This window comes from Dyadobacter sp. LHD-138, from assembly GCF_030929615.1.
Classification (GTDB): Bacteria; Bacteroidota; Bacteroidia; order Cytophagales; family Spirosomataceae; genus Dyadobacter.
Genome location: NZ_JAVFVU010000041.1, coordinates 1 through 57,671, shown reverse-complemented (window position 1 = coordinate 57,671; position 57,671 = coordinate 1). Strand labels below are relative to the sequence as shown.

Annotated in this window: 40 protein-coding genes and 1 pseudogene (1 of these 41 running past the window's edge); 36 read left to right on the top strand and 5 right to left on the bottom strand. The window is 43.4% G+C overall.

Features of this window, described 5'->3' with window-relative positions; genetic code table 11:
- On the bottom strand, positions 1-146 hold the 5' portion of the coding sequence (gene istA, locus RB622_RS25120) for an IS21 family transposase (RefSeq protein ID WP_308049510.1). The gene continues 1,381 nt to the left of window position 1, outside the view; the window shows 146 of its 1,527 coding nt (coding positions 1-146); it begins with the start codon at positions 144-146; its stop codon lies off the left edge, out of view.
- A 281-nt stretch (positions 147-427) separates the two neighbouring features.
- On the opposite strand from istA, the gene RB622_RS25115 reads away from it, so the two are divergent.
- The 3 genes from RB622_RS25115 (at position 428) to RB622_RS25105 (ending at position 5,126) form a co-directional block, all read left to right on the top strand.
- Complete coding sequence (locus RB622_RS25115; RefSeq protein WP_308049509.1) at positions 428-2,095, top strand: hypothetical protein; 1,668 nt, start codon at positions 428-430, stop codon at positions 2,093-2,095.
- Positions 2,096-3,779: 1,684 nt separating this feature from the next.
- Positions 3,780-3,977, top strand: a complete 198-nt coding sequence (locus RB622_RS25110) for a hypothetical protein (RefSeq protein ID WP_308049508.1) — start codon at positions 3,780-3,782, stop codon at positions 3,975-3,977.
- 573 nt (positions 3,978-4,550) lie between these two features.
- Positions 4,551-5,126, top strand: a complete 576-nt coding sequence (locus tag RB622_RS25105; RefSeq protein ID WP_308049507.1) for a cupin domain-containing protein — start codon at positions 4,551-4,553, stop codon at positions 5,124-5,126.
- Here RB622_RS25105 and RB622_RS25100 read toward each other — a convergent pair.
- The gene (locus RB622_RS25100; RefSeq protein WP_308049506.1) at positions 5,106-5,666 is read right to left on the bottom strand and encodes a hypothetical protein; all 561 of its coding nucleotides are present in this window, start codon (positions 5,664-5,666) and stop codon (positions 5,106-5,108) included. The genes RB622_RS25105 and RB622_RS25100 overlap by 21 nt on opposite strands.
- A gap of 659 nt (positions 5,667-6,325) precedes the next feature.
- Between RB622_RS25100 and RB622_RS25095 the strand changes: the two are divergent.
- The 23 genes and pseudogenes from RB622_RS25095 to RB622_RS24990 all read left to right on the top strand — a co-directional run.
- Positions 6,326-6,535: pseudogene (locus RB622_RS25095) on the top strand (transposase); the annotation flags it as partial.
- 135 nt (positions 6,536-6,670) lie between these two features.
- Complete coding sequence (locus RB622_RS25090; RefSeq protein ID WP_308049504.1) at positions 6,671-7,798, top strand: FecR family protein; 1,128 nt, start codon at positions 6,671-6,673, stop codon at positions 7,796-7,798.
- A 370-nt stretch (positions 7,799-8,168) separates the two neighbouring features.
- Positions 8,169-11,507 carry a TonB-dependent receptor gene (locus RB622_RS25085; protein ID WP_308049503.1) on the top strand — a complete coding sequence of 1,113 codons (3,339 nt, stop codon included), beginning with the start codon at positions 8,169-8,171 and terminating at the stop codon, positions 11,505-11,507.
- 19 nt (positions 11,508-11,526) lie between these two features.
- The gene (locus tag RB622_RS25080; protein WP_308049502.1) at positions 11,527-13,200 is read left to right on the top strand and encodes a RagB/SusD family nutrient uptake outer membrane protein; all 1,674 of its coding nucleotides are present in this window, start codon (positions 11,527-11,529) and stop codon (positions 13,198-13,200) included.
- Positions 13,201-13,262: 62 nt separating this feature from the next.
- Positions 13,263-15,305: an FAD-dependent oxidoreductase gene (locus RB622_RS25075; protein ID WP_308049500.1), complete on the top strand. Its 2,043-nt coding sequence runs from the start codon at positions 13,263-13,265 to the stop codon at positions 15,303-15,305.
- Positions 15,306-15,336: 31 nt separating this feature from the next.
- Positions 15,337-17,379 (top strand): FAD-dependent oxidoreductase, encoded by a 2,043-nt coding sequence (locus RB622_RS25070; protein WP_409021917.1) that lies wholly within the window; start codon positions 15,337-15,339, stop codon positions 17,377-17,379.
- Between the two features lie 24 nt (positions 17,380-17,403).
- Positions 17,404-19,062 carry an FAD-dependent oxidoreductase gene (locus RB622_RS25065; protein WP_308049498.1) on the top strand — a complete coding sequence of 553 codons (1,659 nt, stop codon included), beginning with the start codon at positions 17,404-17,406 and terminating at the stop codon, positions 19,060-19,062.
- Between the two features lie 91 nt (positions 19,063-19,153).
- Complete coding sequence (locus RB622_RS25060; RefSeq protein ID WP_308049497.1) at positions 19,154-19,519, top strand: Tn3 family transposase; 366 nt, start codon at positions 19,154-19,156, stop codon at positions 19,517-19,519.
- Positions 19,459-19,893 (top strand): helix-turn-helix domain-containing protein, encoded by a 435-nt coding sequence (locus RB622_RS30405; RefSeq protein WP_409021921.1) that lies wholly within the window; start codon positions 19,459-19,461, stop codon positions 19,891-19,893. Before RB622_RS25060 ends, RB622_RS30405 begins: the two co-directional genes overlap by 61 nt.
- An 811-nt stretch (positions 19,894-20,704) precedes the next feature.
- Positions 20,705-21,388 carry a GntR family transcriptional regulator gene (locus RB622_RS25055; RefSeq protein ID WP_308049496.1) on the top strand — a complete coding sequence of 228 codons (684 nt, stop codon included), beginning with the start codon at positions 20,705-20,707 and terminating at the stop codon, positions 21,386-21,388.
- A gap of 338 nt (positions 21,389-21,726) precedes the next feature.
- A complete protein-coding gene (locus tag RB622_RS25050; protein WP_308049495.1) occupies positions 21,727-24,780 on the top strand; it encodes a TonB-dependent receptor in 3,054 nt (1,017 codons plus the stop codon).
- Positions 24,781-24,797: 17 nt separating this feature from the next.
- The gene (locus tag RB622_RS25045) at positions 24,798-26,558 is read left to right on the top strand and encodes a RagB/SusD family nutrient uptake outer membrane protein (RefSeq protein WP_308049494.1); all 1,761 of its coding nucleotides are present in this window, start codon (positions 24,798-24,800) and stop codon (positions 26,556-26,558) included.
- Positions 26,559-26,589: 31 nt separating this feature from the next.
- Positions 26,590-28,722, top strand: a complete 2,133-nt coding sequence (locus tag RB622_RS25040; protein WP_308049493.1) for a DUF6259 domain-containing protein — start codon at positions 26,590-26,592, stop codon at positions 28,720-28,722.
- A gap of 40 nt (positions 28,723-28,762) precedes the next feature.
- On the top strand, positions 28,763-29,518 hold the full coding sequence (locus RB622_RS25035) for a 3-oxoacyl-ACP reductase family protein (RefSeq protein WP_308049492.1): 756 nt from the start codon (positions 28,763-28,765) through the stop codon (positions 29,516-29,518).
- A 2-nt stretch (positions 29,519-29,520) separates the two neighbouring features.
- Positions 29,521-30,756: an MFS transporter gene (locus RB622_RS25030; RefSeq protein ID WP_308049491.1), complete on the top strand. Its 1,236-nt coding sequence runs from the start codon at positions 29,521-29,523 to the stop codon at positions 30,754-30,756.
- 105 nt (positions 30,757-30,861) lie between these two features.
- On the top strand, positions 30,862-32,031 hold the full coding sequence (dgoD, locus tag RB622_RS25025) for a galactonate dehydratase (RefSeq protein ID WP_308049490.1): 1,170 nt from the start codon (positions 30,862-30,864) through the stop codon (positions 32,029-32,031).
- A 55-nt stretch (positions 32,032-32,086) separates the two neighbouring features.
- On the top strand, positions 32,087-32,383 hold the full coding sequence (locus tag RB622_RS25020) for a dihydrofolate reductase family protein (RefSeq protein ID WP_308049489.1): 297 nt from the start codon (positions 32,087-32,089) through the stop codon (positions 32,381-32,383).
- A 236-nt stretch (positions 32,384-32,619) separates the two neighbouring features.
- Complete coding sequence (locus RB622_RS25015) at positions 32,620-33,201, top strand: RNA polymerase sigma-70 factor (RefSeq protein WP_308049488.1); 582 nt, start codon at positions 32,620-32,622, stop codon at positions 33,199-33,201.
- 82 nt (positions 33,202-33,283) lie between these two features.
- Positions 33,284-34,465 carry a FecR domain-containing protein gene (locus tag RB622_RS25010; protein WP_308049486.1) on the top strand — a complete coding sequence of 394 codons (1,182 nt, stop codon included), beginning with the start codon at positions 33,284-33,286 and terminating at the stop codon, positions 34,463-34,465.
- 283 nt (positions 34,466-34,748) lie between these two features.
- Positions 34,749-38,102 (top strand): TonB-dependent receptor, encoded by a 3,354-nt coding sequence (locus tag RB622_RS25005; RefSeq protein ID WP_308049485.1) that lies wholly within the window; start codon positions 34,749-34,751, stop codon positions 38,100-38,102.
- Positions 38,103-38,153: 51 nt separating this feature from the next.
- Positions 38,154-39,632: a RagB/SusD family nutrient uptake outer membrane protein gene (locus tag RB622_RS25000; protein WP_308049484.1), complete on the top strand. Its 1,479-nt coding sequence runs from the start codon at positions 38,154-38,156 to the stop codon at positions 39,630-39,632.
- 82 nt (positions 39,633-39,714) lie between these two features.
- A complete protein-coding gene (locus RB622_RS24995; RefSeq protein ID WP_308049483.1) occupies positions 39,715-41,097 on the top strand; it encodes an FAD-dependent oxidoreductase in 1,383 nt (460 codons plus the stop codon).
- A gap of 30 nt (positions 41,098-41,127) precedes the next feature.
- A complete protein-coding gene (locus RB622_RS24990; protein WP_308049482.1) occupies positions 41,128-42,279 on the top strand; it encodes a hypothetical protein in 1,152 nt (383 codons plus the stop codon).
- A 226-nt stretch (positions 42,280-42,505) separates the two neighbouring features.
- On the opposite strand, the gene RB622_RS24985 is transcribed toward RB622_RS24990, so the two are convergent.
- Complete coding sequence (locus tag RB622_RS24985; protein WP_308049481.1) at positions 42,506-43,603, bottom strand: LacI family DNA-binding transcriptional regulator; 1,098 nt, start codon at positions 43,601-43,603, stop codon at positions 42,506-42,508.
- A gap of 182 nt (positions 43,604-43,785) precedes the next feature.
- Here RB622_RS24985 and RB622_RS24980 point away from each other — a divergent pair, with 182 nt between their 5' ends.
- From RB622_RS24980 to RB622_RS24955, 6 genes are all read left to right on the top strand, one after another.
- Positions 43,786-46,848 (top strand): TonB-dependent receptor, encoded by a 3,063-nt coding sequence (locus tag RB622_RS24980; RefSeq protein ID WP_308049479.1) that lies wholly within the window; start codon positions 43,786-43,788, stop codon positions 46,846-46,848.
- A 69-nt stretch (positions 46,849-46,917) separates the two neighbouring features.
- Complete coding sequence (tnpA, locus tag RB622_RS24975) at positions 46,918-47,364, top strand: IS200/IS605 family transposase (protein WP_308049478.1); 447 nt, start codon at positions 46,918-46,920, stop codon at positions 47,362-47,364.
- Between the two features lie 92 nt (positions 47,365-47,456).
- A complete protein-coding gene (locus RB622_RS24970) occupies positions 47,457-48,944 on the top strand; it encodes a RagB/SusD family nutrient uptake outer membrane protein (protein WP_308049477.1) in 1,488 nt (495 codons plus the stop codon).
- 48 nt (positions 48,945-48,992) lie between these two features.
- Positions 48,993-51,149 carry a DUF6259 domain-containing protein gene (locus tag RB622_RS24965; protein WP_308049476.1) on the top strand — a complete coding sequence of 719 codons (2,157 nt, stop codon included), beginning with the start codon at positions 48,993-48,995 and terminating at the stop codon, positions 51,147-51,149.
- Positions 51,150-51,161: 12 nt separating this feature from the next.
- Positions 51,162-51,914: a 3-oxoacyl-ACP reductase family protein gene (locus RB622_RS24960; protein ID WP_308049475.1), complete on the top strand. Its 753-nt coding sequence runs from the start codon at positions 51,162-51,164 to the stop codon at positions 51,912-51,914.
- 10 nt (positions 51,915-51,924) lie between these two features.
- Complete coding sequence (locus RB622_RS24955) at positions 51,925-53,166, top strand: MFS transporter (protein WP_308049474.1); 1,242 nt, start codon at positions 51,925-51,927, stop codon at positions 53,164-53,166.
- Positions 53,167-53,314: 148 nt separating this feature from the next.
- Here RB622_RS24955 and RB622_RS24950 read toward each other — a convergent pair whose 3' ends face one another.
- The gene (locus tag RB622_RS24950; protein ID WP_308049473.1) at positions 53,315-53,497 is read right to left on the bottom strand and encodes a hypothetical protein; all 183 of its coding nucleotides are present in this window, start codon (positions 53,495-53,497) and stop codon (positions 53,315-53,317) included.
- Between the two features lie 674 nt (positions 53,498-54,171).
- On the opposite strand from RB622_RS24950, the gene RB622_RS24945 reads away from it, so the two are divergent.
- From RB622_RS24945 to RB622_RS24930, 4 genes are all read left to right on the top strand, one after another.
- The gene (locus tag RB622_RS24945) at positions 54,172-54,387 is read left to right on the top strand and encodes a hypothetical protein (protein WP_308049472.1); all 216 of its coding nucleotides are present in this window, start codon (positions 54,172-54,174) and stop codon (positions 54,385-54,387) included.
- A gap of 243 nt (positions 54,388-54,630) precedes the next feature.
- Complete coding sequence (locus tag RB622_RS24940) at positions 54,631-55,122, top strand: DUF6922 domain-containing protein (RefSeq protein ID WP_308049471.1); 492 nt, start codon at positions 54,631-54,633, stop codon at positions 55,120-55,122.
- Positions 55,123-55,185: 63 nt separating this feature from the next.
- Positions 55,186-55,776: a nucleotidyl transferase AbiEii/AbiGii toxin family protein gene (locus RB622_RS24935; protein ID WP_308049469.1), complete on the top strand. Its 591-nt coding sequence runs from the start codon at positions 55,186-55,188 to the stop codon at positions 55,774-55,776.
- A gap of 756 nt (positions 55,777-56,532) precedes the next feature.
- Complete coding sequence (locus RB622_RS24930) at positions 56,533-57,150, top strand: phage integrase SAM-like domain-containing protein (RefSeq protein ID WP_308049468.1); 618 nt, start codon at positions 56,533-56,535, stop codon at positions 57,148-57,150.
- 247 nt (positions 57,151-57,397) lie between these two features.
- On the opposite strand, the gene RB622_RS24925 is transcribed toward RB622_RS24930, so the two are convergent.
- Positions 57,398-57,671, bottom strand: a 274-nt coding sequence (locus RB622_RS24925) for a transposase (RefSeq protein ID WP_308049466.1), incomplete at its 5' end; no start/stop codon positions are given.

Below are 57,671 nucleotides of genomic sequence, written 5' to 3'. Positions count from 1 at the left end.
TTTTCGACAGAACTATCAATGCCCGCACCATAGTCCGAAATATACTTTTGAACTGTTTTTCTGCTAATCCCCAGCGCTTTACATATACTACGCTGGCTTTTTCCCTCACGGTAAAACTGTAAGATAATTTCTTGCTTTGTATACATACTTATCATGTTTCCGGGCAGATTGTTCAATGCCCAAGTTTCAAATAAGTGGTATACTTTTCAATTGAAATTTGGCCTACTTTTGGATTAATATAAGCAACTCCCAGACGACTTAGTAGAAGGGGCTTTTGAACGATTGGCTACAATGGTTTCCACGATCGAAGAACCTTCAGATCTCCACTCAATAAATATCATGGCCGAACAATAATTGAAAATCACTTATACGGCTGATCTTCAATATATTTAATGATATTTGAGTCACCACCTTAAACCTGGCAGTTATGAAAAGCGACTTCTATCGAAACGTGTGGTTCTTTAATCTTTTCCTGTTTTTATCCTGGAATGCTTCATTAGGGCAGTTGCAGCCTGTCCCAATAAACTATAATGTTTCCCTGGTCAAGGATATTAACCCGGGTAGCGGGGGATCGTTTTCAGGCAGAGATGGTGTTGCTATCGGAAACACACTCTACTTCCCGGCTTCGGACGACGTGTGGAAGACTACGGGAACAGAGGCTTCTACACTAAGGGTAAAGGATATTAATCCAGACGGTGTGGCAGATCCGAACGCTCTTACCGATGTGAATGGGACTCTGTTCTTCGTCGCAACAGGTTCATCAGGTCGTGAGATTTACAAATCGGATGGCACGGCCGCGGGTACGGTGTTGATCAAGGACATCAATCCGGGGGGCAATGCAAACCCTGTTTCTCTCTCTGTTTGCAACGGACTTCTCTTCTTCTTCGCCGACAATGGTGTTGACGGAGAAGAACTCTGGAGAACGGATGGGACTTCTGCCGGCACGTTGATGGTCAAAAATATAAATAAAAATCAAGGTTCCCGGGTACCATATTTTAATGGGCGGATGGCCATTTTAAATAACGTAGCCTACTTTGTGGCAAATGATGGTCTGACCGGCGATGAACTCTGGCGAACTGACGGGACGACAAACGGTACCTATCTGGTTAAGGATATTAATTTGACAGGGTCTATTGAAACCCTTGATCTGGTGGCGATGAACAACATGCTTTATTTTCTCGCCGATGACGGTATTCATGGAACAGAGCTGTGGCGATCTGACGGAACCACTATAGGCACCAGTCTGGTAAAAGATTTACAACAAAATGGAGGGGTAACCCAAGAATCCTGGTTAGTGGTTGTGGGTAATACATTATTTATGTCTCTGCTGGTCAATGGAGACATTGAACTTTACAAATCCGATGGTACGGCTGCGGGCACCATGCGCGTCAAAAATATCAATGCATCGGGCGGATCGGGACCGCAGGGGTTAACAAGAGTAGGTAGCCACCTATTTTTTACGGCTTACGAGCCGGTTCATGGAAGAGAGCTGTGGAAATCAGACGGAACCGCTTCTGGGACCGTTTTGGTGAAAGACCTGACCATCAACGGTAATTCGAACATTGAGGAAATGAAAGAAGCGCATGGAAGACTTTTCTTTACTCTGGAGTCTGACGAGCCGCATGTCTCAAACGGTACAGCCGGTGGAACCAAACGAATCGCTAATATCTATCCTTCCGGCAGTGCAGTAGCCCGCACTTACATGGCCATGGGAACCCAGGTTTTTTTCTTTGCGGGAACGCCAGGTCTTGGCAGGGAGTTATACAAAGCGGTTCCATGTAACTTTTGCGCCGTTCCAGCTAACGCATCGGCGAATATTATTGCTCAGGAGCTCTTCCCGAACACGGAAATTAGAGTCTTAGGTAATCCGGTAAAAGAATCAATTACGGTTGACATTTTATCAAAAGACGCTGGCCCGGCTGTCCTAGAACTGCTGACAAATACAGGTATTATTCTTGAAAAGCGGCAAATCCATCCGGACGATATGCCTTCTCGCCAGGTTTTTGATGTTATCGGACAACCGGCAGGTATATTTATGCTTAGAATGAAGACTAGCCAAGGAGACAAACTGGTAAAAATTGCGAAGATTGACTAAATTAAGTATGTCCCTAAGTGTTGGGTAAGTTGGGCAATGACTTCTCCAGTCTAAGTTCTTTGGTCTGCTCCAGATCCAGATTTTTGTTACGCGCAAGACGTTCAAAGGCACATAGTTCCTGAATAAGCAGGTACGGCAGTTTCGGCCAAAGACTTATCATCAGTCAATGATTTCTCAAATTTACGACGGATATATAAAGCTTTGCATATCCGCCGTAAATTTGTAGACACTCTCAAATATGATATAGAAAGATCGACTTATGTGCTTGAACGCATTCAGGTATTCTACGTTCTCGAGTAGCAGATGCATGGAGAAGAACTGGACTGGTAGCAGAGAACAAAGTTAAGACAGGAAAAATCGGCTCCGATTCTCTTGGAGCCAAAAGAATAGATGAGTCAACAGCTTCCACTGGTTATTCCAAAAATCCCACTGGGTAGACTATGTTTATAGCTTGCCCCAGTGGGAAGGCTTGCGTGCGTATGCATTATACATGGCCATTTATCTCGGTGAACCGTAATAATTTCGTTGAGAACGTAATTAGACCCCTTGTGATTGCTTATGGATAGCTGAGCGTTATGTAAAGTGATAGTCTAAAATCAATGTTGCCAGGTAGTTGCCTCTATATCTCCGATAGATCGCTTTGCATAATATTATTCATTTTCGCCTTAAAAAAGTTCGATGGAGACCACTTCCTAACAAAATCAGATAGAGTCGGGGGGGCGTGAGTCAAGGTTATTCGGTAGTATGCATTGCCAATAACCCTGGATTTGTTAAAGTGTTTACTGGCTTAAAACCGCTGTGTAATTAATTAAATGTCAATTACTCAAGATTTGGGTTCCCGAACAATTTGACAAAGTGATAATTTAACCCTGCGAATATTGTTAGTTATTTGCCACTTGAATATTTATTCCAGTAGCTACACCACGATAATTTCAAAATATTATGTAAAGTAAAATGTAATCAACAAGCCTTCATTTGATCCGAAAGGCCATTTTTAGTAGAACTTTACATAGTCAGTAGCTATCCATAACCGATCTGATGTAAAGCTTTACATAATCCATCAACTTTGGTAAATTTCGTATCTACTCCCGCTTTCTCTGAAAACTTTCCCGCCTACTTTGGCAAAAAACAGGTAGATTTTAGCTGCATATTTTCATTTACATTAGAAATCAACAGGCAGGTGGAGTAAACCTTCTTTCCTTTTAGTTTCTAGGCTTGTTGAATATGCATCATGTCGGAGCGTTGTTTTAGACACGCTCGATTAGAGACTTTTAGCATATGCAGTTCGATAATTGCCGCTTGCTAAATATCTTTGGTGATAAGCAGTTTGTTTTATATATTAGTCTCTCTGTTAGTGTATTAATCGGGATATTCTCTTTGCCTGATAGCACGATTAACGAAAGATGAAAAAGATTTAAAAAATAAGTTTGCGAGAAATTGCCGTTGGCCAGCTGGTGGCTAATTTGTGTAAGGATCAACAAGCCATCAGCAACGACGCGATTGAAAACGGATCAGACAGCCGGAATAAGGGCAGATCGAGTAGTGAGTGGGTTGCGAATTACCAAACTCCTGTAATCATGAAAAATCTATGGGCGTGTGTAATACTGTTGCTTGCGGCAAGCCTGATGAGTTGTGATAAGGATGAAGCTGAGAAACCAGTCGAGAACCCGCGATAACTACCTTCTTGAGCGAGCAGTCGCAGGCGTTGAAAGTAGTGGTCATTCAGAGTAATAGTTTCCGCGAGTCGGGTGTAGTATTTAGCAGTACTGTCGCGGGTAAACTCACCCAGGTGGGTAGCAAATTGCCGGACGCCGGTATTTATGTAGTCACTGTCTGGGACTTTGACAACGGACAGATATTGTTACAAAAAACGGTAGAGTAAGAGATACCCGACAAACTAACGCTCACCGACACAGAAGCGGTGCCGCTAACGATCAACAAGAAATACATAATTAGCGTAAACAACAGATCAGGGCAGCGCGTCCAAGGGCGTTCACCCAAGCTTTTAAAGCCAGTGGGGGCGATGTTTTGCCAGCCACGAAAGGCAGCATCACGATACATGCCAGCCGTTCTGGCGATGGCAGCCCGGTTACTTTTCCAACTTCCTCTCTGAGCGAGTTCAGCTTAATTACCGGCTTCCCTGAATTTAGGTTTATCGCCGAATGAGCCGCCGCCCGTTGGAAAGTTTTGTTTTACGTAGAAGTTTTAGTCGCCAATACAATTATTGGCGAGTACTATATAAGGATTTTGTAATTCGGTGCGTTGACTGGAGAATTTGGAGCCACTGATCACCCCAATTGTAAGAAATGATTTGCGTGCCTATACCCAAGTATATGGAACCACTATTTTGAGATAGGGAATATCAGCATAGCTGCAAACCGTCGACGTTACTGGTCATTTTCTGGCAATTCATGATTTTTAAATTTTTGACTTTTCTATCTCAAAAACAGAATTTATGAAACGTAACTATTTTTTAAAACTTGGCGTTGCCCTTGGCTCCCTTTTTGCCAATTCTTTCAATGTGAATGCAGGACCTAAATCCAAAATCAGAGAAGCCAAAGGCTTCAAGGTTGATGCTGGCAAGGATCGGTTTGATAAAAATATTTCTCTTTTTGAAGGGGACACTTTTTATTGTAAAGTATCAACCAGAGATACTGATGGAGACATGTATATTTTTGAATCCACACGAATAAAAGAAGGCGGCCCCATACTGCATATGCATTATGAGACAGATGAGTGGTGGTATGTTTTGCAAGGCGAGTTTCTTATCCGGGTTGGAGATAAAACGTATAATGCCAAAGCCGGCGATGTTGTATTTGGCCCAAGAAAAGTACCACACACTTTTGCGAAAATTGGACAAGGGGAAGCAAAAGTAATTATCTGCCATCAGCCTGCGGGTAAAATGGAAGCGTATTTTAAGAAAATCAGTGAAGGTGTGGCAAAAAATATGTCGGAAGCAGAAAGAGACAATCTTAGAAAGGAGCACGGTTTTGAAAGAGTTGGACCTCCGTTAACGTATTTGAAACAGTAATCTCTTTGTCGCTCTGGAAAGTGTTGGTAAAACCGGCTTCGGCACGATACGGGAAAATAGTATACAGATTAAAGAACCTGCGATATTTAAATAAAAGGAAGATAAGCTGGCTGATTTTTTCCACTGATTGATGTCAATTCCGCTTTTCACTGCCGGCTCATGTGGCAGGGTTTGAAGCCATTGGTAGATTTTAAGTATCGTTTCTTGTTTGGCTTCGAAAGCGCTGTAATCCTTTCGGGCCAGTAGCTGCGCATAAATTGAGCGGTTATTTTCCAGCAGATATAGCATCCGGTTGCGGATCAGGTTGATCTGCTGTCTTTTTGCGGCAGGTAGATACCAAAAGTTTAAAGGTTTTTGCAAGTATCTTTCAAAATTATCCACGTAGTCCGCCGTGTTGTCATCAATGGAAAAGCTATACCGGTTGTGATAAAGGATCAGCATCCGGTTCAGACAAGTAACCTCGTTTTGAAAAAAGCTTCCTTGAAATTCCTCGGATAAATATTTGAGTAGTGGGTACTTGAAACTAGCATGCAGGTTCATCTTTCTCTCTGTTTACGTTTCACATTTGACCTGAACAAAGCCATTTTGACTGGCTTTGCGGCGCTAATGTAGAAAAGCAACATGAAAATTTTGTGACCTATGCAAATTCTAAATAGGTGAAATACTTGAGATTTGCCATTATCGCGAGCAGTCGGTAATTGAATACTGAAGAATTTACACTGCTAGGTATAAGTAGTGACTAGGACCTGAACCGATGCGGTCAGCATACCGAATTATGCGTCAACGGTAGAAGCGTTACTTTTCTATATAGATGCTCTTTTCAGATTATTATGTCTAGGGTACGCTCTTCATTTTTGAAGGTAAACTGATGCGGGGGCCTACCTGTCGATTAGGTAAAATTCAAAAGCTTTCTTCAGTCCAGTAAAGGTGTGTTTATCTGTAAAATGACCGACCTCGATTTTGGTTACTTAGACAAGGACTTTTTGCAGCTCTCAGGTCTGGAGTTTATACATAGAGAAACCGATATTGACGGGGACGGAAAAGATCGGGGCTACTGGTCAACTTTGGCAAGAGTGTAAGGCCTAGGAGCCAACCGCGGGCAAACAACATTTATTCCCTATGATGTTGAAGAATGGTTACCAGAAGATCATTTGGCTCGATTTACTGTTGAGATCGAGGATAAGCTAGATTTTTCAAGGATTTATACACAATATCGTGGCACTGCCGCCTATGACTCAAAATTACCTCTGGCTTTGATTTTTTATGGCTATTCTACGGGTATTTTTAGTTCAAGAAAGATAGAAGCAGCCACGCATGATTCTATAGCTTTCCGATTTATGGCCGGTAACCGCCATTCTGACCATGATACAATTGCAGGATTTCGTAAGCGTTTTCTTGTAGCAATCAAGGGCTGGTTTAAAGATAATTATAAGTATAGTCGCAGGTATAAATTTGGCTTTATATAATTTTTTTGAAAAAATTTTATAATTTATTGGTATCCCGCCACAGTTTTGGTCTATCGTAATATAGACACAAGATTTAGGATGGATCGATATAAAAATTATGGCATTGAGGAGCTTGTCTGGGATTTATCATTCCGTCAATGGGTTTTATCGCCTACACGGGAAAATGATCTGCTATGGAAGACCTGGCTCAGTGAAAATCCCGAGTGCAAAAACAAAGTGGATCATGCCCGACAAGTTGTTGCTGCGTTGCGTGTTCATGAGGAAGATTTGCCAGATGAAGAAATTCGAAAAGTGGTTGGTAAAACAATTGAGAGAATCAAAGCTCCCGGAAACGATTTGGTTCTACCTTTGGTTTCTACCAGGCGTTTTTATCAATCGCTATGGTTTCAGATTGCCGCTTCCGTGCTCATTCTTGTAGTTTCAGGCTTGTCTGTTAAAAATTATCGGTCTGGCATGAAGAAGGAGAGCGGTGGTTTGGAAATGAGCGCAAAATATACGGAAGGGCAGGTGAGGATGATTGAAAAAGTGAACGACGGGGATCGGCATATACTGGTTCAGTTGAGCGACAATAGCCGGGTGACACTGGCTCCGGGTAGCAAAATTCGTTATACAAAATATTTTACGGGTGTAAGGCGGGAAGTAACGCTGACGGGCGAGGCGTTTTTTGATATAGCCCGAGACGTAGAGCGTCCGTTTTTAGTATATTCCAATGAATTGGTAACGAAGGTTTTAGGTACTAGTTTTCGGGTGAAAGCGTACCCGTCTTCTAAAGAAGTTACCGTAGAAGTAAAAACGGGAAGGGTGTCCGTATTTGCAAAATCTGATCCTCATTTACAGGACAAACTTGCCCGACGCGAATTGGAAGGGATCATTTTATCACCCAATCAAAAAATTATTTTCGAGCGACAAGCAGTCAGGATGGTGAAAACGCTGATTGAAAAGCCAGAGATGGTGCTCCCTAAATCTCAAATACCATATTTTACATTTGAAGATACTCCAGCCAGTGAGGCATTTGCCAGCATTGGAAAAGCTTATGGAATTGACATCATTTATGATGAGTCCGTTTTGAGTGGTTGTCCGCTTACGGCAGAGTTGGATAACCAGCCGCTACATGAAAAACTCAGCATTATATGTAAAGCTGTGGAAGCAGAATATGAGATTTTGGATGGTCAGGTTATCATTCATAGTCGAGGTTGTAGGAATTAATAATTTTCAATTACGAATTAAAAAAATGGAATGAGGTAGTGGAAGAGTAGATGAAAACGATTCAGTTGCACTTTTACCAGTACGATTTACGAGTAAATGAAAAATTAACGATATACCCATTCTTTAAGGGTACGGATTAACAAAGAAACCAATTGTCGAGATAGATCATTTCCGCCAATAGTCAATAGCAATTTCAAACCCTAAACTTTAAAAATTATACGAAACAGGAACTAACCCCAAAAAAAGAGCCGGCAATGTTCCCGCATTACCGACTCTGAATTTATCCCTGCTATGATTGGCATCATATCCTCCAGGTGGAGGCGGGGATTGCTTTGCCAACTTTTTCCATTTTAACAAAACAATCAAATCTATGAAAAAACCTTTAAAGTACCGCCAGGTACTACTGTGGACTATGCGAATAACAGCAACCCAACTCATGATTGCCCTCATGTTCTTAGGAACGAGTTATGCGCGGGAGGGCCGGGCCCAGTCACTGCTGAGTCAGAAAATATCGATCACTGCCAGTGGAAGTGAAGTGAAAAAGGTATTGAACCAGTTGGAAAAGCAGGTAGATGTACATTTTGTATTCAGCTCCAAACTGATCAAATCAACCCGAAAAGTATCCGTTTCTGTTCAGGATAGGCCTTTGGATGAAGTACTGGACCAAATCTTCACTCCGTTGGGGTTGCAGTATGAGGTATCGGGGAAGATCATTATTTTGAAGAGGGCGGATAATCATCTGCCAGAAGTTTTGCCTCTCGAAAAAGCTAATCCTAAAAAGAGTGTCTCAGGAAAGGTTTTTGATGAAGCAGGGCAGGGTTTGCCCGGTGTGAGTGTGGTACTGAAGGGTACACAGATTGGAAGCACTACGGATGTAGAAGGTTTTTTTCAGCTAGAACTACCTGCGAATACAAATAATGAGGCTTTGCTCGTATTCAGTTTTGTTGGTTTTAGAACTCAGGAACTGACTATCGGCGGGCAGGTTGCTTTTACAGTTAATATGATTCCGGAAGATAAAACGCTCTCTGAGGTTGTTGTAGTAGGTTACGGAACACAGAAAAAGGTGAACTTGACAGGATCGGTTTCGGTGGTTACGGCAGAGGAACTTGTCAAACGTCCCGCCGGACAAACGTCATCTGCTTTGCAAGGAATGGTTCCAGGTTTGACAGTTACCCAGCGCTCAGGTCAACCTGGTAGAGATGGAGGTAATCTTCGGATACGTGGGGTAGGAACAACAGGAGATTCTAATCCTTTGGTAATAGTAGATGGTGTAGAATCCAATATGAATAACATTGACCCAAATGAAATAGAGAGTATATCTGTACTGAAAGATGCATCTTCTGCCGCTATTTATGGTTCACGAGCGGCCAATGGTGTAATACTCATTACCACTAAAAGAGGGAGCGAAAAAGGGCTTAGCGTAAATTATAACATGTATGCTGGCTGGCAGACACCTACGGATAGACCTGATGTTGTAAATGGGCTTGATCACATGAATCTGATCAACGAAGCTTATACCAATACTGGACGAAGTCCACTTTATACTGCCCAACAAGTGCAGGATTACATTACCAAGGGGCCAACAGATCGGGATCAATTTCCAGATACAGATTGGCAAAAGTTGACTCTTAAAAAGAGCGGTTTTATGCAAAATCATTATATTGGAATGAACGGGGGTACAGACAAGGTGAAAGTCCTTGGTTCATTTAGTTATTTAAATCAAAATGGTATTATTCCGAATACAGGCTTCAAGAGATACAATCTTCGGGTTAATACAGATGTAAAGATCAATAGTAAGCTGAATGCTTCCATGGACATCTTTTTGAGAAAGACTGATCTTATTGAACCCTCTTCAGGAACTAGCTACATCTTCCATTGGATGCGACGTATACCTGCTAATCAGGCTGGTGTTTTATCTACAGGGAAGTATGGTGAAGGTTGGAATGGCGATCATCCATTGGCTCGTGCGAAAGATGGAGGACTGAATCAAGAATCTGCAATCAGCTCGATAATAAATCTTAATCTTGCCTATAAGCCAACTTCCTGGCTAACTGCGAATTTGATATACGCGCCGAAATTTAATTTACCTCAGACGAAAAGCTTCTCAAATACAGTGCAAACCTATCGCTGGGATGGGTCACCTAGCTTTGCAGTTCCATCCAGAAATTCTCTTGAAGAAGTATTTTCCAAGGAATGGTATAATAACGTAAGGGCGTTGGTCACGATTGATAAAAAATTTAAAACTGACCACCACCTCACAATTTTGGGGGGATTTCAACGGGAAGATCAGCGAAATAACTGGATATCGGCCTATCGAGAAGTCTTTATTTTGCCTAATTATCAGGAAATTAGTTCAGGGAATCGCTTAAATGAAAGAACTGGCGGCTCTGCGGAACATTGGGCTCTTCAGTCTTACTTTGGCCGCGTTAATTATAATTTCAAAGACAAATATTTGTTTGAAGCAAATGCCAGGTACGATGGTTCCTCTCGTTTTGCAAAAGGGAACAAGTATGCGATATTTCCTTCCTTTTCAGCTGGTTGGCGTATCGTACAGGAGCCTTTCATGAGTGGCCTGAGTGAGACTATAACAGACCTAAAACTTAGAGCATCTTGGGGTAAATTGGGCAATCAGAATATTGGCCTGTATCCATTTGCGGCTTTTGTTGGCATAGGCAACAGTAATTATGTTTTTGATAACCTCAATACAACAGGTGCATCACTCAATGAAATGGCCAATTCCAATATTAGATGGGAAACGACGACCGTATCAAATATTGGTGTGGATCTGACCTTATGGTCGAAATTCAATGTGACTGCTGAATATTACCAACGCAGAACCAACGATATTTTGTTGCGTTTGGATATTCCAACTATGATCGGATTAACGGCGCCGTATCAGAATGCTGGAATTGTGGATAATAAAGGCTGGGATCTTACAATGGGATATCGGGATCGGATTGGAGAATTTAATTACAATGTTACAGTTAACCTATCCGATGTAAAAAATAAAGTTGTGGATATGAGGGGTGTGTTGCGAACAGACAGACAGGTTAATAATGAGGGCTATGCTTTGGGCTCTTTCTTTGGTTATGTAGCTGATGGGTTTTTCCAAACTGCTGAAGAAGTCAAAGGACATGCCAAACAGTTTGGAAATGTCGCTCCGGGAGATATAAAATATAAAGACTTAAATGGTGATGGCTTGATTAATAACCTGGATCAGCAAGTGATAGGAAGTCCAGTACCGCGGTATACTTATAGTACCAATATTGACCTGGGCTATAAAGGGGTTGACTTTTCTGTTTTTCTTCAAGGGGTAGGCAAAGTTGATAACTATCTGACAGGTCATGGTATTATGCCTTTTTTTGAAGGTAGTTCAATTCAGGAAAACCAAAAGGATAGTTGGAGACCTGACAATACAGACGCTGAATTCCCAAGACTAGCTTTTAACGAAAGTAATAACATTCAAAATTCATCTTTCTGGCTGAAGAGTGGTTCTTACCTGCGGGTTAAGAACGTTCAGGTTGGGTATAACTTTCCTAAGACATTACTGAAAGACAAAATACAACGTTTACGAATCTACGCCAGCGGACAGAACCTGTTTACATTGGATAAGTTCTGGCCTGGGTTTGATGTAGAAGCACCCGTTGGTAATGCTGGATGGTATCCGCAGATGAAGGTATTCACAGTTGGGTTAGATGTAAGATTTTAAACGGATTAACTTGAGTAACATGAAATTTATAAAATATACATTATTTGCAGTTTTCTGCTTTGGGAATTGGTCGTGCAGTGATTACCTCGAACGTTTTCCACTGAATAATCCTTCGGATGAAACCTTTTTAAAAACCGAGGCCGAGTTGGATCTTGCTGTAACAGGCGCGTACAATACACTTTGGTACGGAGGAAGTGGTGATGTGACAGGACCATTTTTCCCAATGCTGGAAGCAGCCTCAGATATTGGTTGGGATCGAAATACCAGTGCTTTGCAGAATCTGGGACTAGGTATAGCCAATGCCGATAATGGGATGTCTTCTAGTTATTGGTCCGCATTTTACCGGGGAGTTGGGCGGTGCAATTACATACTTTCCAAATCCGAACCGCTCGCAGCGACTATTCAGGAAGCAAAGTATAAACGGCTCATAGCGGAGGTTCGTTTTTTGAGATCCTATTATTACTTCTTTCTTAATGAGATGTATGGTGGAGTCCCACTTTTGACCAAGCCTTTGACACTCGCAGAAGCACAGATACCTAGAAACACAAAAGCTGAGATCACAGATTTTATTCTGTCTGAAATGGATGCTGTTGTACCTGCATTACTGGCGGAGACAAATACGACAAATAAGGGGCGTGCTAATAAAGGCGCTGCTTTGGCTTTAAAATCAAGGGTTGCCCTATATAATGGTCGCTGGGAAATTGCGGCTAAGGCTGCTGATGATTTGATAAAATTAAATAAGTACAGTCTGCATGCAAGTTATCCTGAACTGTTCCAATATGCTGGGCAAAACTCAAAGGAAATTATTTTCTCAGTACAATATTTGAAAGGAACCATGATACATAGTATTCCGCGTTTCAATGGTTCGCGTATTGCGCTGGGGCATTCCAACAAAATTCCGGTTCAGTCACTAGTGGATTCTTATGAATGTACAGATGGTATATCTATCGATAAATCCCCTCTGTTTGACCCCAAAAAGCCTTTTGCTAACCGTGATCCACGTCTTAATCATACAGTAGTAGTGCCACAAACTCGCTTCATTAACTATATGTTTGAAACTCATCCGGATAGCCTTATGACATGGGACTACAATACCACTCCTGCAAGAAGAGTGCAAAATGTAGAAGCAACCCACGCTTATGCCACCTTTTCTGGATATTTATGGCGAAAGTATACCGACATTGCAGACTTTCCCGATATTAATAACAGTGATCTGGATATCATTATGTTCCGTTATGCAGAGGTACTTTTAAATTATGCAGAGGCTAAAATTGAACTGAACCAACTGGACGGTTCTGTTTATGATGCGATAAATTCTGTTAGAGGTAGAGCAACGGTTAACATGCCACCCATTACGGCTGGGAAAACGCAAGCTGAATTGCGTTCAGCTGTAAGAAAAGAAAGAAAATACGAATTTGCAGGAGAAGGCTTACGTCTGTTCGATGTTCATCGGTGGAATATAGGGGAGGATGCTATGAAAGGACCTCTTAGAGGTAGAATTCGTAATGCTTTTTTGGCAAATGCACCAAAAATTGATGAAAATGGAACGCCAAATTACGATAATGTTACCAATGCGAAGGATATGCGGGTGATCGAAATTCGCGCATATGACAAAAAACGTGATAATGTATGGCCAATCCCTCGCCTCGAAAGGGAAGTGAATCCTCAATTGACTCAAAATCCTAATTATTAAGGACCTTACTGCACAACGAGTTTATGAAACTTGCGGTGCAGTAACTCTTTTCAATATTTTTTATGAAAAAAAAATCGATAATTCTCAGCCTGTTCTATTTTGTTAGTGTAACCTGTTATGCTCAGAACACGGAAGAAGTGGATATATGCATTTATGGAGGTAGTTCCTCTGGAATTGTAGCCGCCTACACGGCAAAGAAAATGGGCAAATCTGTCATCGTCATTGAACCAGGTAATTACATTGGAGGGCTTACCACCGGTGGACTGGGGGCGACAGATATCGGCAATAAATATGCGGTAACTGGTCTTGGGAAAGATTTTTACCGCAGGATAGGGGCCTATTATGGGAAATTTGAGCAATGGACATTTGAACCACATGTTGCCGATAAGGTATATGCCGACTTAATTAAAGAAGCAGGGCTAACTATTGTGAAAAATTACCGGCTAATCGATGTGAAAAAGGATGAAGCTTGGATAAAGGAAATTACTGTTGAAAATTCTTTGAAACCAGCATCCGGAACAAATCGAATCATTCGGGCCAAAATGTTCATTGACTGTACCTATGAGGGGGACCTCATGGCAAAATCAGGTGTATCTTATACAATTGGTAGGGAAAGTAACAGTCAGTACGGAGAGACGTATAATGGTGTTCAGGTATCGGATTTTCATCAGCTTCCCGATGGCATCGATCCTTACAAGATTGAAGGAAATGCAAAAAGCGGATTGGTGTGGGGCGTTGATTCAGGTCAGTTGCTACCAACTGGTAGTGGAGATAAAAAAATACAGGCCTATAATTTTCGTTTGTGTCTTACACAGAATCGGGAAAAGCTTCTTCCATTTACAAAGCCAGCTAATTACGATCGATCACGATATGAACTCCTTTCTAGGATTATTAAAAAGGAGGCATGGACAACAATCCATAGCAGCTATAAAGTGAATAGTTTGTCCGATGGTCGAAAGTCTGTCGCCCATCAGGGTGGTTTTTTAATTAAAAACATGCCAAACGGAAAAACGGACTTCAATAATTTTGGGGGCTTTTCGACCGACATGATTGGAGCGAATTATGATTATCCGGAAGGGGATTATGCTACAAGAAATAAGATATGGAAAGATCATGTTGACTATACTAAGGGGTTATTATACTTTTTGAGCCATGATGAAGTTGTGCCTGGTCATATCCGTACCGAAATGAAATCCTGGGGGTATTCGAAGGATGAGTTTAAAGATTTGGGCGGGTTTTCCAATCAGTTGTATGTGCGCGAAGCCAGAAGAATGGTTGGTGAAATGGTAATGACGCAAAAGCACTGTGAAGGAGCCGAGGTGGCAACCGAGCAGGTAGGTATGGCTGCATATGGGATGGATTCACACAATATTCAGCGCTTGGTAATTAACGGAATGGTGAAAAATGAAGGAGATGTGCAGGAAAGAGTGAAGCAACCTTTTCCTATTTCGTACCGAGCTATAACCCCCAAAGCCAGTGAATGTAAAAATCTGCTGGTTCCCGTATGTTTATCCGCATCACACATCGCATTTGGCTCCATCCGAATGGAACCTGTTTTTATGGTTCTGGGGCAATCGGCAGCCACCGCAGCCGTTCAGGCTATAAATGATGGACAGGAAGTACAGAAGCTGGATATTGTAAAACTTCAAAAAACATTATTTACAGATCCACTGGTAAACGGTAATCTGCCGGAAATTCTTGTAGATAATGATGATGCTGCAAACGTAAGCATAATAGGTGATTGGGAAAAAAGGGGAGGAGGGTATGGCAAGGACTTGTTAATTACTTTGTCTGGAAGTATGGATTCAAAGGTAAGATACAAGCCAACATTACCACGAGCAGGTCAGTACGAAATATTAGCATACATCCCCGATCGAGACAAACGGTCTTCACAGACGATTTTTCAAATTGGGACAAATGATGGTCTGAAAAAAGTTACTATTTCGGATAAATCCATTAAACGAATAGGCTTAACGTCTGGTGAATGGGTTTCGCTGGGTAAATACGAATTGAAAGCTAATGAAAATTCATATGTAGAGATTCTCGCTCAGGGAGATGGCGTTATTTCTGCTGACGCTATTATCTGGAAACCTCTCAGTTTTTGATTCGGAGCACATATTTTAAATACTAAAATTAATGAACATGAATAAAAAAAATATAACGAGAACGGTTGTAATCAGCCTTTCTTTATTGATTCTGTTTACTTTACCAGCACACAAGCCTGATATTTTAGATACCAAGAAAAATCTCAAAGTCGACATCTGCATTTACGGAGGGACGGCAGCAGGTGTGATAGCAGCATATACAGCCAAGAAAATGGGAAAGTCGGTGGTACTTATTGAACCAGGAGCCCACTTGGGTGGTATGACCTCGGGCGGGCTGGGACAAACAGATATCGGAAATAAATACGCAATTTCTGGATTATCTCTCGATTTTTACCGGCGCTTGGGTAAGCACTATGGTAAGTTTGAGAACTGGATTTTTGAACCGCACATTGCTAAAAAGTATTTGCAGCAATATCTCGATGAAGCTGGAATTGAGGTTATTTACAACCGACGAATCGTTGCCGCTTCTAAAAATGGTACGAATATCTCGGTAATCGAACTAGAAAATAGTTTAAAACCATCCAAATCAACCAATACGAAGGTTGAGGCTACCATGTATCTGGATTGTACCTATGAGGGCGACCTTCTTGCTAAATCAGGGGTAAGCTATATTGTTGGCAGGGAAGCAAATTCTGTATACAATGAAACCATCAATGGTGTGCAACTCATGGATGGTCACCAGTTTCCGGATGGCATTGATCCCTATAAGATTCCCGGTAAACCTGAAAGTGGATTAATCTGGGGAATTTCATCCGAGCAACTTGTTCCTGATGGGACGGGGGATAAAAAAGCCCAGGCTTATAATTATCGTATTTGTCTGACTTCTGACCCCCAAAATCAAGTACCCATTACACGTCCTGAGGGTTACGACGCGAGCCGTTACGAGCTATTACTAAGGTTGATGAAGAAACAACCGCAAAGAAAGAAGTTGATAGACTACTTCATTTGGAGTCCGATGCCAAATCATAAAACGGATATCAACAACCGCAATGGCTTTTCTACAGACATGATTGGCATGAACTACGATTATCCGGATGGGGATTATGCCAAGCGAGCCGCCATTATTAAGGATCATGAGGTATATACAAAAGGCCTTCTGTATTTCGTAGGACACGACGAACGTGTTCCTCAGGAGCTTCGCCAGGAAATGCTGCAATGGGGGTATCCAAAAGATGAATATACAGAGACTGGAAACTGGTCGCCGCAATTGTATATCAGAGAGGCTAGAAGGATGGTTGGTAGCTATGTGATGACGCAGGCCAATTGCCAGGGTAAAGAGGTGATTACGGATGGCGTGGGTATGGCGGCTTATACCATGGACTCGCACAATGTACAAAGACTGGTGGTGAATGGAATGGTGAAGAATGAAGGCAATGTAGAAGTGGGTGGTTTTGGGCCGTATCCGGTATCTTATCGTTCCATCATACCCCAAGAAAAGGAGTGTGGAAATCTTTTGGTACCTGTTTGTTTGTCCGCTTCTCACATTGCCTATGGTTCTATACGGATGGAGCCGGTATTCATGGTTCTGGCTCAGTCCGCTGCGGTAGCCGCTTCCATGGCTATTGATGGGAAGACATCTGTGCAAAAGGTAAATACGACAATATTACAAAGCAATATTAAGCGTAATCCACTTGCGAATGGAAGTATTCAACATGTGTTGGTTGATAACGATGATAAAGCGAATGTGAAAGTGACCGGTAAATGGACTGCATCAAAAAGAGGAAGTTACGGGCCGTCTTTACTTGCATCGGATACAACAGCGAGTGGAATAATGACCGTGAAGTTTACTCCCGAAATACCGAAAAGCGGGAATTATGGTACGTACATTTATTTGCCCAAATTGAAGGGGTTAGCGGATATTATTCCATTAAAGGTTTCGAATGGAAAAGCAGAGAAGGAGCTCACCATAAAAACGGCTGATGTTGTAGTTGTCGGCCAAACCTCGGGTGAATGGGTGTTTATAGGTAATTATGATTTGGTTAAAGGTAACCAGGCATTTGTAGAAATTTCTAACACGAATGCAAAAGGGACGGTCTTCGCAGATGCAGTAATGATGGTTCCGAACTTCAAATAAATTTTCATTAAACCTCAAATTGAAATGAAGCTTAATCTCACGTATTTAATTTCTGTGTTTTTTTTTAGTTTGATATCCTGTGGAGCCAATGAAAAAAAAGAGGATTTCTTCCAAGCCGACGTCATCGTCTATGGTGGGACTTCTGCTGCCGTTACAGCTGCTGTGCAGGTAGTGAAGCAGGGCAAAACGGTTCTTATCGTTTCTCCTGATACGCATTTGGGCGGGCTTTCTTCTGGTGGTCTGGGGTTTACCGACACGGGTAATAAGTCTGTAATTGGTGGATTGGCCCGAGAATTCTACCACCGCGTATATATGTATTACGATAAGTCCGAAACCTGGGAGTGGCAAAAGAAGGATGAATACGGTAACAAGGGACAAGGCACGCCGGCTATGGATGGAGCAGAACGTACCATGTGGATTTTTGAACCCCGTATCGCAGAAAGGGTTTTTGAAGATTTTGCCAAGGAAAACAATTTGAAAATATACCGGGACGAATGGTTGGACCGGGAGAATGGTGTTGAAAAAAAAGATGGCCGTATTGTTTCGATCAAAACGCTGAGCGGTAAGGTATTTAAAGGTAAAATGTTTATTGATGCCACCTATGAGGGCGATCTGATGGCCTCGGCAAAGGTGAAATACCATGTAGGTCGAGAGGCTAATTCGGTTTACAATGAAGAGTGGAATGGTATTCAGGCAGGCGTTTTTCAACACAAACATTATTTTCAAAAAAAAATCAGTCCATATAAAATAGAAGGAGATCCCCAAAGCGGATTGCTTCCTTACGTTTCCGGCGAAAAAATAGGTAAAAACGGAGAGGGTGATAATAAAATTCAGGCTTATTGCTTCCGGATGTGCTTGTCGTCCAATCCTGACAACCGCATTCCCTTTCCAAAACCCGAAGGTTATGATCGCTCTAAATATGAATTATTGGCGCGGGTATACAAAGCTGGATGGTCGGAAACTTTTGAGAAGTATGATCCGATTCCAAACAAGAAGACAGATACCAACAACCACGGGCCTTTCAGTACCGACTTTATAGGGCAAAATTACGATTACCCCGAAGCGACCTATGAACGTAGAAAAGAGATTATCAAGGAGCATGAGCTATACCAGAAGGGCCTGATGTACTACCTAAGTAATGACGAAGCGGTACCGGCAGCGGTTCGGGCTGAGATGAATAAATGGGGGCTTCCGAAGGATGAGTTTAAGGACAATGGCGGCTGGCCACATCAGTTGTATATCCGGGAGGCACGTCGAATGATCGGCAAAGAAGTCATGACCGAAAATGAAACATTGAGTAAAAAGGCGGTTTCAGAGTCGGTTGGTATGGGCTCTTATTCTCTTGATTCACACAACGCCCAGCGTTATGTGAAAGAGGATGGCTTTGTGCAAAACGAAGGGGATATTGGCGTCCATGCCAAAGTACCATACAGCATTTCTTATGGCTCTCTTGTACCTAAAAAGGAGGACTGTGAAAACCTCCTCGTGCCGGTTTGTATGTCGAGCTCACACATTGCATTTGGTTCGATACGCATGGAACCTGTATTTATGATACTGGGACAAAGTGCAGCTTCGGCGGCAATCCTTGCCATTGACAACAAAACGAGTGTACAGGATGTTGAATATGCAAAATTGAGAGAACAGCTTTTGAAGGATAACCAACGGTTGGAGTTTAAAAAATAAAGCTGCCGAACAAAATCAGTTTCTATATGAATTTGAAAATAGATCGACGGGAACTGTATTAAGCGATGAAATTGAAATTGGATAGTACATCATGATGGCTATCCAATTTTGTTTCTGTTATTCCCAGGGATATGTTATTCCATTGGTCGAAGTTCTTTCAACCGTCCAAAATGCAACCGGCTTTATTTCTTCGTTTATTCATAGCGGAATTGATAATATCCCCAAACGTCCGGAAGAGAAGTTGTTCTTCGCAGCAATTCTTGGCTTCGGGTGTAATATTGGAATCCGTAAATTCTCGTTTATGTCTAAGGGCATCCGGACCAGTTCACTAGAAACAACGGCGCTCCAATATTTTTCACCAGATACCGTAGTACCTGCAAATGACAAAGTACTTGCATTGAGCAATGCCTTACCACTTACCGAGCAATTTACCCTTCCGGTAGAATTAGCTTTGTAAACATAGGAGACCGTGAATACAGTGTTTTAAAGGAGCTCCGAGATGAAGTCATAGTAGAAAATAAATTATACAATGATCGTAAGAAGAGCCCTAAAGATCAGTTTGTTAAAAGTGATTCAACTGATCGGTATCGGAACAGATTCAAAGAAGTGAAGCGACTTTACCCGGATGGTCAATCAATATTGTCAATTGCCCAAAAATTTAAGATGAGCAGACAAACTGTTAAAAAATATATCGCTATCCATTCTCTGCCAAAAAAATCCAGTTACAATCAATTGGATAAGTACATGTTATATATAAAAGAGAGGCTAATTCAACAACCCTCGTTACAGCTTCGTAACTTATGGTCTGAGCTTCAACAACAGGAGGTATAATGGAGCCTATACAACGCTATCCGAAAACATGAAGAAACCAGGTATCATGATGGGCAAAAAGTCAAAGATCGTTCAATTTTCCAGGCTGCCAGATTTATTATGGACACCCTCAAAAGCCAGCATCCTGTTTTTCAAAGATGTAGATGTGCTTTTCTTCAAGCAAAAGAACACAATAGTTAGTCTTTGCTAAAAGTCTCATATCTTAACCAAAGTACTACAGCCGGTGCGACATTTCAGATTTCTAATGAAAACAAAGGCTGGTAATCAACTAAATGGATGGATTTTACAAGCCATTGACTCGGGTCTCAAAGGGATTGGAGGATTTGCCCAAAGTATGAAACAAGATTTTCAAGCGATCCAAGACGCATTTAATTTACCCTAGGGTAATGAACCTGTGAAGGTAATGTAAATAAAATTAAAACGATGGAAAGGCAAATGTATGGTCGTGCCGGTTTTGACTTGTTAAAAAGGAGACTGTTGCTAAATTCGGAATGACCACCAAAAGTGGGGATGAACCAATCTGGCACGGAACGAGGTGGTTTTGCTATCCGAATTTTCCACTATTCAGCAAAAAAGATCATACGAAAGTCGAGCGTATTGTTAAAACAATTGAAAAATTGTAAGGAGCCAAAAATTGCGGTGCAAGTAGTCAGAAACCGAGCAGGGCGAAGATCCGATAGTTTCCGGTTTATCACTTCCTGTCTTACTGACTCGATATTGCTCATTTTAAATGCGTGAAGTTACAAGGGAGTAAAATTGTATACAATATTGAATTCTTCTTAACTATATTTGTTTAATAAAACGATAGAAATTGAAGAATTCGACAGAAGCTGGTCTGGTTGAGAAACTTGCAGACCCAACGTACTCCCGGGTAAGGGAGAAGTTGAGAGAAGATATAGTGAGTGGTTATTTTCCTTCTGGGAAGCGCCTTAAGATTGCTGAGCTCATTGATCGGTACTCTGTTAGCCAGATGCCTATCAGAGAGGCTTTGCAGCAGCTGCAAGGCGAAGGCCTTATCATTATTGAACCTAATAAAGGTGCCCATGTACGGCAGATCGATCAGGGTTTTCTGGAAAATATGTATGACATACGCCAGCTGATTGAGGTCTACCTGACTGTTAAGAGCATCGATCATATACAGGATAAGGATGTTAAGGAGCTTATCCAAATACAAGGTAAGTATGAACTGGCTGCAAAAAAAAAGGATTATGATCTTTGCGTAAAACTAAACAAGCTTTTCCACGTAACCATTTATGCTGTGGCAAATAACCCGGAAGGGTCGCAGATTTTGGAAAAGCACTGGCAACTTATTAACACGCTTCGCTTTACGCATGGTTATGGCCCTGATCGGTTAGCGGAAGTCATCGAAGAGCACCGGAATATCATTAAAGCTTTGGATAAAAGGGATGTTATCGCAGTTGAAAAGGCTGCTACTGCCCACTGTGTCGCGGCGAAGGCAGATTTAATAAGTCAAATAAGCCGCAGGGGCAACTAAGTTAACGCTACTTACCTGTCAAAGAGACGGAATAGAACACCTCAGGGCTCGTGGAATTTCCACGAGCCCTGAGGTGTTCTGGCGTTTACAGTGATCAATAAGCCCTTCAAAAAATATTTTAAATTATATATTGTATACAATATATAATTTATGCTACATTTGTAAAATATAATTATAGTTGCAGATTTTATAATTGATTCTAGTGTCCTGAAAGGATGCAATGCCGAAAAGTTAAGCATGAGATTCAAGTAAACAGGTCAGGATTACAGGACTTAGCCATGTAGTGTTCTGATTGTTCTGTATTAAGGTGTTTTAAAACCAATCAAATATATGTTCCAATGAAATATAGAAAACTCCGGGGCTGGCCCGAAAGGTGGCGGGTCGTAATTCTGCTGTGTTCTTTAAAGTTTGTCTTCTTGTCCGCATACGGGCAGCAAGCTAATTTATCAGGGAGGGTGACCGCCGCCAATGGCTCGGCATTGCCTTTTGTTAATGTGGTAATAAAGGGAAGTTCTATTGGTACACAAACGGATACCACAGGATATTACTCGTTAAAAGCAGCTGACAATAGCGGTACATTATCATTCTCGTTCATTGGCTTTCAGCCCCTGGAAGTTCCTATGGACGGCAGGCTTGTTATCGATGCCATAATGAGCGCCGACGTTAACAATCTGGACGAAGTAGTGGTTGTCGGTTATGGAACACAGCAAAAACGAGACATTACCGGAGCAATAGCTTCCATAAGTGCTAAAAAGTTAGCGCAAGTGCCGGCATTAAATGCTGCACAATCTTTGCAGGGGATGGCGGCGGGGGTTGACGTCTATAATACCTCGCAGGCGCCAGGTGCTGTACCTCAAATCAGAATACGTGGAAACCGATCCATTAATGCCTCAAATCAACCTTTGATTGTCGTAGACGGCATTCCGTTGATTGGCAATTTGAATGACGTCAATTCCAATGACATTGAATCGATGGAAGTATTGAAAGATGCTTCTGCCACAGCAATTTATGGTTCCAGAGGGGCCAATGGGGTGGTTATTATCAGTACAAAACGTGGTAAGGTGGGCCCCTCTAAGATAAGTTACAGTGCTTACTATGGCGTGCAGAAGGAGTTAAGACGGTTGGACATGATGAACGGAGCGCAGGTTGCCGCATTCAGGAGAGAGGCAAGGAGAGCTACCGGGAATTACAATTCGGATAAGCCTTCGCTTGCATTGGATCAGAACGTATTTTACTTTCCTGATCCTAATGTCATTGAATCGGTGGCGATGGCCTATGATGCGGAAGGAAATTATGATCCTGCCAAGGTGCGTTCTTTCGATTGGCTGAATGAAGTGATGAGGACCGGGACGGTACTGGATCACCAGCTTAGTTTTTCGGGTGGAAGTGAAAAAACACGGTTTTCTGTATCAGGAGGGTATTATAAGAATACTGGAATACTGAAGGGTTTTGACTATTCCCGCTCCAGTATACGCATGACCGTTGATCATCAGGTGAATAAGATTATCACCTTTGGCGGAACTTTATCAGGGTCATTTAATAAAAATAACGAAACGGCCAACACGTTTCTGCAGGCCTTGCGGATGCTGCCTTTAGCTCCAATTTATGATGACAACGGTGTTCCTGTTCTTTATCCCGCGGGCGAAACTTCACAATCCAATCCGGTGAACCGTTTAAATAATACTCAAAACGAGCATACGACAAAGCACTTTTACGGAAGCTTTTTTGTAGAGGCTAAGTTGCTGGATGGATTGACTTATAAACTGAATTTTGGGCCGGATTTTCGACTAAACAGATCAGGAACCTTTCAGGGAAGCCTTGCGCTTTTGGGAGGTTTACCGACTTCAACTTACAGCACGGGTCAAAATTTTCATTATACCCTGGACAATCAGCTGAATTTTAACCGGACTTTTGCCGGGAAGCATAAAGTGATGGCTACGCTCCTGCACAGTGTCGAACAGGATGTAGTAGAAACCAGCGCGGCGGGTGTGCAGGGCTTACCTTACGAGTATCAGCTCTGGTATAATTTGGGATCTGCAAGTACGATAAACAGTCTTGGTTCTAATTATCAGAAATGGCGGTTGAATTCATACATGGGCCGTTTTAATTATAGCTTCAATGGAAAGTATTTGGTTACATTAACAGGCAGGTATGATGGATCATCCAGGTTAGCAGAAGGAAATAAATTCAACTTTTTCCCTTCAGTTGCAGTTGGGTGGAATATTTCGGAGGAGGATTTCTTGAAGTCATGGACACCTTTGTCGGAATTGAAACTGCGTGCCAGTCACGGCAACACAGGGAACACCTCCATAAGTCCATATCAAACGCTTGGGTCATTAGGCAGAACGAGCTATGCCAATGATAACAGTCCGGCATTTGGATACCAGCCCAACTTATTATACAATCCGAATCTTAAGTGGGAAAACACAGGACAAACCGACATTGGCCTGGATTTTGGACTATTTAATTACAGGATATCAGGAGCCATCGACTGGTATAGACAGCTGACAACCGATCTGATTCTTTCACGCCAGCTTCCTACGGCATCAGGTTTTGGACAGATCACCGAAAACATTGGCAGGACCAGGAACACAGGCATTGAAATTTCATTAAATGCAAAAATACTGGACAATAGGGACGGGTTAAGCTGGTCGACAGACTGGATTTTTACCAGAAATAAAGAGGCAATACTGGAGTTGGCAAATGGAAAAGTAAACGATATAGGCAACAAGTGGTTTATTGGCCAGCCGGTCGCTACGCACTATGACTTTAAAAAAATCGGTATCTGGCAAAATACACCGGAAGATCTTGAGAAAATTAAAGGGTATAATGCAAACGGAAGCACTTTCGCTCCGGGTGAAATTAAGTTAGAGGATGTCGATGGCAACGGAAGAATCAATCAGGATGACCGGGTGATTCTTGGGTCCGCAGTTCCAAAATGGTCCGGTAGTTTTTCGAGCACGTTTGCCGACAGAGGTTTCGATTTCTCTTTTATGGTATTTGCCAGGATGGGTCAGAAGTTGAATGATGGTTTCGATCTTCAGGACGGGTTGTATGAAGGGAGATTTAATTGGCTCAATGTAAATTACTGGACCCCGGAGAATCCTACCAATGACTATCCAAGACCTCGCAATGGCAGGCAGGTCCCACTTAATTCTACTGCCCTCAATTATCATGACGCTTCATTTGTTCGCGTTAGGCAAATTTCCTTGGGCTACACGCTGCCAAAGACGGTTTTGAATGCCATGAGAATGAGTCAATTACGCATATATGTAACAGCGTTGAACCCCTTTCTTTTTACAAAATACATGGGCTCGGATCCTGAGGGTGCAACCGGATTTACAACACCTAGCACCCGCACGGCCATGTGTGGCGTAAGTCTTTCCTTTTAAAATAAAACGATAAGAAAATGAGAAATAGAATTAGCATTTTGCTTCTGATTGCAATGATCTCTACTTCCTGCCAGGATTTTTTGAAGGAGGAAATGGTTTCCGGAATTAGCTATGAGTATTATAATACGGAGAAAGGAATTGAATCGTTGGTTTGGGCTTCCTATGCTCCCCTGCGGGCCTTTGGTGGAACGGAAAGCGGTGTGAGAATGAGTAATTTCGGAACCGATTTATGGCAGTCCACCAGCGTTTCTTCCGGAAACGAATTTCATGTTTATACTTCCGAAATAGGGCCTGCGAATTCCAATTTTAGTGCCCTCTGGACAAACTTCTATAAAGGGATTAATTCTTGTAATATAGCTATAAACCGAATACCTGATATTGCCGGAGAATCTACGCTCAGAACCCAGGAAGGCAAAAATAAACGCCTGGGAGAAGTGAAGTTTTTGCGCGCTTACTATTATTTTGTTCTTGTACAGAGTTTTGGCAAGGCCCCGCTATTGCTGGATGAAAACATCAGCGCAATCCGGGAAATAAAAAGAGCTTCAGTGGCCGAAATCTACAAGGCTATCATCGCGGATCTAACATTTTCTGCAAACTATCTACCCGCTGTTCAACCGGATTATGCGCGTCCAACCCAATCTGCGGCTCAGCATTTATTGGCTAAGGTATACCTTACACGTGGAAGTGCGGTGGCTGAGGATCGGGGCCAGAAAAATACAGATATGGACAGTGCAGCTTATTTTGCCGAGAAAGTAATCGCCTTTAAAGACGGACTCCTGGCTGATTACGATGCCGTGAGAGGTTGGCAGAATGAGAAAAATAAAGAAGCGCTGTTTTCTGTCCAGTATTCTACGGATAGACTGATCAATGGTACGGGTAGTGAAATGGGTAGGGTTTATACCATTCAATATGAGACTGTTGCTGGATTACAGCCATCCCTTGAATATGGACTGCCCTATGTGAGGCTGCGTCCAACCGAATACTTTTACGATCTGTATAACCGTAAGAATGATTCCCGGTTTTATAAGTCCTTCAATACGGCCTGGTTATGCAATAGAGGGGATAATATTCCTAAATGGACGGCAAGCGACGCGCCTAAACCAGAATTGGTAGGGAAAGCCAGGTTTGCCATAGGGGACACCGCTTTATATGTTTCGATGAATCCGGATATTCCCGCCGGGCAGGTTGGGGGAAAACCATATTTGTGGCTTCCGCGTAATAAATTTACAACCAGGCTGTTTCCTCAATATAAATATCATCTGGATCCCAGAAAGACGAACGTCAACGATCAAAATGGCACGCTGGATTTTACGCTGATGTGGCTGGGCGAGACATACCTTATTGCAGCAGAAGCGCACGGAAGAAACAAAAATTATCAGTCGGCAGTGAAATTCATTAATGTTGTAAGAAGCAGGGCTGCCTATAAGCAAGGAGAGGCGAAACCCAAGCAGTTTTATCTGGTCGAAGGCGGGGCGTTTTCAGAACTTACTACCGGGACAGGAAATAAGATGCTGATTACTGAGGATAAAATAAACAGTTTTGAAAAACTCCGGGATTTTATTCTTGAAGAAAGAGCCCGAGAACTGGGTGGCGACAATGATCGGTGGTTTGACCTGGTGCGTACCGAAACATTCCTGAACAGAGTAAAAGCACTTAATCCCATTGCAGCCCCTCTTGTGAAAAGTTTCCATAAACTGCGTCCTATACCGCAGGAACATATTGACAGAATAGAAAATGGCGGACCGATAGCTGAGGAGCAGAATGAAGGGTACTTTTAAGGAAGTTATGAATTACATTTAAAATGATAAGATGAAAAACATTGAAAAGCAACTGTGTAAATTAATTGTCATGTTGGCCCTGATCGGCTTGCCTGTAATGGCTTTAAGCCAGTCTCCACTTACGCTAAGGAATGATAATATAGAGATTTCTTTTGACCCCAGCGGCAATCTGAAATCGCTGAAAAATATCCGCACTGGACACGAGTATGCATCTGGTCGACCCATTTGGAGGCTTTATTACGATACAAAAAAAGAAAAGGAGATCGAAGTGGTTACCAAGGATAATATTCCTGCTGTGACCAGGGAAGGTAATCAGTTGAAAATTTCATATAGCAGTTTGAAATCCAGGGATAATGAAGTGAAAATAGGCCTGGTCCTTCATGTTATTCTGGAAGAAAATCAGGTTCGTTTTGTTTCTGAGGTGGTTAACAACGAGCCCCACACCATTGTCAGGGAACTTCATTATCCGCTGGTTGGAAACCTGCAATTAAGTAAAGGGCAAAGCCTGCTCACGACCTATTTCGGAGGCCAGTTGTACCCGGACCCCAGAAAGGAAATTTTAGAAAAGGGAAATAACCCGCCATACATGGCGCCCTCTCAATATTACCGCCAGATGGACTTAAAATATCCTTCCGGTGCGGCCTCCAATTGTTTTGCATTTCCTGCCGCCAATGAGGGATTGTATTTCGGCAGTCATGACACTACATTTCAGGATACCTGGCACGGTCTGCGTCTGTACCCGGATGCCAAAGGAGAATTCAAAGAACTGGAAGCAGGTATGTTCAAATATCCGAATTGTATGGCAGGTGAAAAGTGGCGCTGCGATGCCAACGTAATCATTCCGTACACGGGAAGCTGGCACGAAACGTCCAAAATATATAGAAACTGGGCAAATACATGGTGGAAAAATAACACAATTCCACAATGGGTGAAGGAAATGAAAAGCTGGCAGCGAATTATATTCAGGCATCAATACGGAGAAACCTTTTTTAAATATACCGACTTAGGGAATAGAATAAAAAGTGTTGGTCAAAGTGTGGGCGCTGACGCCGTTTTTCCATTTGGGTGGTGGGAAAGTGGTATGGATAATGGCAACCCGAATTATTCAACGGATCCTGCACAGGGCGGTGATGCTGGTTGGAAAAAGGCAATTGCCGAATATAAAAAGGGGGGAGGAAAGGTGTTGCTCTACTTCAATGGAAAACTCATAGACAAGGAAAGTGCATATTATAACACAGGGCCTGGAAAGGAGCTTGTTTTTAAAGATAACACGGGATCGGAAATAACCGAATCGTATCGTTTTAAAGGACTCGGGACATTTACAGGCAGTTATAACTCGCGGACCTTTGCTGTCGCGGACACGAGAAATCCTAAATGGCAGAAAAAGTTAATCGAAATGGCCGATCTGGCTATCGGGTATGGGGCTAACAGTGTTTTCTTTGACCAGTTAGGTTACGGTGAAAGTACGTCAAACTGGGATTTGAGTAAAGAATTTCCGATTCCTAATACGCATATTATTGCCGACAAAGCCAGGGCTCTTGAAATGGTTCATGATCATATCGATACGCGGGATAAGAACTTTGCTATTGGGACGGAATGGTTCACAGACGTAACGGCTCAGCACGTGGATTACATCCACAATATCTACGGCGCAACAGGAAACACCAGTTTTATTGACTGGGCGCGGTACACATTTCCTGAGGTGATCATTTCGGACCGGGAGATACGGGATGATACGGATATTGAGAGACGTGTAAATCATACCGTTCTAAAAGGTTTGCGTAATGATATTGAAATATATCGGTGCAGAGACCTGATTGATCAGACACCCCGCTATCAAAAATATCTGGCAGCAATTAACCAGATCAAGGAAAAGTACAAATCCCTGTTGTTAGCGGGTACATATCAGGATACAGACGGATTTTCCGTTGATAATGCTAAAATACAAGCCCGCAGCTTTGTAAATGGGCATAAAATGGCAGTTGTCGTCACGCAAAGCACGGAAGGCCAGGTAGATGGAATAATTTCTGTTCCCGGATACAAATTTCTGGAATCATCCGTAGCAGGGGAGGTGAAGCTTGAAAATATGGGTAGTAAAGGGTACGGCGTGAAGTTGAGCAAGCATGGCCTTACGGTGCTGATTTATGAGAAATCAGGCAAATAATAACAGCAGGGTAATCTAGTATTATTTATAAATCACGACAATGAATTCAGAACTGGAAGGAAAGGTTGCATTGATTACGGGTTCTACCAAAGGAATTGGAAAAGGGATAGCCCTGGTATTGGCTGAAAAAGGGGCGGATATCGTTATAAACGCCGAAGCAATTGATGATGAGGCTCAGCAGCTTGCTGACAGAATAAAGGCAATGGGCAGAAAGGTTATTATCATAAAAGCGGATGTGCGTCTGGAGAAAGAGGTAAAGGATCTCTTTGACCAGATCATTGAAAAATTTGGGCAGTTGGATATTTTAGTGAATAATGCCGGCACCAATCAACCGAAGGACATTTTTGAAACGGAACTGGTGGATTGGCAAAGAATCATCGATACCAATCTGACCAGTACTTTCCTGTGTTCCAGACAAGCCATGAAAATCATGGCAAATCAGAAAAGTGGGCGTATCATCTGTATCAGTTCCGTCGTTGGCGAGCGGGGCGCGTTGTTCGGTCATGTACATTATGCGAGCAGTAAAAGTGGTATCCTTGGTTTTGTTAAAACTTTGGCACGCACTGGTGCTCCCCTTGGCATTAACGTGAATGCGGTAGCTCCCGGGCTCATTGGGACCGAGTTGTTATTTCAGACGCATGGAGAGGAACAGGTGAATGACCTGGCGAAATCAATTCCGTTGGGACTTGGCACGCCTCGTCAGGTGGGGTTGGCGGTTGCATATCTCGCCGGCGAAGGGGGAGATTACATCACGGGTGCCACGATTGATATCAATGGCGGAGCTAATTTTCGATAAATATGGAAGCTGAAAATAGATTAAAAAAACGTCCCTGGTATAAATGGGAATTACTTTTACTGCTTTGGTTTGCTTTTTTCTTCAATCAGGCAGACCGGCAAATTTTCAATTTCGTAATCCCGCTGGTTAAAACGGACCTGGGCCTTACCGAAGGTCAGTTGGGTCTGGTAGCCTCCATATTTGTGTTTAGCCTAGGTATATGTATTCCAATAGGCGGCATTGTTGGTGACTACTTTGATCGTAAGTGGGTGATTGCCGGGAGTCTTCTATTCTGGAGTATAGCCACTTTTCTTACAGGATACAGTATTAGCCTTCTGCATTTGATATTGTTCAGAAGTATTGCCGTTGGGGGAGGAGAATCATTTTACGCCCCCGCAGCTAATGCGCTCATCGGTGAGTATCATAAAAAAACAAGGGCTGTAGCCATGAGCATACACCAGACGGCCCTATATGCAGGCGTTATTGTAAGTGGTTTTTTAGTGGGCTCTATTGCCGAGCGTTATGGCTGGAGATATTCCTTTGTGATATTTGGTTCAATCGGATGCGCCTTATCGGTTATACTTGCTTTCAGACTGGAAAATTCGATACCTAAAATAGAGGCGAAAGAATCAAAGCTGATAAAAGAGGGGGTTCGGGCATTCTTTAAAAAGCCCACAGTTCTTTTACTGACTTTTGCTTTTGCGGGGATGATATTTGTGAATGTGGGTTACATGACCTGGATGCCTACATTTCTGTATGAAAAATTTCATTTGTCGTTGCGTGATGCCGGATTTTCTTCCATGTTTTACCATCATGCGGCAGCCTTTGTGGGTGTTATGATTTCCGGTAAATTATCCGATGCGTGGGTATTAACCAATAAGAAAGCACGTATGGTTATTTTAACCGGGGCATTGCTGGCGGGAGCACCTTTCATCGTATGGATGGCGCAGGCAGATGGTCTGTATATGACATATTTCGCGCTGGCCGTTTTTGGTTTGTTCAGAGGATTTTATGATGCCAATATCTATGCTACTTTATTTGATTTTGTGGAACCTGCCCGCCGATCGATTACCGTAGGGTTGTTTGTCATGTTCGGTTTTCTGATCGGTTCCTTGTCGCCGGCTATGCTTGGTTATCTTAAACCCGTTTTGGGTATGGAAAATGGACTTTCATTATTAGCTATTGGTTACATTTTAGCGGGTTGTTCCGCGGCAATTGCGACAGGATTTTTTTTCAAAAAGGATTATGTCAGCGAATAAAAAAAGCGATGTTGTCTGGTTGGGCCGGAGCGGGTATGTTCCAGATGCATACAGAGCTCAGAGAATAAACACAAAAATTTTTCCATTTCAGAAAATAGTCAAATTATGAAAATTACTGCTGTCAAAACTTACATTTGCCATGCGTACCGCACAAATTGGGTTTTTGTAAAAATCTTTACCGATGTGGACGGACTTCATGGTGTAGGAGAAGCCACATTGGAATATAAGGAACACACAGTGGCCAGGGCATGTCACGAACTAGAGAGCCTGTTGATCGGTAAAGACCCGCACCGTATTGAAGAATTCTGGCATAGTGCCTACAGGGATGCCTACTGGCGTGGAGGAGCCGTACTGATGAGCGCGATTTCTGCCATAGAAATGGCGCTTTGGGATATCAAAGGTAAAGATCTGGGTGTGCCTGTGTACCAGTTACTTGGTGGGAAAGTGAGAGATTCAATCGCCTGCTACGCAAATGGCTGGTTTGCTCCGGCCAACACACCCGATGAATTTGCAGAAAAGGCGCGGCAGGCTGTTTCCCAGGGATTTAGTGCGTTGAAATGGGATCCTTTCGGATCGGCTTATCTGCAGATCGATCGTAAACAACTGAACGATGCCCTGGAATGTATTGGAGCTGTCTCAGAAGCAATCAAAGATAAGGCAGATATTATTATCGAAGCACACGGGAGGTTTGATATCCCAACGGCGGTCCGGATTGGTCAGGCGCTTGGGGACTTCGATATTCTTTGGTATGAAGAACCTATTCCACCACAAAATCTTGAGGGGCTTGCCGAAGTAAAACGGCGCGTTCCTGTTCCTGTTTCGGCTGGTGAACGGCTCTATAACCGGTGGGAGTTTCGCAGCCTGTTTGACCTGAAAGCAGCAGATTTTATTCAACCGGATGTTAGTCACGCGGGAGGCATCATGGAAATAAAGAAGATAGCCGCAATGGCCGAGGCATATCACATTCCTATTTGTCCTCACAATCCAAGTGGTCCTGTTGCAAATGCGGCAACACTGCAACTGGCAGGAAACTTACCGAATTTTTATCTTTTAGAAACCATGAGCAGTGATGTTCCCTGGCGATCGGAAATATCTACCGAAGAGGTCCGGTTTGAAAAAGGGAAAATGTTCATTTCCGACAAACCTGGTTTGGGTATTGATATTAATGAAGAGGCAATTAAGAAACATCCGTATCAGCCTAAGGAACTTAGACATTACAAAGGTACACTGACTGATATAAGGCCTTTGGATGCGAGTAGCTATTTTAAGCAGTAGATTTTGGAAACATTTCATATCTCAGTGACGGAAGTCGCTTACCTAAGCGGCTACTATGATCAGGCCCATTTTATACGTGACTACAACGGATGCAATGGCGGAAGCGCGCAAAATTAAGGAACAGCCTGGTAAAGATATCTGGCTATACGGTGGCGCTTTTCTTGCTGAGGCGCTGATGAATGAAGGCCTTGTCGATGAGTTATGGCTATCCGTGCAGCCGATACTGCTTGGCGGTGGCAGACTTTTGTTTGGCCAATCCCGCGACTGCATTCAGCTTACACTCTTAAGCAGCAAAACCTATACGACAGGTCTGGTATCGCTCCGATACAGTATCAGCAAGGAGGAGAATTAGTATTGGCCATGTTCAAAAATAATGAAATGCTTTTAGAGAGTATCAAGGACCAAGACCTACCAGCGCATGGAAGCGCTGGTAGGTCTTGCACGAGAGGACTTCCTGATAAATTAGGGGTCAAATTTTTTATTCACAACCAACTTTCGTTAGCACCTTTCAAAATCAAAACAACAATTTGATAAGAGTCGGATCAATATATATAACTATTTTATTATATATTTGTCTTTTTGGTGCCCATGAATGCTTATCAGGAATATAGCGATTTGGAGTTAATGACGCTCATCTCAGAGGACGACGATCAGGCCTTTGGAGAGATATATCAGCGTTATAAGGGTGTCCTGTTTATGCATGCTTACAGGATTTTGGGCAGCGAGGAGGAGACCAAGGATGTGTTGCAGGAGCTTTTCACAGCTTTGTGGACAAAAAGGAATTCAATTGTTTTGAAAGTCAGCCTGTCGTCCTATTTGTATGGGGCAATACGGAACCGCATTTTTGATGTGATCGCGCACAAAAAAGTGGAGGAACGCTATATTGATTCTCTTGCTACATTTATCGAAGAAGGCGAATGCGTTACTGATCATCAGTTAAGGGAAAATGAACTGGCAGCGCTCATTGAGAGAGAAATTGCACTGCTTCCTCCGAAAATGAGAGCGGTATTTGAATTGAGTCGAAAGAAAAATCTGTCGTACAGCGAAATCGCGGACGAACTCCATATTTCTGACAAAACAGTTAAAAAACAGGTAAACAACGCACTGCATATTTTACGGGTGAAACTGGATATTGCATTCATAATCACTGTGTTTTTAACTTTCATCTAATTTTTTTAATTTTTTTTGATATTCTTCTACTACCAGGAGTCTTCCAGGCCGTCTTACTTACACAAGCAGTAAATCGGCGAAAATGGAATTGTCACGGGCAAAGGAATTAATTCAAAAATACCGGGAAGGTACACTGACCGAGCAGGAGAAATCGCTGCTGGAAAGTTGGTACCTGGATTTGGCCAAAACGGACCGGAAGGCGATTGGTGCAGAAGAACTGGAGACCAATTTGGATGCAGTTTGGGAAGCGCTACCGGTTTACAAACTGCCCGAAACGGTCGAAACCGGCGAAATGAGGCGGATGTTCAGATATACTTCTATCGCAGCGTCCATACTATTGCTATGCTCGCTGGGCGCTTATTTTTTCTATAACCAGCCCAAGGTTCCCACAGCCAAAGAGATCACCTATGCTGCCGACACAGCCCCTGGTGACAATAAAGCCATTCTTACCTTGGCCGGTGGTGCCGAGATTATGTTGGATAAAGAAAAAAACGGGGAGCTTGCCCGGGAGGGGAATATGACGATCCTGAAAACCAGTTCCGGTGAGGTGGTGTACCAGCCCTTGGGCAGGAAAACTGGCAGTAAAGATTTAAGTTATAATACGATCACGACGCCAAAAGCGGGACAGTATCAGGTAAGGTTGCCAGACGGCACCAAAGCCTGGTTGAACGCAGCATCTTCCATTCGTTTTCCAACTAGTTTTCCGGAGAATGATAGGGTGGTGGAAATTATGGGTGAAGTGTATTTTGAAGTTGCCAAGGTGACGATTCGTGATAAAAGGGTTCCCTTTAAAGTATTGTCAGGGAATCAGTTAGTCGAGGTTCTTGGTACTCATTTTAATATCAATAGCTACAAGGACGAAGGAAATATCAAGACAACCCTTGTCGAAGGGAGCATCAAAGTCAGGATGGCTGGAAACTTAGAAAAGGGCATTTTACTACGACCCGGTCAGCAGTCTCAGCTAATTGCATCGGGACGAAAGGCAACTGAGGCCAGCAGCTTTAACGTGAAAGAAGTTGACGCAAGTGCCGTTGTTGCCTGGAAGAATGGGTTTTTCCGGTTCGATAATGTAGGGCTGCCAGAATTGATGCGACAGCTTTCACGCTGGTATGACATGGAGGTGGTTTATGGCTCGCCGATCAAAGACCACGAATTCGTCGGGCAGATTGAGAGAACTGCCCGTTTGTCCAAAGTCTTGAAAATTCTGGAAATGGGAGATGTCCATTTTCGCGTGGAAGGGAAAAAAATAATTGTGACTGACTAGGTCTAAACCCAAATTGTTAAAAACTTAAACCCGGAATCTATGAAGAAATAGTAAAGTGTGATTGTCAGATCTTCCGAAAACAAAAAGCCGTTTCAGATGCGACCTGAAACGGCGGATGTGCCCGGAATTGAAAGCCCTTTTCGCGAAAAGCGGAAAGAGGGTCATTGTTGTTATTGCGTAAAAACAATCTTTAATCCCAAACCTGATCAAAAGTATGCAAATTTTTGTACACAGAAAAATGCCGTATATGTATAGGCGTTATTTTTCTAAAATATTATTGGTGATGAAGTTGACGGCCTTTATTCTAACGATACTATGCCTTCATGTATCAGCAGCAGGCTTTTCCCAGAAAATTGCCATGACGGTGAAGAACAAACCGCTTACCGAGGTTTTTTCATTCATAGAACAGCAAAGCGGCTATAAATTCTTTTACGACAACAAGGTCGTAAAAAAGGGAAACAGAGTTACAATTAACGTCCGTGCCGGATCCGTCCAGGAGATCATGGATGAAGTCATGAAGGGACAGCCCATGACTTTTAGTATTATTGATAAAACAATTGTTATAAAAAAGAAACCCGAGGGAATTGAAGCGCCTCAATCTGTTGTAAATCCGGTAGCAATTGATATGAAAGGAACCGGTTATAGTCCAGCGAGAGCCGCCATCGATAAGCGAATGGAATTAATTCTAATGAGCAAAACGGGGGAGCCGGAGAAAACGGATCTGAATCTGAAAGGTAAGGTAACAGATGAAAAAGGGGAGGGCTTACCAGGGGTAAGTGTGGTCATGAAGGGTTCGCAACGTGGTACGACCACAGACGCGGACGGCTCATTCCAACTGGAAGTACCTGAAAGTAACGCTGTATTGATTTTTAGTTTTGTCGGCTATATGTCAAAAGAAGTGGCAGTTGGTTCGCAAACTTCCATAGATGTATCACTTCAGACAGATAACAGAAGCCTGAATGAAATCGTAGTGGTTGGCTACGGAACGGTTAAAAAGAGTGACCTGACAGGTTCGCTTTCCCAGGTGAAGTCAAAAGAATTGAACGCATATCCGGCAACTAACGTATTGCAGGCTCTTTCCGGCCGGGCGGCAGGGGTTCAGGTTTTGCAGAATACGGGTGCGCCGGGTGGTGGTATCAGCGTGCGTATCAGGGGGACAAATTCGCTTCGCGGCAGCAATGAGCCACTTTATGTGGTGGATGGTTTTCCGATCAGCGGCAGTAATCCGACGATTTTGAATAACGCTGACATAGAAAGTATGGAAGTGTTGAAGGACGCCTCTGCCACGGCAATCTATGGATCGAGAGGTGCAAACGGAGTTATATTGATTACTTCAAAACAGGGGAAATCAGGAAAAACACGGGTTGATTTTGAAACGAGTTATAGTGAACAAAAGCTCCGCAAGAAGCTTGATATGATGAATGCAACCGAGTACGCAACATTTTATAACGAACAGGCGGCCAACGACAAACTGAACCCTTATTTTACCCAGGCTCAGATAGATGGAATGGGAGAAGGGTTCGACTGGCAGAACCTCATTTTCAGGCAGACATCAATGAAAACAACCGCCTTGAATGTTAGTGGAGGAAATGAAAAAACGAACTTTTCTATTTCCGGAAGCACGTTTAATCAGGATGGTATTGTGAAAGGGAGCGATTACAACAGATATTCCTTGCGGACCAACATCAGTCACACAATCAGTAAAAAATTCAGTGTCAATTTTGCCGGGACTTTAAGCCGGCTGGTTACATCCAGGAAAGACAGTGAGGGCGGTGGCCGCGGTACTTCCATGATTTCCTCGGCCATAGGCGCGCCACCCTCTCTGACCCCCTATAACGCAGATGGCAGCTACAGGATCCTGGCCACTGCTTATCCTTTTGTCGCCACCGATCTGATCAACCCGATCAACTTTATTAATGAACAAAACAACAAGACAAAAGCAAATGTGGCTTTACTCAATGCGGCGTTTATTTTTAAGCCTATTGAAGAACTAACCATTAAAATTGCGGGTGGCATTGAAAACCGGGACGATCGTTCAGATAATTACACGAGCCGGAATTTTGTTCGGTCAAGCGGGGCCGCATCGGTATCTACAGGTCAGTTCACGAGCTTATTGAGCGAAAATACAATCAGTTACAACAAGACCATCAGAGAAAAACATAATATTGCTGCGGTAGCTGGCTTTACCTATCAGGATTTTCTGTCCACAGCATTGTCCGGAAGCGGAGTCGGCTTTCTGAGTAACGTAACCGAGACCTATGATCTTAGCTCTGCTGCTACCCCGGGTATTCCAAGATCGGACTACACGAAGTCCGTGCTATTATCCTATCTGGCAAGACTGAATTATTCTTTCGACAGCAGATATCTTGCCACGATTAGCATACGCAGGGATGGAGCGTCCAAGTACAGCGAAGGCGATAAGTGGGGTTATTTCCCGTCGGCTGCACTCGCCTGGCGTGTTTCCAGTGAAGAATTTTTGAAAAACAACCCGTTGATCTCCGACCTTAAATTGAGGGCCAGTTGGGGGCGCACGGGCAGTCAGGCCATTGATGCCTATGCAACACTGAACCAGCTTAATTCCGGTAAAACCGTTTTTGGTGATGCATTGTACAGCACCTACGGCCCTGGAACGACTCTACCAGGAAATTTAAAATGGGAAACGACCGAGCAAAAAAATGTGGGAGTTGATCTGGGCATATTGAAAAACAGGCTTATCGTTACAGCAGATTATTATGTAAAAAACACGCGGGATCTGCTCAACAGTGTACCGCTGCCTTCATCCCTGGGATACAGTAACACGATCCGGAACATTGGAGAAGTACAGAATAAAGGCTTTGAACTGGGGCTGGACGGGCGTATCCTGACGGGAGAATTTAAGTGGGACATGAATGCCAATATTTCTTTCAATCGCAACAAAGTGGTGAAGTTGAATGACGGACTGGATGTTCTGGGAGGTAATGTCAATGTGGTGGTGATCAATGATGTGACAAATATCTTGCGTGAGGGCCGGCCAATAGGTCAGTTCTGGGGTTATGTGGAGGACGGTTATGATGAAAAAGGTAAAATAAAATACAAGGACACAGATGGGGATGGCAGTATCACGATCAAAGACAAAACCTATATAGGCAACCCGAATCCGGATTTTATCTACGGGATCAATTCCAGTATGTCATATAAAAACTTTGACCTCGTTCTTTTTGTGCAGGGTGTTAGCGGAAATGAGCTGTTCAACACCAGCGGCATGAGCAGCACCATCGATTATGGTTTTGGGCTAAACATGCCCAAGGAGGTTTATCAAAATCATTGGACCCCTTCCAATACAAACGCGAAATATCCGATTATCAGCAACAGCGTTAATGCGAGGGTTTCCAACCGGTATCTGGAAGACGGGTCTTATTTGCGCCTGAAAAACATCCAGCTGGCCTACAATTTTCCGCTGCAAAAATGGGAAGCGAAATGGATAAGGACAGCTCAGCTGTATGCCAGTGCACAAAACCTGCTTACGCTCACAAAGTATTCCTGGTGGGATCCCGAGGTAAACTCAAAGGGAGGAAGCAACTCTACGATGCAAGGGGTAGATTTTTACAGTTACCCTATAGCCAAAACGGTGACTATCGGTTTACGCGTTGGTTTCTAGAAAAAGCTCATGTTTTTATTTTGAAAAAGCCTCACTTAGAAAATATCCTATATGAAAATTTTATTGATCAAACATTTGAACATTCTATACAAAACAGGACTTTTTGTATTGAGCGTACTGGGTTGCAGTCTGCTTGTCTCCTGCGAGGATGTACTAAAAGAAGAACCAAAATCTGTTGCGGTGGAAACGTTTTTCAATACCGCTGCTGAGATTGAAACTGCTGTTAATGCCATTTATTCTCCTTTGCGCAGCAGCAATTATTCTGTTTACGAAGCGACACTCGAGTGCCAGTCCGACTTTACAAACGGGCGTGGCAGCTGGGCGCCGCTTCATAATTTTCAGGGCCTCGATGATGCAAACATTACACGGGTAGCAGGTTTGTGGAATGCATTTTACCTCAGTATCCGCAACGCAAATCTGGTTATTAAAAATGCACCAAATGGAAAAGCGATCAGCAAGGCCGATGTAGACAAATATGTGACAGAGGCGAAGTTTCTGCGTGCTTTTAATTATTTTCAACTAGTGCGTAACTGGGCTGGCGTTCCCCTGAGAACCGAAGCGAATATGGACATTGCGGACCTCAAAAAAAGTAATTCAGAGGAGGTCTACAATTTAATCCTTTCGGATTTACGTGAAGCAGAGGCGGGTCTTCCCGACAATCCTGCTGTTGCCGGAAGGCCTTCAAAATGGTCAGCTAAAACCATGCTGGCCGATGTATACCTTACGCAGGGTAAATTTGCAGAAGCCCGGGATAAAGCCGGTGAGGTGATGCAATCCAATAAATTTGCATTGGTGTCAACACCGACAAAATCGGACTTTCAGCTAAAAGTGTGGGGGCCGGAACTGGTTTCAACTTCGGAGGAGATTTTTTATCTGAAATATGCCCGACAGCTAAACCAGGGAAATTACATGCTTTGGGTTAGCAACCATCCCGATACGAAACTGTTCAGTTTTGGAGGGGCATATGTTTTGTATCTGGACGTTACCAGCAACTACTACAAATCCTGGAATGCAGGTGATCTGCGCAAGGCACTCTGGGACAAGATCAATTTTGGACTGGGAGCAAATACGGTGGTGAGTTCGAAATTTATCGATCAACTTGCTGTAAGCCAGAATGGTGCAGGGAATGATGATCCGGTGTACGGTTACTCAGACGTGTTGCTCACCTACGCGGAAGCATCTTCCAGGGCAGGGAACGGTCCCACGGCAGCCGGTCTGGAAGCGTTGAATATGGTTCACAGACGTGCATTCGGAAAATCGCCCGCTACTCCTTCTGATATTGATTTCAAACTCACTGATTACAACGCGGAGACATTTCTGGACCTGGTATTGACGGAACGGAGCTATGAATTTCAGCTGGAAGGAAAGCGCTGGCTTGACCTGAAAAGAACGGGTAAAGCGAAAGAAGCGGTGCTCGCCGCAACCGGTAAAACCATCGCCGATAAACATTTTTTATGGCCTCTTCCGGTGTCGGAAATGAACTATAACAAAAGCCTCGATCCTGCCAAAGATCAAAATCCGGGCTACTGAGACCTTGTAGCGTAACGGATATCTTTGAAATAGTTACGCTACATGTTCTATTTCTGAATTCAAAACAACAAGATAAGAACTCATGGATAAATTAAAAAGACGTTCAGCATTGACCCGCCTGGGAGCCATTTCTCTTGGCATGATCTCACCTTCTGTTTCAAAAGGTGAGGTACTGGCGGAACCATATAAGGTAAAGAAGCAAACGATCAAAACGGACATATTGGTGGTAGGAGGCGGTACTGCTGGTGTTGTAGCTGCCATACAGGCTGGCCGGGCAGGCCGGAAAACGATTTTGGTTGAAAATGGTAGCCAGCTCGGCGGAACTACAACAACGGGAGGCGTTGCTTTTCCTGGTATCTTTTTTGCCTGGGGAAAACAGGTGATTGGCGGAATTGGCTGGGAAATGGTGCAGGAGGCGGTTTCGTTGAACGACGATACCTTGCCTGATTTTTCGGTTCCCCATGGTAAGCAGCATCCCAAACATCAGGTTCGCCTGAACGGGCAGTTGTATGCGGTGCTGATCGAGGAGAAATGTGTGGAAGCCGGTGTTCAGCTCAGGTTTTATGAAACCCCGGTCAGTGCTTCTTTCGAAAAGGGAAACTGGATTGTGGAAACGGTAGGAAAGGGAACCAATACCCAGATCATCTGCAATCAGCTGATCGACTGTACGGGAAATGCCTACGTAGCGTCGATTGCCGGATTTGACGTTTTAAGAGAATCGGTTATCCAACCGGGAACACTGCAGTTTCAACTGGGTGGTTATGATTTCAAATCGCTCGACCTGAAGATGATCCAGGCAAGATACCAGGAAGAGATTCAGAAAGGAACATTGATCAAAACTGATTTCAGGAATAACATCGTTGGTTTGCTGAGAACCGGAGGTGACAATATACAGCATGTGATGGGTGCCGACTCTACTACTTCTGAAACGCATACGCTGGCAAATTTGAAAGGCAGGGCCTCCTTATTGCAAACACTCCGGTTTTTAAGAACTTTACCTGGCTGCGAAAAGATAAAGCTTGTAGACATGCAGAATGAAACAGCCGTACGTGAAACGTATCGGATCGACGGGCATTACAAAATCACCGAGGTCGATTATGTCACAGGCAAAGTATTTGAAGACGCTGTTTCGTATTCTTACTATCCGATCGACGTTCACGACGAAAACGGTGTTGTGCCTGATCATTTAAAGGAAGGTGTTGTGCCCACCGTTCCGCTTCGTGCCCTGGTGCCTAAAAACAGCAAGAACTTTATTGTTGCCGGACGCTGTGTAAGTAGCGACCGACTGGCAAATTCAGCCCTTCGTGTGCAGGCATCCTGCATGGGCATGGGACAGGCGGCAGGCGCGGCCGCGGTATTGGCCAACATACAGAACAAAACGCCACTCGAAGTTTCGATCAATGATCTCAGAAAATTAATCGAGGAGCACGGCGGTATTGTTCCCAATAGTAATCAAAAAGGGTAATTTCTGTTAGGGATCATTTAAAGAGTTTTTATGCGTTTCGGAAGGGGCCTTCGGGCAGGATGTGTTTTGCCTTTGCTGCTACTGCTGGTTTCGTATCATGGTTTCGGGCAAATTCGGTATTTCAGGAAAGCGACCGTTTCCGGGAAGCCGGGCAGGTTAATGCCTTTTTTGGCAGACGATCAGGATTCCATTGCCACCGATACTATTTTTCAGGTGCTGTCCCAGGACGGTTATCCGCTTCGCTATTACAGGAAAATCAGGACAAGTGTCTGTTTCGATAATAAATGCAGGCTGCTGAAATGTACGCTTTACTGGAATATTACTGGGAGATATTTGGGACTTGAATTGCCAAGGGGGGAGTTTTTAAGCAAAGCGAAGCATAAACCATTTAAAAAAGCGGAGTACGAAAGGCTGGATTTTCTTCTGGCCGATCCGCTGTTGCCGCTTGCCAGTTTGTCTTACAGCGAATTGGCTCCGCGGCCCAAAATCAGGGACAACAAAGATGATGTTGACGCAGTTTCATCCGCGACAGCTAAAAATGTACTGGATTATGTCGTTCCCGGTGCGGCTTACACGACTTACAAAATGTGGCACGTCGTCTATGGTCCAACGCAGGAAGAAATACAGGATTTGACTAAAAAATCACTTTCAGCAGATTTGATTTTGCGAATTCTGGAAAGCGACGATCCGGCCGATAAAATCTGGGCATTGAATCACATTCGCGGCTTTGTTATTTTAACGCCCCGCCTGCGCGAAAAACTGATAGGTTTCATCGGTAATAGTGGTTATAATTTGGCTGAAAGGGCGTTAAACTCATTTGATGCGAAAGAATTGGAGTCCGACACCGTGCAGATGGCATTAGGCGATAAGCTGGCTCAAAATAGTTACGCGATAAAAAAGTTAATTATTGCGAAGTTCAGAGATGCCCCGCAGCTGAGTGAACCGGCTATTGTCAATCTTGCACAGGTTTTAAAATCTGCTAATCCTGAACTTATCAGTAATGTACTGGATGTTTTTTTTGCGCACAAAATCTCGGATACTGCTACCTGCCAGACGATCGCCTTATTACTTAACGATCAGAATAGTTTTGTGGCGCGTAAGGCTTATAGATATCTGACACAAACAGCGGTGACGAACGAAGTGATCCGGGAGCAAATCAAAGCGTTTGAAATGAAGATGTAGCTGTTTACACGAAACATTTAACCTTACCACGATTTCTTTTGCAGTGCTATCGGCAGTCGGTGGGATCGCTCTGGTTTTCGGCTGTCAGATTAATGAAAGGAACAACATTTCGGACGAAAGGGGCTGCCCCCTTCGACTGCTGAAAGCCGATAGCAAAATTGTCTTGCAATATAATTCGTGATAGGGTCTATTAAGCAGAGCATCTTTTTTGTTCTGAATAAGCTTCTCAGTATATATACACCAGCGGATCCTGGCTGTCTATCTGATTTAGATATTTGCTGTATGAACTCACTACCATGCCATGGTTTACCCTCGTGCTGGACTGGCGGATGACCAGGTCTGTTGAAATCATTTCTTTTTCAAACTTGAATATGCCTCCCTGTTTTTCTATTTCGTTGATACATAGCTGGGCGGCCCGTCCTCCAATTTCGAAACCTTTGGGATGCGTATTCGTAACCGGCGGTGTCAGAAACCCGAAAGTAGGGTCTGAACCGGCAGATACCAGACCGAGCTGTATCCCCAATTGTATATTAGCCTTTTGAGCTTCCAGATAGACCGCCATCGCCACAGGATCATTTGCGGCGATAATTGCATCAACACCCGGTTTCAGCTTCATGGTCTGGTGAAACGCCAGTCGCCCCTGCTGAAAGTCGAGTCCGTGGTTGTTGATTAAGGATTGATTCAATTCGATGCCGTGATGGACTATTGCACTTGCGTAACCTTTGATCTGGCTACGGCAAAAACCGAGATGATCCGGGCCGGTGAGGAGAGCAATGTTCTGATAGCCTGATTTGATTAAATGTTCTGTCAGCGCATACACAACAGACTCCTCGTTGAGCATTACTTTGGAAGATGGTACTCTATCAGCCGCCCGGTCGAAAAACACCAATGGAATATTATGGGTTTTCACATTCTTGAAATGCTCGTATTTCCTTGTTTCCTGAGAAATACAGGCCAGAATACCGTCCACCTGCCCCGATAACGACTCTATGTTCATCACTTCCCGCTGGTAACTTTCGCCGGACTTGGCCACCATGACCTGATAGCCTTTTCGGAATGCGATGTCTTCAACACCGTTCAAAATAGACATATAGCGGTGGCTGACGATCTCTGGAAGCAGCACTCCAATCACCTTCGTTTTACGCTCCTTCAAACTTTGAGCAATGGTGTTGGGACGATAATTCAGCTTTTTTGCAGTGAGTTTTATTTTGTCAGCCATCGCTTTACTGATATCGGGATGATTTCGCAGCGCCCTTGAGACTGTCGAGGCTGAAATGTCCAGGGCTTTTGCGATGTCATATATGGTGGTCATTCCCTTTTTCATTATTCGGGTTTTTAATTTAAATAATCCATAAAATTAGTGATTAAGCAGCCATGAAAAAATAATTATTTCCGCAACCGATTGCGGCATCGGTTGCATGAAAATATATATTTTTTTATATAAAAAGTCCTATTATTATTGCGACATAGTTACTAACGGATAAAACCTTAAACTACCATTTCACAATGAGAAAACGCTACCTCTTATACCTTACGCTACTTATTGCCTCGGGGCTATTCAGCGGGGAAAGTTTGGCCCAGCAAATGATTACGGGAAGAATAATATCTGCACCGGACAAAATTACCCTCCCGGGGGCTACCGTCGTTGTCAAAGGTACTACGAACGGAACGACGACCGATGGAGAAGGGAAATATGCCATTTCGGCTCCTGCCGGGGCAACCTTGGTTGCCAGTTTTGTGGGCTTTCAAAGCCAGGAGATCCTTGTTGGTTCGCAATCCGTGATCGATCTCATGCTCACCGCCGAAAATAATGCCCTTGATGAAGTTGTTGTGGTCGGATATGGAACACAAAAACGCCGGGACCTGACTGGCGCCATTGTCTCCGTTAATGCACAGGCCATTAAGGAAATGCCTATTACCTCTGCCGAGCAGGGATTACAGGGGAGATTGGCGGGCGTTCAGGTTATTCAGTCCAATTCTGCGCCGGGTGGGGCGATCAGCATCCGCGTCCGTGGTGGAAATTCAGTGATGGGTGGAAATGAGCCGCTTTATGTCATCGACGGATTTCCCGTGTACAACAGTATCGGATCCAATGATGGCCAAACGCAGCCTTCCAATCCGCTTTCGTCGATCAATCCGAATGATATTGTTTCTATGGAAGTTTTGAAGGATGCTTCCGCAACCGCGATTTATGGAGCCCGGGGAGCCAATGGCGTGGTGATCATCACGACTAAACGAGGAAAATCTGCGGCTGGACGGGTAGATTTTGATGCCTATGTGGGCGTACAGTCTGTGCGCAATAAAATTCCGATGCTGAACGCCCGGCAGTACATGGAAATTGCCAATGAGCGGGCGCGTAACATCGGCAGTGCGACTTTACCTTTTGCTACGCCTGGAAGTTGGACAGCCGATACGGATTGGCAGGATGAAATTATGCGGAAAGCCAGCGTCAGTAATTATTCGCTCGGTTTTTCAGGAGGTTCTGAGGCCAGCCGCTATGCTGTATCGGGCAACTGGTTCGATCAGAAAGGGATCGTGACCGGGTCGGGTTTTAAAAGAGGGTCGCTCCGCCTTAACCTGGACAATAATATTAATTCCAGACTCAGTCTGGCGACGAGCATCACCCTATCCAGAACGATGGAAGAAAGTGCACGAAGTAGTCTGGGAACCTGGAATGGTGTGATGTACATGGCGCTGGCAGCGCCTCCGGTAGCCCCGGTTTACAATGAAGATGGGACGTACTACTCGCTTGGAAAGGTCCCGACAGCGGAACCACAATGGAATAATCCACTCGCGCTGGCGAAAGGATTCCTCCGCAACAATGTTTCAACGAGAATTCTGGCCAACACCAATCTGACTTATATACTCAGTCCGGACTTTACTTTTAGTGTCCGTCTCGGCGCCGATAATTCCAATTCCAGAATGGACCAGTACTTGTCAAAAGTACTGATTGGCTCTGATGGGCAGGCATCGGTGTCCTCATATGGCGGCACTACCTTTCTGAATGAAAATATTTTATCATACAAAAAAAGAATAGGTAATAAAAACAGTATCGATGCGATGGCCGGTTTTACCATGCAAAACAGTGTCGGTACCAGCGTTTCGGCGGGTTCACAAAACTACGCAAGCGATATTTTTGGAACGGATAATCTGGGTGCAGGCGGCGTGATCAATGCGCCAGGATCTGACAAAAGCAAAAACTCGCTTCTTTCCTGGCTGGGCAGGGTTAATTATTCACTCAATGACAAGTATCTTTTCACCGTATCGGCGCGTGCTGATGGGTCTTCGCGTTTCGGGAACGGGAACAAGTGGGGCTTTTTTCCTTCGGCAGCAATTGCCTGGCGGCTTTCTGAGGAGGAATTTGTTAAAAAGGCACTTTGGATCAATGATTTGAAACTAAGGGCGAGTACTGGAAGAACAGGCAATCAGGAAATAGGGAATTATAATTCGCTGGCGCGGCTCAGTTCAGTATCTGTTATCTTTGGTTCAGACCAGTCTCGGAAAATTGGCTATGGGGTTACAACCATGCCCAATCCGGAACTGCGCTGGGAAACAACTACCCAGTATGATGCCGGTATTGACGCAAGTTTGTGGAACCGGAAGGTTAATGTAACGCTGGATTATTATATCAAAAACACCACCGATTTGCTTGCACAGGTGCCTGTCGCTATATCTTCCGGATTTGCCAGCATATTGCTCAACTCGGGATCAATTCGTAACCATGGTTTCGAAGTCAGTGTCGACGCGCTTCTTGTGGAAAGGAACCGCCTGAAATGGAATGCGGGTGTGAATTTTTCGACCAATAAAAATAAAGTACAAAAGGTGGCCGTTGCCAGTGGTGAGTTTTTTGCTCCATCTTTTAGCTCACCCATTGATGTACCCGTTAATATTGTGAGAGAAGGCCAACCTATTTCGGCGTTTTATGGATATAAGACGGATGGCTTGTGGGAGAGCGATCAGGATGCTTCGAGTCTGATGCCGGGATTGAAAGCAGGCGACCAGCGTTACCTGGATTTGAACGGCGATGGCGCCATCAATACGAGCGACCGTACCATACTAGGCAAACCGAATCCGGATTTTATTTATGGTATTACCTCTCAGTTGAGCTATGGCCGTTTCGACTTGAATCTGCTTTTTCAGGGTGTGCATGGTGCCACGGTTTTCAATGCAAATAAATATTCTATTGGCGATGCCTTTGCCCGCGGGGCCAACCAGCTTGCAGAAGTGCAGGATCGTTGGACCAGTGAAAACCCAAATCCGAACGCGCTTTATCCGCGTGCATCCATTAAAAACCCGTTGGTTTCTGACCGTTTTTTTGAAGATGCATCCTACTTTCGCCTGAGAAATATTCAGCTTGGATTCAATATCCCGACTGGCGATAAAATTTCTAAATGGATTCGCGATGCGCGTATATATGTGAGCGGTCAGAACCTGCTGACATGGACAAAATATTCAGGGTTTGATCCCGAAGTGAGCTCTACAGGTGGGGCCGATCTGAGGAAGGGCGTGGATGTAGGGGCTTACCCTTCGGCAAAAACAATTACTGCGGGTATTAAGCTTGGTTTTTAATTGATCTTATAAATCCACCTGCTTTGCAGGTGGTTATGTACTTTTGGCTTTGCCAGTTATCTTTGCTTTATGAGCAAATACAAGAAACAGAGCCATGTAGTTTGGAAATGCGACTATCACATAGTTTGGACTCCAAAATATAGATTTCGGATTCTAAATGGTTTGGTTAAGGAGCTGGTCGATCATGATATCAAGATGTTATGTGAGTGGAAAAGTTGTGAAGTAATAGAGCTAAATATACAACCGGATCACATTCATCTAGTTATCTCGATTCCTCCTAAAGTTTCTGTATCGTTACTAATGGGCAGATTGAAGGGGAAATTAGCCATTAAACTATTCAAAAATTATCCTCAATTGAAGAAGAAGCCCTACTGGGGTAATCATTTTTGGTCACGGGGGTACTTTGTCAATACAGTTGGTATTAACGAAGATGTAATCCGCCGATATGTAAAATATCAGGAAGAAGAGGACAAGAAAGAAGAAAATAATGGTCAACATTTCAATTTGTTCGACTAAGTGTGAATGAGCTATTGAAGGCTATGCCTTCACCTTTTTACAAAATCCACCTTCTTAGAAGGTGGTTGTTTAATTTTAGAAAGCTGTCGACTATGAAAACGATTATCAATACGTACAAAAGAACAATGCTCGCTACCGGACTTATTTTCGGGTGTGGCCTGAGCAGCTGTAACGATTCTCTTCAGGAAGAAGTGTTCAGCTTTATTTCCACGGAAAATTTCTATAAAACGGCTGCCGATGCCGAATCCGCTGTGTATGCCGCCTATCAGCCTTTTCTGTCCAATTCCTATTTTGGCTATGAGTTCTACAATCTTTGCCTTTTGGCCGACGATCAGGTGACCATTGGCCGGAATCCGGTTTTTCAGGCGGTAGACAATTTTAACCTGACAGCAGACCACACTTTTGTGACCAATTCCTGGCGGCAGATGTACCTTTGTATTAATCGGGCCAATACCGGTATTAAACGTATTGCAACGATTGAAATGAACGAGGAGCTTCGTGCTGCCTATATCGGAGAATGCTATTTCATTCGGGCCTATAACTATTTCAATCTCGTACGTCTTTTTGGTGGCGTTCCGCTTACCACTACGGAAATTGCTGCGCCTGGACAAACCAATACACCTAAATCAACAAAGGAACAAGTGTATGAACAGATCATCAGTGATTTGAAAGAAGCGGAAAAATCGTTACCGCTCAGCAGGAGCGGCGCGCAGCTGGGACGTGTTACCAAGGGTTCCGCTCAGACTTTGCTGGCAGAGGTGTACCTAACCTTGGAAAACTGGCAGTTGGCGGCGGATAAGGCGAAAGAAGTAATGGAATCGGGACAGTATGCACTTTTGCCGGATTTCAAGCAGGTGTTTTCAGCGACCAACGAAAACAGCAAAGAGATCATATTTTCGATACAATTTGATGGCCCGCAGATCGGGACAAGCTTTGCTGCCTATGCACATGGAGGCGGGGCCGATAATCCCAATACTGCTCTGGGCGCAGCCGTGTGGTCGGTTGAACAGCAATCGGATATTTGGAAGAAATGGGATGCTTCCGATAATCGTAGAGCTTTTACCGTATACAACGAATTTGTCAGTCGATCGGGGAAGCTGATTAATTTGTTTGAAACGGCGAGGCCCTTTCCCGCTTTTGGGAAGTACAATTCACCTTCGGAATCTGCGCAAGGCAACTGTCCGATTAATCCGATTGTACACCGTTATGCCGATGTACTGCTGATTTATGCGGAAGCTAGCGCGCAGGCGCAGGGATCTCCGGGAGCAGCTGCTTACGAGGCTGTTAATCAGGTCAGGCGGCGCGCTTATTCCCAACCACTCAATGCCGTCTCTACGGTCGATCTTCCCACAGGTCTGGGGCTTGCCGCATTCAGGGAGTCTGTTCTCCGGGAGAGAGGTTTTGAATTTGTGATTGAAAACAAGCGTTTGTTTGATCTGATGCGAACTGGTCAGTTTCCGGCCATTCTTAAATTACAGGGGAAAACGATCAACGAAAAGGCGAAACTCCTGCCGATTCCGGCTGCCGAGATCAGCGCAAATTCAGCACTTTCCAATGCGGATCAGAATGTGGGATATTGATTTTCTTATCTGGCCTAAACAATGGTTTTACTTATCAAATAGCTATTAGTGAAAAATTATATTGCCATACTCATAGCCTCCGCGTCGGTTTTTTTGTGGACTTCTTTTCGGGAGACGAAGGCGCAAGACAACGCAAAAAACTGGACGATTGAAGATTCGCAGCTCAAACTGACCTTGGACGCATCAGCCCGGATCGTTCATCTTGAAAACAAAACAAACAAATACGGTAACGTCATCGATCATGCCTCCAGCGGAATTTTTAAAATGGTGGCGCAGCGCGGTGGAAACTGGGAAGATGTTGTTTTTCCGGAAAAACAAACATACCGGATCAAAAAAACGGGCAATGCTCTGGTAGTTATCCTCGATAAAATCGTGACCAGGGACGCAACCAGTGATGTATCCCTGGAGTTGACGATTGCTTTGAAGGATGGAAAACTGACTTTCGATGCTGAAATCGATAACCGCCAGAAAGATCTGATGATTACCGATTTTATATATCCTCAGCTGGGCGTGATCAAAACACTAGGTGTCGGAAAGCCTGATTTGTTATGGCCCAACCAATCAGGTGAATGGTGCACCAATATTGGCGATCTGCTCACTGGCATGCGCGATACAAGGGAAGAGCCCAATGCCAAAAGCATTAACTACCCCGGTAACGCGAGTATGCAGTGGATGTCGTTGGTGGACGGACACGAATGTCTTTACTTCTCAGGGCGGGATGCGGAATTTTATTCGAGCGTGCTCAGCGTGAGAGGCAGCAAAAAAGAGCCGGGGTCTATTACCATGACGATCAACAGGCTGTCTTTTGTCAAAACCAACCAAAAATGGCAAAGCCCGCAATCGGTCATGATGCTATATACCGGTTCGTGGCGAAAAGGGGCTGATGATTATGCGAGGTGGGCATCGTCCTGGCGGAAAGATTATGCTCCTACACCCTGGGTGAGGGACATGATGGGCTATTTCCTGGTAATCAACAAACAGCAGTTCGGAGACGAAATGTGGCGGTATGAAAAACTACCTAAGCTGCATGAACTGGCAAAGGCACACGGCTGTGATGCACTGGGGTTATTTGGCTGGTATGATAGCGGGCACGACAATATGTACCCGGATGTTGATGTCAGCGGTTCGCTGGGCGGAGCATCTGCCTTAAAGGAAAATATTCAGAAGGTGCAGCAGGCTGGTGGACATGTGACGTTATACTATCAGGGGCATTTGATGGATGTAACTTCTCCGTATTACAAGAGCACGGGTCATAAGCTGGAATCGAAATCGATATGGGGGGTTCCATATTACGAAAAATACAATAAGGCGAGCAATAGTGAGTTTTTAAGATCGTTTACCTCGAAAACATTCTCTACAGTTTGCCCCACCAGCACGGCCTGGCATGATCTGATGACTGAAAAAGCACAGGATATTTATGCATACGGACCCAATGGAATATTGTATGACCAGATAGGCGGAATGCCGCCAAACCCGTGTTTCGACGAATCGCATGCGCATTTCAAAGGTAAGCCATCGCTTTCCTATACTCAGGGACGGTTACAGTTACTAAGTAAGATCCAGGTGCAGACCAAGAAAATCAATCCTGAATATGCTTTTTTTACTGAGCACATAACCGATGTATATTCGCAATTTGCCGACGGTCTTCATGGGATCAATACAAATGCTGATAGCCAGGGTACCCGCCTGAAACTGGTGGATGATAAATCTGCGGCTATCATTAATTACCCTGAACTATTTCGCTACTGTTTCCCCAACACGGTGATCACGATCCGGAATCCATTTCCCTACATCACGCCGCAAGTGGCCAATTATGCCCTCACCTTCGGGTTAAGACTGGAAATGGAACTGCGTTACCTGGACGACGTTGATTATGTGCTGGAGGACAGAACCCCGCAATGGAGAAACTATGCGGCCAAAATAACTGCGCTAAGAAAAAAACACTGGGATATTCTTGGACAGGGTAAGTTTTCGGATGAAGAACTTCTGATGAATGAAAACGAAAGGATAGTCTCCAAATCTTATGTAAAAGACGACTTGATGGCGGTTGTCCTTTGGAATGACAATGCCGCTCCTGAAAACATAAAATTGAATGTGAAAGGATTTGCGTTAACGGGCGTATCCACCGTTGATGGCAGTAACAAGCAATTACCTGGTACGATCAAGCCGCAAGAGGTCCTTGTTGCGCTTTACAAAAAGAAATAGCTAAGGATTTACATGAAATTGGAACTGGAAGGAAAGGTAGCACTCGTAACGGGCTCAGCCCGGGGAATCGGTAAAGGCATTGCACTTGTGCTGGCAGAAAAGGGTGCTGATATTATTATAAATGATAAAAAACTGAATTATGAGGGAGAGGCGATCGCCTCTCAGATCGAGGCGATGGGGAGGCGCGTGATGCTCGCTGATGCAGATGTGAGCATGGCCGGAGAAGTGCGTGCCATGTTCAAAGCGATCCGGGATAATTTCGGACAGCTGGACATTCTCGTTAACAATGCCGGGACTTCGCAGGCGAAGGATATTTTTGCGGCTACCGAGGAAGACTGGCACTACATTATCAATACGAACCTAACCAGCTGTTTCTTATGCTCCAAGGAAGCCATGGAAATTATGTCCGAACAGAAATCGGGACGGATCATCAATATCAGTTCTGTCGTTGGCGAAAGGGGAGCCCTGTTTGGTCATGTGCATTATGCAGCAACGAAAAGCGGTATGCTGGGTATTACAAAAACCCTCGCACGCACCGGGGCACCGTTGGGAATTAACGTAAATGCCGTCGCACCCGGATTGATAGAAACAGAATTATTATTGAAAACGCACGGAGCCGAAGGGATCGAAAAACTGAGTTTATCCATTCCGCTGGGTATCGGCAAACCCAGAAGCATCGGACTGACTGTGGCCTTTCTATGTGGTGAAGGTGGTAATTATATTACCGGAACCACGATCGATGTCAATGGCGGTATGATGCATTAATGAACAACTCATGAAAATTAAAATTCTCTATAAGTGGGAAATGTTGGTTTGGCTCTGGCTTGCTTTTTTTTTCAACCAGGCCGACCGGCAAATCTTCAATATTGCCATGCCGCTGATAAAAGCTGACCTCGGTCTGACAGATGCTCAGCTCGGCCTGGTCTCCTCGATTTTTGTTCTGACGATCGGTATATTTATACCTATTGCAGGGTTTGCGGGAGATCTGTTCAGTCGTAAAAAAATAATTTACTTCAGTGTGCTTTTCTGGAGTGCAGCTACTTTACTGACTGGTACCAGTATTACCCTGATACATCTGGTATTATTCCGAAGCATTGCAGTAGGCGGGGGAGAAGCGTTTTACGCACCCGCTGCCAACGCGCTGATCGGTGAGTATCATGAGAAAACCAGGGCACTGGCCATGTCGGTGCACCAGACTTCTCTGTATGCAGGCGTCATCTTAAGTGGAATTGTTGGGGGATATGTTGCACAGGCCTACGGATGGAAAAATACATTTTATCTGTTTGGAGGCATTGGCATTGTACTGGCGGCCGTGTTGGCGTGGCGGCTTAAACCGACCATTCCAGTGTCGCAGACCGCGACGGTAACCGATCGGAAAACCTTTCTTAAACAGGCAGCTCTTGCTCTTTTCGAAAAGCCAACCGCTTTGTTACTCGGCGGCGCTTTCGCATGCCTGGTGTTTGTCAACGTGGGGTATCTGACGTGGATGCCCACTTTCTTGCATGAAAAATTCGGTCTTTCTATTTCAGAAGCAGGCTTTTCTTCGATGTTTTATCATCATGTTTTTGCTTTTGCCGGTGTGCTGGCAGGTGGCTGGTACTCTGATAAAATAGCGCTCGGTGGCAACCACAGACGTTTAATTATCCAAAGTATGGGATTGATCTGCGGGGCGCCATTTATTTTCATGCTGGGTCAGACTGGGACGCCTTTCTTTACTTATGTTGCCCTTTGTGGTTTCGGATTTTTTAGAGGAGTCTATGAAGCAAATTTATACACGACCCTGTTTTCTGTAATTGCTCCAGGCTTCCGGGCCACTTCGATAGGGTTGATATCCATGTTTGCCTTTGTAACGAGCGCCATGGCACCGTTTTTACTGGGATATCTCAAACCTACACTCGGCCTCTCGGACGGATTGTCGACGCTGTGCATTGCTTATATAATTGGCGGGATATGCATTTTGATTGCTTCAAAGTACTTTTTTAAACAGGATTCCTTGTCCCTTACTATAAAACAATGAAAATCACAGCGCTCAAAAAGTATGCTTGTAATGAAAAGGGAGAAGTATCATCCTTTTATTGACCAAATGTAATGTGGATGATCGCAATTCTAAACACATTAAAAAAACGCGTTGAACAACTGTTTGACAAAACCTATGCTGATAAAGGTTATCTTTCAAGGGCGTTGTGTTCCGCACCCGTCATACTCCCAGAGTATGACGGGTGTTGCGGTTTTGGTATGCCGTAAAACGGAGCCACAATAGCGGGAAATGCGAACTTACGCTGGGCAAAGGCGGTCGACTCCAAAAGGAATCCATTCAGAATCAATGAGGTAGTGTATATTGATCTCATTATTTCAAAAATTTTAGTTTTATCGTGAAAAGTTGATTATGGTCTTAATTTTCAGCAATACCCTTTAAACAGTGAAGTTGTTTAAGTTTATGGATAATCCCGAAGGGATGATATTTTTGTAGAAATACGAGAAAACATTCAGTTCATAACCCTGAAAGGGTGACATAGTCATTCCAGAAATCCAATTTTTATTTCAAACTCAAAATCCTTAAAAACCATAGTGATGCTAAAATTTGATCTTGTAAGTATTAAACTCACCATCCTGATTTTTGAGAAACTTGCACAGGTAGCATGGTTGTTCTAAAAAGTGGGGTAACGCTCCGGTAACCAGGCCAATTTCTTTACTTACCACTTTATTAGAAAAAGACTATTAGGGATTCGAGAGTTATCGTTCAGTTGGCTGAGCAAATGGACGAAATGTGTATCAATAGAACAGATTTTACTGATTTTGGATTAAATCCCCGAGGATTGAGAATGAAAATTATTAAATTTGTTCAATAATGATTCATTGTTTCAGTTCCTGGGAAAGGCTCCTCCGATATGTCATTGCAATCCGAATTATCAGATAGTGCTTTGTGGGAAGCAGTCCGCGCGGGTGATGCCGAAGCTTTTACGGGTATGATCAAGCGATATTCCTTATCGGCTATGGAAGAAAGCTTACCAATTATAAGGAATTGGTAAAAGACTGTTCCAGGGCCTCTTTGTATACCTATCTGCTGGTTTCTTTGATGCGAAAAATACATCGTTCGACGAGAGGTAATGATAACATCCAGTTTAAAGAGTCCAAGGCGGATGATTATCATTTTATGGTCACATTTTCCATACAGGATCAATGGCTTCAGTCGGAAACGGAAGCAGCAGCGACTTTTGCAACGGAACCATGTTATTAATGCGATTCCTTAGTGGAGAAGGAGGTTTTGTATCTAAAGTTTTATCAAAATCTGGATGATTACGAAATTGCCGAATTGCTTGACATGTAGTATCAATCCGTATCCAACCTCGTCCAGCGCGCCCGAACACATCCGCGTAAAAACTGGCGTGAAGAATTTACCCCACTGTTGTTTTTTGTGTTATCAGCTGATTTTTTGCAAAAACACGACACAGATGTAAGCAAAAATGTTTATATTTGTATCATGGAAAATCGGTTTGAAAAGTATAGAGGCATTCACCCAGGAATTGTTCTTGAACGCGAGCTAAAAAAGCGGTCGCTCAAGCAGCGCCCATTTGCGATGTCAATTTCTGAATATCCACAAAGCTTTAATGCGATCATTAAAGGAAAACGCAGTATCACGACTTCCCTTGCGCTTAGAATTGAAAAAGAACTGGATCTTGAGGAGGGTGTATTTGTAATGTTACAGGCGTTCTTTGATATCAGGAAAGAAAAGGAGAGACAGATAAATCTTGTACCTAATCTATCGATTCTTAGAAAGGCGCTATTTTGGGATACGGATATCAGTCGCATAGATTGGGAGAAGCAGGCTACGGCCGTAATTAGAAGGGTTTTTGAACGCGGAAATGATGAAGAAAAGGAAGAGATTACAAGATTCTATGGAAAGGTAAAGATTCAATCCGTACTTGTTTCTGAAAAAAGAAAGCCTCTTTCGTTGCATAAACAAGGATTGTAAAAGATAGCCATGTTGTATTATGACACCGTGAATAATCTTCTGAGGGAAAGCCTTCTCTCGTTAATGAATATTAAAGAGTTTGATGATTTCAGACTAGTTGGCGGTACGGCGCTGAGCTTGCAGGTTGGGCATCGGATCTCTGTGGATATAGACCTGTTTACTGATGCTCCTTACGGCAGCATAGATTTTAAAGTTTTAGAGACTATTCTTAGGGACACATTTACCTACGTAGGAAACTTTTCTGATATGCCTGCTGCGATTGGAAAGTCTTACGTCATCGGTACAGGTAGCGACAATAGTGTCAAACTGGATGTTTTTTATACAGATCCATTTATACAACCCGCTTTATTGGAAGACAATATTAGACTAGCAACTATTGAGGAAATAATAGCTATGAAAATAGATGTAGTGCAGCGAGGCGGAAGAAAAAAGGATTTTTGGGATTTGCATGAGCTATTGCCTAAATATAGTATTGCCGAAATGTTAGAGCTCCATAGGCTACGTTACGAATATAACCATGACAGAGAGCTGATTCAGCAAAACTTCAAAGATTTCAGTAAGGCAGATGAAGATTTTGAACCTATTTGTCTACGGGGAAAATACTGGGAATTTATAAAAGAAGACCTTCAGCAAGCAGCTGAAGATACAAACTGATCCTATCAGTAAAAAAGATCAAGTGGAGATTTACATTCAACGCTCACGATCCTCTACATCATTTAAATGAGTATTTCTCCACTTTGTATCACTTGTTACGGTCGAAACTGCTAGTGTTAGATCATTGCCATAAATGACTTCTCGTTGTATATATGACGCGTTAAACTGAATTTTGTTTTAATTTATATGTAATTATTTACGTAATTTTTAGAACTTTATTAGAGGTGATTAGTTGCCTTTTACGGTAGACTTTCATTTAAAGAATGAAGTACTTTGTGTAGCGGTCAGATTTTATAATTACCCATTTGACAGTAATCAGACCTTTAAGACGAAATTGAGCGTTGTAATTAACAACCAAAATGACTAAATTTATCATAGAGAATGAATCAGAGCTGATCTAATCAACTCATTCTGATCGGTCACCAATTCAGTCACCTGCTAAAATGCAATTTGTAACTTATTGATAATCAATAGAGTTTGTGCATAAATTGTGATTCCAGTGGGATCACGAAAAGCGCACTAAGGTGCGCTTTTTTTGTTTAAACTGTACTGGTAATCAGTATTTTACACAAAAAAGCAGTTCATTCACGATCAAGGTAAACCAAAGAAATCGGTTACCCATTCAGTTACCCATTTGAATTTGTAAATTGGGTAACCGAATTTCCGAAAACAGCTGATGTGTTGTGGTTTTGAGGAAATCAATGTTTCGTTCCGGTATATCCGGAAAAACGATTTGATAACTTAAAAGTGTGAAGAATGAAAAGCAATCAGAAACTCTCAATTTTGCTTTGGATTTTTAAAGCCAAGGCAACCAAAGACGGCAGAGCGCCCATTTATGCCCGGATTACCATTGAAGGCAGAGAGGACGAGATTTCCCTTGGCAGGAAAGTAGATCCTCAGTTCTGGGACAATGAGCTTAAGCTGGTGACCGAAGGCGGTATGGAAGCTAAAATCACCAACCAGAAGATCCTGCAAATTAAGTCCGATCTGGAACGTCATTTTATGGTATTGCAAACGCTGCATGCACAGATTACAAGCGCAATGCTCAAAAACGTCTACCTGGGGCTTCCGGTCCATTATGACAAACAATCGAAAAGTGAACCTGTTGCTCTGCAAACACTGGTGCCGGTATTCACAGATTTCATTAAGTCTTTTACAAAAAAGGTTAAGAAAGGTCTAAGATCGGAAGGGACATTACGTCAGTGGAGATCAACCAAAAGAAAGGTTGAATCTTTTATTGTCCACGAATTTAAGAGGAATGATATCAATCTGAGTGAGATAAAATACTCTTTTGCTGAATCTTTTTACGAGTACCTGACCGTGGAAGTAGAGAATCCTCTCTCAGAAATAAGAGTATGTTTTGGATTGTATTAAACTAATAATGAGAGCCAGTCGTTAAACTTGTTGAATCTCACCTCAAACAAGTTTATGAAATCGAATTTCAAAGAAATGACCGCTCGGAATTCTAAGATCAAAACAAATTTTGGCATATAATTTTTTTAAGAAATCTCAATTTTAGCTTCGTAAGAGCTCCACATTTTTCTCACAACCCCTCCATGGTAATTGAGAGGGGATTGTGAGAAAAAATGTTCAAGGAATATTATCAATTTGGATTTATATTTCAGGCCGTTCGGCTATACTGCATGATTGGAACATATTTGCTTTTTCTGGCAACAGTTGCAAAAACGCGATTAATTAATTTTGCCTTAATGGCGTTTTGAATGCTCATTTTAGCTTTTCCTTCCGTTATTTTACGCTGATAATATAGTTTGAGCTCTGGGTCATGCTGTATTGCTGCACTAGCACAATTACTCAACAAGGCTTTCATCTTTCGGTTTGCAAGTGGGCTAACCTTAGTTTTACCCCTGATACTACTCCCTGAGCTGTGTTCAAAG

Excerpts from the sequence above, each read along its gene's own strand:
- RB622_RS25030 (WP_308049491.1), top strand. The coding sequence starts at position 29,521 with ATGGAAGCTGAAAATAGATTAAAAAAACGTCCCTGGTATAAATGGGAA.
- RB622_RS25010 (WP_308049486.1), top strand. The coding sequence starts at position 33,284 with ATGGAATTGTCACGGGCAAAGGAATTAATTCAAAAATACCGGGAAGGT.
- RB622_RS25100 (WP_308049506.1), bottom strand. The coding sequence starts at position 5,666 with ATGAACCTGCATGCTAGTTTCAAGTACCCACTACTCAAATATTTATCC.
- RB622_RS25085 (WP_308049503.1), top strand. The coding sequence starts at position 8,169 with ATGAAAAAACCTTTAAAGTACCGCCAGGTACTACTGTGGACTATGCGA.
- tnpA (WP_308049478.1), top strand. The coding sequence starts at position 46,918 with ATGAGCAAATACAAGAAACAGAGCCATGTAGTTTGGAAATGCGACTAT.
- RB622_RS25060 (WP_308049497.1), top strand. The coding sequence starts at position 19,154 with ATGATGGCTATCCAATTTTGTTTCTGTTATTCCCAGGGATATGTTATT.
- RB622_RS24960 (WP_308049475.1), top strand. The coding sequence starts at position 51,162 with ATGAAATTGGAACTGGAAGGAAAGGTAGCACTCGTAACGGGCTCAGCC.
- RB622_RS24980 (WP_308049479.1), top strand. The coding sequence starts at position 43,786 with ATGAGAAAACGCTACCTCTTATACCTTACGCTACTTATTGCCTCGGGG.
- RB622_RS25035 (WP_308049492.1), top strand. The coding sequence starts at position 28,763 with ATGAATTCAGAACTGGAAGGAAAGGTTGCATTGATTACGGGTTCTACC.
- RB622_RS25020 (WP_308049489.1), top strand. The coding sequence starts at position 32,087 with ATGATCAGGCCCATTTTATACGTGACTACAACGGATGCAATGGCGGAA.
- RB622_RS25115 (WP_308049509.1), top strand. The coding sequence starts at position 428 with ATGAAAAGCGACTTCTATCGAAACGTGTGGTTCTTTAATCTTTTCCTG.
- RB622_RS24990 (WP_308049482.1), top strand. The coding sequence starts at position 41,128 with ATGCGTTTCGGAAGGGGCCTTCGGGCAGGATGTGTTTTGCCTTTGCTG.
- RB622_RS25045 (WP_308049494.1), top strand. The coding sequence starts at position 24,798 with ATGAGAAATAGAATTAGCATTTTGCTTCTGATTGCAATGATCTCTACT.
- RB622_RS25000 (WP_308049484.1), top strand. The coding sequence starts at position 38,154 with ATGAAAATTTTATTGATCAAACATTTGAACATTCTATACAAAACAGGA.
- RB622_RS25080 (WP_308049502.1), top strand. The coding sequence starts at position 11,527 with ATGAAATTTATAAAATATACATTATTTGCAGTTTTCTGCTTTGGGAAT.
- RB622_RS24950 (WP_308049473.1), bottom strand. The coding sequence starts at position 53,497 with ATGAGATCAATATACACTACCTCATTGATTCTGAATGGATTCCTTTTG.
- dgoD (WP_308049490.1), top strand. The coding sequence starts at position 30,862 with ATGAAAATTACTGCTGTCAAAACTTACATTTGCCATGCGTACCGCACA.
- RB622_RS25040 (WP_308049493.1), top strand. The coding sequence starts at position 26,590 with ATGAAAAACATTGAAAAGCAACTGTGTAAATTAATTGTCATGTTGGCC.
- RB622_RS25050 (WP_308049495.1), top strand. The coding sequence starts at position 21,727 with ATGAAATATAGAAAACTCCGGGGCTGGCCCGAAAGGTGGCGGGTCGTA.
- RB622_RS25075 (WP_308049500.1), top strand. The coding sequence starts at position 13,263 with ATGAAAAAAAAATCGATAATTCTCAGCCTGTTCTATTTTGTTAGTGTA.
- RB622_RS24935 (WP_308049469.1), top strand. The coding sequence starts at position 55,186 with ATGAATATTAAAGAGTTTGATGATTTCAGACTAGTTGGCGGTACGGCG.
- RB622_RS25105 (WP_308049507.1), top strand. The coding sequence starts at position 4,551 with ATGAAACGTAACTATTTTTTAAAACTTGGCGTTGCCCTTGGCTCCCTT.
- RB622_RS25070 (WP_409021917.1), top strand. The coding sequence starts at position 15,337 with ATGAACATGAATAAAAAAAATATAACGAGAACGGTTGTAATCAGCCTT.
- RB622_RS24995 (WP_308049483.1), top strand. The coding sequence starts at position 39,715 with ATGGATAAATTAAAAAGACGTTCAGCATTGACCCGCCTGGGAGCCATT.
- RB622_RS24985 (WP_308049481.1), bottom strand. The coding sequence starts at position 43,603 with ATGAAAAAGGGAATGACCACCATATATGACATCGCAAAAGCCCTGGAC.
- RB622_RS24930 (WP_308049468.1), top strand. The coding sequence starts at position 56,533 with ATGAAAAGCAATCAGAAACTCTCAATTTTGCTTTGGATTTTTAAAGCC.
- RB622_RS25005 (WP_308049485.1), top strand. The coding sequence starts at position 34,749 with ATGAAGTTGACGGCCTTTATTCTAACGATACTATGCCTTCATGTATCA.
- RB622_RS24955 (WP_308049474.1), top strand. The coding sequence starts at position 51,925 with ATGAAAATTAAAATTCTCTATAAGTGGGAAATGTTGGTTTGGCTCTGG.
- RB622_RS24940 (WP_308049471.1), top strand. The coding sequence starts at position 54,631 with ATGGAAAATCGGTTTGAAAAGTATAGAGGCATTCACCCAGGAATTGTT.
- RB622_RS24970 (WP_308049477.1), top strand. The coding sequence starts at position 47,457 with ATGAAAACGATTATCAATACGTACAAAAGAACAATGCTCGCTACCGGA.
- RB622_RS25090 (WP_308049504.1), top strand. The coding sequence starts at position 6,671 with ATGGATCGATATAAAAATTATGGCATTGAGGAGCTTGTCTGGGATTTA.
- RB622_RS25015 (WP_308049488.1), top strand. The coding sequence starts at position 32,620 with ATGAATGCTTATCAGGAATATAGCGATTTGGAGTTAATGACGCTCATC.
- RB622_RS25065 (WP_308049498.1), top strand. The coding sequence starts at position 17,404 with ATGAAGCTTAATCTCACGTATTTAATTTCTGTGTTTTTTTTTAGTTTG.